General features: G+C 62.0%; 32 protein-coding genes. 21 read left to right on the top strand and 11 right to left on the bottom strand.

Going from position 1 to position 42309, the window contains the following annotated elements:
* Positions 1-269 precede the first annotated feature (269 nt).
* Positions 270-2570, bottom strand: coding sequence for an LTA synthase family protein (locus DXD77_RS08555; RefSeq protein ID WP_117648430.1), 2301 nt, complete (start codon positions 2568-2570; stop codon positions 270-272).
* A gap of 213 nt (positions 2571-2783) precedes the next feature.
* On the opposite strand from DXD77_RS08555, the gene DXD77_RS08550 reads away from it, so the two are divergent.
* From DXD77_RS08550 to DXD77_RS08535, 4 genes are all read left to right on the top strand, one after another.
* The gene (locus tag DXD77_RS08550) at positions 2784-3656 is read left to right on the top strand and encodes a nitroreductase family protein (protein ID WP_117629824.1); all 873 of its coding nucleotides are present in this window, start codon (positions 2784-2786) and stop codon (positions 3654-3656) included.
* A 159-nt stretch (positions 3657-3815) separates the two neighbouring features.
* Entirely contained in the window at positions 3816-5843 is a 2028-nt protein-coding gene (locus DXD77_RS08545) for a KUP/HAK/KT family potassium transporter (RefSeq protein ID WP_117648429.1), read from the top strand.
* Positions 5844-5979: 136 nt separating this feature from the next.
* Positions 5980-7605: an ATP-binding protein gene (locus tag DXD77_RS08540; protein WP_117648428.1), complete on the top strand. Its 1626-nt coding sequence runs from the start codon at positions 5980-5982 to the stop codon at positions 7603-7605.
* Positions 7606-7609: 4 nt separating this feature from the next.
* Positions 7610-8323, top strand: coding sequence for a response regulator (locus DXD77_RS08535; RefSeq protein WP_117648427.1), 714 nt, complete (start codon positions 7610-7612; stop codon positions 8321-8323).
* A gap of 94 nt (positions 8324-8417) precedes the next feature.
* Here the strand turns inward: DXD77_RS08535 and rlmKL are convergent, their stop codons facing one another.
* Entirely contained in the window at positions 8418-10976 is a 2559-nt protein-coding gene (gene rlmKL / locus DXD77_RS08530) for a bifunctional 23S rRNA (guanine(2069)-N(7))-methyltransferase RlmK/23S rRNA (guanine(2445)-N(2))-methyltransferase RlmL (protein ID WP_117648426.1), read from the bottom strand.
* Positions 10977-11051: 75 nt separating this feature from the next.
* On the opposite strand from rlmKL, the gene DXD77_RS08525 reads away from it, so the two are divergent.
* A complete protein-coding gene (locus tag DXD77_RS08525; protein WP_158549123.1) occupies positions 11052-11879 on the top strand; it encodes an HAD-IIB family hydrolase in 828 nt (275 codons plus the stop codon).
* A gap of 193 nt (positions 11880-12072) precedes the next feature.
* Entirely contained in the window at positions 12073-12777 is a 705-nt protein-coding gene (locus DXD77_RS08520) for a transaldolase (protein ID WP_233506782.1), read from the top strand.
* Positions 12778-13157: 380 nt separating this feature from the next.
* On the opposite strand, the gene DXD77_RS08515 is transcribed toward DXD77_RS08520, so the two are convergent.
* The 4 genes from DXD77_RS08515 to DXD77_RS08500 form a co-directional block, all read right to left on the bottom strand.
* Positions 13158-15305 carry a Tex family protein gene (locus DXD77_RS08515; protein ID WP_117648423.1) on the bottom strand — a complete coding sequence of 716 codons (2148 nt, stop codon included), beginning with the start codon at positions 15303-15305 and terminating at the stop codon, positions 13158-13160.
* Positions 15306-15714: 409 nt separating this feature from the next.
* Positions 15715-16755, bottom strand: coding sequence for a Gfo/Idh/MocA family protein (locus tag DXD77_RS08510; RefSeq protein WP_117648422.1), 1041 nt, complete (start codon positions 16753-16755; stop codon positions 15715-15717).
* Positions 16756-16824: 69 nt separating this feature from the next.
* Complete coding sequence (locus tag DXD77_RS08505) at positions 16825-18081, bottom strand: MFS transporter (RefSeq protein WP_117648421.1); 1257 nt, start codon at positions 18079-18081, stop codon at positions 16825-16827.
* Between the two features lie 66 nt (positions 18082-18147).
* Entirely contained in the window at positions 18148-19029 is an 882-nt protein-coding gene (locus DXD77_RS08500) for an SDR family NAD(P)-dependent oxidoreductase (protein ID WP_117648420.1), read from the bottom strand.
* Positions 19030-19262: 233 nt separating this feature from the next.
* Between DXD77_RS08500 and DXD77_RS08495 the strand changes: the two genes are divergently transcribed.
* Positions 19263-20141 carry a LysR family transcriptional regulator gene (locus DXD77_RS08495; protein WP_233506781.1) on the top strand — a complete coding sequence of 293 codons (879 nt, stop codon included), beginning with the start codon at positions 19263-19265 and terminating at the stop codon, positions 20139-20141.
* A gap of 225 nt (positions 20142-20366) precedes the next feature.
* Here the strand turns inward: DXD77_RS08495 and DXD77_RS08490 are convergent, their stop codons facing one another.
* From DXD77_RS08490 to DXD77_RS08480, 3 genes are read right to left on the bottom strand one after another with little or no spacing between them, the layout of a single operon-like run.
* Positions 20367-22286: an ABC transporter ATP-binding protein gene (locus DXD77_RS08490; RefSeq protein WP_117648418.1), complete on the bottom strand. Its 1920-nt coding sequence runs from the start codon at positions 22284-22286 to the stop codon at positions 20367-20369.
* Positions 22279-24093 carry an ABC transporter ATP-binding protein gene (locus DXD77_RS08485; protein ID WP_117648417.1) on the bottom strand — a complete coding sequence of 605 codons (1815 nt, stop codon included), beginning with the start codon at positions 24091-24093 and terminating at the stop codon, positions 22279-22281. Before DXD77_RS08485 ends, DXD77_RS08490 begins: the two co-directional genes overlap by 8 nt.
* Entirely contained in the window at positions 24086-24589 is a 504-nt protein-coding gene (locus DXD77_RS08480; RefSeq protein WP_117564360.1) for a MarR family winged helix-turn-helix transcriptional regulator, read from the bottom strand. The genes DXD77_RS08485 and DXD77_RS08480 overlap by 8 nt, the downstream gene beginning before the upstream one ends.
* Before the next feature lie 310 nt (positions 24590-24899).
* Between DXD77_RS08480 and DXD77_RS08475 the strand changes: the two genes are divergently transcribed.
* From DXD77_RS08475 to DXD77_RS08465, 3 genes are all read left to right on the top strand, one after another.
* Entirely contained in the window at positions 24900-25724 is an 825-nt protein-coding gene (locus tag DXD77_RS08475) for a PfkB family carbohydrate kinase (RefSeq protein ID WP_117564361.1), read from the top strand.
* Positions 25717-26046 carry a TIGR04076 family protein gene (locus DXD77_RS08470; protein ID WP_192934641.1) on the top strand — a complete coding sequence of 110 codons (330 nt, stop codon included), beginning with the start codon at positions 25717-25719 and terminating at the stop codon, positions 26044-26046. Before DXD77_RS08475 ends, DXD77_RS08470 begins: the two co-directional genes overlap by 8 nt.
* Before the next feature lie 223 nt (positions 26047-26269).
* Positions 26270-27649, top strand: a complete 1380-nt coding sequence (locus DXD77_RS08465; RefSeq protein WP_199407906.1) for an ATP-binding protein — start codon at positions 26270-26272, stop codon at positions 27647-27649.
* Between the two features lie 141 nt (positions 27650-27790).
* Here the strand turns inward: DXD77_RS08465 and DXD77_RS08460 are convergent, their stop codons facing one another.
* Positions 27791-28237, bottom strand: coding sequence for a low molecular weight protein-tyrosine-phosphatase (locus DXD77_RS08460; RefSeq protein WP_199407907.1), 447 nt, complete (start codon positions 28235-28237; stop codon positions 27791-27793).
* Between the two features lie 51 nt (positions 28238-28288).
* The gene (locus tag DXD77_RS08455) at positions 28289-29533 is read right to left on the bottom strand and encodes an MFS transporter (protein WP_233506780.1); all 1245 of its coding nucleotides are present in this window, start codon (positions 29531-29533) and stop codon (positions 28289-28291) included.
* Between the two features lie 158 nt (positions 29534-29691).
* Here DXD77_RS08455 and idi point away from each other — a divergent pair, with 158 nt between their 5' ends.
* The 11 genes from idi (at position 29692) to DXD77_RS08400 (ending at position 42225) form a co-directional block, all read left to right on the top strand.
* Positions 29692-30633 (top strand): isopentenyl-diphosphate Delta-isomerase, encoded by a 942-nt coding sequence (gene idi / locus DXD77_RS08450; RefSeq protein ID WP_158549122.1) that lies wholly within the window; start codon positions 29692-29694, stop codon positions 30631-30633.
* 242 nt (positions 30634-30875) lie between these two features.
* The gene (locus tag DXD77_RS08445; RefSeq protein ID WP_199409026.1) at positions 30876-32333 is read left to right on the top strand and encodes an SLC13 family permease; all 1458 of its coding nucleotides are present in this window, start codon (positions 30876-30878) and stop codon (positions 32331-32333) included.
* A 141-nt stretch (positions 32334-32474) separates the two neighbouring features.
* Positions 32475-33962, top strand: a complete 1488-nt coding sequence (locus DXD77_RS08440; RefSeq protein ID WP_117648415.1) for a UbiD family decarboxylase — start codon at positions 32475-32477, stop codon at positions 33960-33962.
* 33 nt (positions 33963-33995) lie between these two features.
* Positions 33996-34574 (top strand): UbiX family flavin prenyltransferase, encoded by a 579-nt coding sequence (locus tag DXD77_RS08435; protein WP_055252424.1) that lies wholly within the window; start codon positions 33996-33998, stop codon positions 34572-34574.
* Between the two features lie 92 nt (positions 34575-34666).
* Positions 34667-35530, top strand: a complete 864-nt coding sequence (locus DXD77_RS08430) for a MerR family transcriptional regulator (RefSeq protein WP_158549121.1) — start codon at positions 34667-34669, stop codon at positions 35528-35530.
* 201 nt (positions 35531-35731) lie between these two features.
* Positions 35732-36601 (top strand): hypothetical protein, encoded by an 870-nt coding sequence (locus DXD77_RS08425; protein WP_117648413.1) that lies wholly within the window; start codon positions 35732-35734, stop codon positions 36599-36601.
* Between the two features lie 79 nt (positions 36602-36680).
* Positions 36681-37574: an aldose 1-epimerase family protein gene (locus DXD77_RS08420; protein ID WP_117648412.1), complete on the top strand. Its 894-nt coding sequence runs from the start codon at positions 36681-36683 to the stop codon at positions 37572-37574.
* Positions 37575-37832: 258 nt separating this feature from the next.
* On the top strand, positions 37833-38759 hold the full coding sequence (locus tag DXD77_RS08415; RefSeq protein ID WP_117648411.1) for a transporter substrate-binding domain-containing protein: 927 nt from the start codon (positions 37833-37835) through the stop codon (positions 38757-38759).
* A 9-nt stretch (positions 38760-38768) separates the two neighbouring features.
* Positions 38769-39917 (top strand): amino acid ABC transporter permease, encoded by a 1149-nt coding sequence (locus DXD77_RS08410; protein WP_117648410.1) that lies wholly within the window; start codon positions 38769-38771, stop codon positions 39915-39917.
* A gap of 22 nt (positions 39918-39939) precedes the next feature.
* A complete protein-coding gene (locus DXD77_RS08405; protein WP_117564372.1) occupies positions 39940-40725 on the top strand; it encodes an amino acid ABC transporter ATP-binding protein in 786 nt (261 codons plus the stop codon).
* Positions 40726-40797: 72 nt separating this feature from the next.
* Positions 40798-42225 carry a M20/M25/M40 family metallo-hydrolase gene (locus tag DXD77_RS08400; RefSeq protein WP_117564373.1) on the top strand — a complete coding sequence of 476 codons (1428 nt, stop codon included), beginning with the start codon at positions 40798-40800 and terminating at the stop codon, positions 42223-42225.
* The last annotated feature ends 84 nt before the right edge of the window (positions 42226-42309 follow it).

Raw genomic sequence — 42309 nt, 5'->3', positions numbered from 1 at the left:
GGCCGTGTTCCGCTATGCGGTTGTCAATTTGCGAAAGAAATTATGCGTCACCTCCCAACGGGGCCGTAAGCGGAAACTGCATCCCATTCCGGACGTGAATTCTGGGATACGGCTTCCGGATGCAAAAAAGGCCACATAACGTGGCCTTCAACTTATATATGTTCGGCGATACACCCAAGACAAGCCACGCCCCAACATCAGGGCGTCTGTCCGGGCGGGGAACCTTATATGCCTCCGCCCGGACAGACGTTTCAGTTATGAGCGACCCGCTACTTAATCTTGGTCGTGCCCGGCGCCAGGTTGGGGTCGGTCTCGTTGGCCTCGGTCTGGAAGTGCTCCGTGTACACGTTCTTGCCGTCGCGGAACATCTCGTAGTACTGCATCTTGGCGTAATCCTCGCGTGCCTTGGTGGCGGCTGCGGCAACGGCGTCGTCACCGGTGACGTTGGAGGAGAGCGCCCAGCGCAGGCTGGCGTCCTCGTAGCCCACCGAGTTGATGGCGGGCAGCGACTCGCGCAGCGTCATGTGCGCCTTCTGGTAGTCGGTCAGCGGGGCGCCGATCAGCTGCATAAGCTGCGTGGACAGGTAGTTGGTGGACAGGTCGTCGACCTCGCTCGTCTGGTCGCAGCCGGCAACGTCGTAGTTGGCCCAGATGATGTAGTCGGTCTGCCACAGACGCTCCTGATGCGTGGCGTCGTCCTCGCCGGTAAACCACTTATCGTTGAACTTGGACGGGAAGAACGGCTGGTGGTCGCCCCAGAACACCACGACCACCTTACGGTCGAGCTTGCTCAAGGCGTTGAGGAAGTAACGCAGCGCTTGGTCGGACTGCTCGATGCACGAGACATACTCGTCAACATCGGAGAGCGTGCCGTCCTCGACGGTCTTAGCGTCCAGGTCGGTCGTGTCGATGTTCAGGTGCATCTGCTTGTCGACCGGCAGCAGACCCGTGTCGTAGCCCGAGTGGTTCTGCATGGTCACATCGAAGATAAACTGCGGATCGGCGTTCTGGTCGAGCAGCTCAAGAATCTTGTCGTAGGTTGCCTGGTCGGTCACCATGCCGCGCAGGGTATCGGCGCCTTGGAAATCGTTGATGGACAGGAACTGGTCAAAGCCAAAGTCCTTGTAGACGTTCTCGCGGTTCCAGTTGGTCGCGTGGTTGGGGTGCATGGCCGTGGTGGAATAGCCGAGCGATTTGAACTGCTCTGCCAGATTCCCGGTCGTTTCCATGTTGTAGATGGTGTAGGGGTACACGCCCGAGCCCAGGTTGGCCATGGAGTTGCCGGTCATAAACTCAAACTCGGTATTGGCCGTGCCGCCGCCGTAGGCGCTCACGTAGAGCTTTCCGCGGCTGAGGCAGTTGGACAGGTTCTTAAAGTACTGCGGACCTTCGTAGCCGGCGCGCATGTTCTGGTAGATCGACAAATCCGAGAACGTCTCGTTCATGATAGCGATGACCGTGGGCTTCTCGCTGTCGAACTGCTCCTTTGCGGCGGCGCGTTCGTCGCTCTTGGCCGCGTCGGATTTGTCGTAGGCTTTGGCGTACTTTTTGAGCGTGGCCTTGGCGTCATCGACAGAATAGTCGGCGGGTTTGGGCGGCTTGATGGACTGTGCCGCGCTAATAAAGGCAGGCAGATAGCCCTCGCGCCAGTAGCTCTCGAGCGGACGCCAGGTGTAGACGGTGATGCCGAGGGTGTTGTAGTAGTCGATGAGCGTGACATGCGCGGTCACGCCGCCCAGGCACAGCACCGCCACGAGCAGGTTGGTGAGCAACATGCGCTTGGCGTTGGCGGCGCCCTTCTGACGGTGCGGCGCGACCAGGCCGGCGTACTCGCACAGCAGCATGGCGATGGCGGTAAAGCCCATAGACAGCACGCAGAACAGCGAGATGGAGAAGGTGTAGCCGTTGCCGGCGACTGCGGCGGCGGTGGAGATGGCCGAAAGGTCGCCCGGCTGGATGGGCATGGATTTAAACGTGATGACAAAGAACTCGGCAATGCCCAGGACAAAGAGGGCAAAGGCCAGGACCGCGGAAGCTGCGCCGTGGCGCTGGAATAGGAAGAACAAGCCAGTCATGAGTGTGGCGATGATGGCCCACTCGAGCAGGATGCACAGGGGGTAGACCCAGGTAAAGTCGTGGTTGGACGAGACCTCCATGCCCAGCAGCGCAAAGACGCCGGCGAGCAGCAGGCACAGGACGGCGGCGACGAGCGGTTTGCCCACAAAGGCGCCGCGCAGGCGAGCGAGCTTGCCGGTGGGGGCGGGGGCGTCGGGCTCGGCGAACGCAAAGACGCGCGGGGCGATGCGGTCGCGGGCGATGCTGGCCCAAGCGCATCCGGTGAGGATGGCGTTGGTCAGGACGAGCATCACAAAGGCGAGCGGCTCGTTTTGGGCGACGAGGCCAATGGCACCCCAAATGGTCAAAAAGAGTTGGAACAGGCCGAAGGCGACGCTCCACCCAAGAGCGCTTTTGGCAACGGTGCCCGACTGAGCGCGAATGGCCTTGGCCTCGCGCAAGACAAGGTAGACGGTCGCCGCAAGACCGACGAGCGAGATGGCGGCAGCGAACATGCTGAGACTCCTCACAAACTAAAACCTACGAAAGTGGGGGTTTACCCGATTGTTGCCAAGATATGCGCTGCATTTGGTGACTGCGCACAACAACCAGCCATAATAACGCGCGTGCGTGGCGGTGTTGCGCAATGTAGCGGCGACCTGCGCGATAATGGACGGGAATTACACGGAAACGTAAAGGCTTCTTAAAGAAATGGCGAGGGTAGGGCGATGAGCGAGCAGGTTTGCAAGGCGGACATGGGCAGCGACGGAGCTGCGGTCGTGGATACATACGGCTATCCGGTCGAGACTACGGGCAACGCGGTACTGGACATCTTGGAGCATCGCTCGTCTACGCGTGCCTTCGCGCGTGATGACGATGACCGTCCCGTGGCGGTGACCGACGAACAGCGGGCGGCGATTCTGCATGCGGCGAGCCGCGCGCCGTCGGCAGGCGCCATGATGATGTATTCCATCGTGAGCATTCGTGAGCAGGCCACATTGGACCGCCTGGCCGACCTGTGCGATCATCAGCCCATGATCGCCAAGGCGCCCTGGGCACTCATATTTGTAGTCGACTATGCCAAGTGGATCGATCTGTTTGAGCACGTGGGTTGCTTTGAGCCCGAGTTTGTCGAGCGCACGGGCAAGTCGCCCCGTCGTGCGCCGGGCCTGGGCGACTTTGCCATCGCGGCACAGGATGCCATGATCGCCGCTCAAAACGCCGTGGTTGCCGCCGAGGCCCTGGGGCTGGGGAGCTGCTATATCGGCGATGTCGTCGAGAACGCCGAGGAAGTCGCCGCGCTGCTGGACTTGCCTCCCTATACCATGCCGCTGTCGATGCTCATCATCGGCACGCCCCGCAAGGAGCGCCCGGCGATCGCGCATCCCGTGGTGAACCTGGTGCATGAGGAGCGTTATTGTCGCGCCGACGCCGCGACCTTGGATGCGCAGGTGGCCGAGATGGACGCGATGTTTCGCCCGCACGCCCGCGAGGTGGGCGAGCGCGTCGTCGATATCTACACCCGTAAGCACACGAGTCCCTTTATGGCCGAGATGAGCCGCTCTATGGAGTGGTGGTTCAAAAACTGGCTCGGAAAATGACGAATGTGACAAAGGGGGCATCCCTTTGTCACATTCCATATCGCCGCGGTGGCCTAAAGGCCGCATAAATGTTTATCTAGCTGGGAAAACGGTGCCATTAAAATATGGGCTGATTACATATAATCCCGTCGAACGTTAAAGTTGGGAGGAAACCGGCTTATGAATCAAAAGGCCAAGGAGGCAGCTTCGCACGCTGCGATTCCTGTGAGTATCTCGGCGATGCTCGTCACGCTGGGCGTGGTGTATGGCGATATCGGCACCAGCCCCATGTATGTAACCAAGGCGCTCGTTGCCGGCAACGGCGGCATCGGAAGCGTCACGCAGGAGTTCGTGCTCGGCGCGCTCTCCCTTGTCGTGTGGACGGTCACGCTGCTGACGACCGTCAAGTACGTGCTGATCTCGCTGCGCGCCGACAACCACGGCGAGGGCGGCATCTTTGCCCTGTACAGCCTGGTCAAGCGCTGCGGCAAGTGGCTCATCATCCCCGCCATGCTGGGCGGCGCGGCGCTCCTCGCCGACGGCATCCTGACGCCTGCCGTTACCGTCACCACGGCCATCGAGGGCCTGCGCACCATCCCGGCGGTCCATGCCGTGCTCGGTGACGACCAGGGTCGTGTCGTCGCCATCACGCTTGCCATCATCATCGCGCTCTTCTTGGTGCAGCGCATCGGCACGGCCAAGATCGGTCACGCCTTCGGCCCCATCATGACGCTGTGGTTTTTGTTCCTGGGCGGCACGGGCCTGTTCTTTGTCTGCCAGTATCCCGCGGTGCTGCTGTGCCTCAACCCGTTGCGTGGCATCGCTTTTCTGCTGAGCCCCAACAACCATGCGGGCATCATGATTTTGGGCAGCTGCTTCCTCGCTACCACCGGTGCCGAGGCGCTCTATTCCGACATGGGCCATGTGGGCCGCGGCAACATCTATGCCACCTGGCCGTTCGTTAAGTGCTGCCTGCTGCTGTCCTACATGGGCCAGGGCGCGTGGCTTATCAACAACGCCGGCAATCCGGAGCTCATGGGTATCGCCGACCTCAACCCCTTCTACCAGATGCTCGCCCCGAGTCTGCGCCCCTTTGCCGTCGGCCTTTCCACCGTCGCGGCCATCATCGCCTCGCAGGCGCTCATCACCGGCGCATTCTCGCTGGTGTCCGAGGCCAGCCGCCTGGACCTCATGCCGCATATGCAGGTCTTCTATCCTGCCGAGACCAAGGGCCAGCTCTACATCCCCATGGTCAACAACGTCATGCTCGTGGGCTGCGTCGTCGTGGTGCTGCTGTTCCAGAACTCGGCGCACATGGAGGCCGCGTACGGCCTGGCCATTACCCTGACCATGATGTGCACGACAATGCTGCTCTTCTTCTATCTGCACGTGGAGCGCAATCTCAAGGTCGCGCCGTGGATCTTTGCCGCCTTCTTCCTTTTGCTCGAGGGCTTCTTCTTTGTGAGCTCGCTCACCAAGTTCTTCCACGGTGGCTACTTCACCATCCTCATGGCTGCACTCATCATGGGCATCATGGTGTGCTGGTACAACGGCACGGCGGTCGAGCAACGTCAGTTTACGCTGCTGCCGCTGCGCAGCTATTTGCCGCAGCTCAAACGCCTGCGCGACGACGATCGCTACGAGCTCATGAGCGACAACATCGTGTACCTGACCAAGGACACCAACACCGACTATATCGACCGCGATATCGTCTACTCGATTTTGGATAAGCACCCCAAGCGCGCTCGTGCCTGGTGGTTCGTGAATGTCGAGACCATGGACGAGCCGCATACCTTTGCCTACTCGGTCGAGACGTTCGGCACCGACTACGTATTCCGCGTGCATCTGTACCTGGGCTATAAGATCAACCAGCGCGTCAATGCTTACCTGCGCCAGGTTGTTCAGGACCTGGCTGCCAGCGGCGAGCTGCCGGCGCAGACGCATGACTACTCGGTCTACAAGGACCCGGGCAACATCGGTACGTTTAAGTTCGTCATGATCCGCAAGCTGCTGGCGCCCGAAAGCGACGTGGAGCCCAGCGAGCGTACGGCCATCACGCTCAAGTACATCATCCGCCGCGCCGCCGGCACGCCTGCGCGCTGGTACGGCCTGGAGAACTCCAACGTGAGCTTTGAGTACGTGCCGCTGTTCACCAAGTTTAAGGCCGTGAGCAAGATGCAGCGCCTGGCTCCCGACGAGCGTCCGTAGTCGACGTCTGCTGTTTGTCTAGCGACCGCAGGCTGCAAAGGCTATACACTTGAAACCACCACAAGGAGGCCACCACCGCAAAGGTGCCAGTCCCCTTTGTGGTGGTTTTTGTTTTTGAGAGAGGGGCGGGGCGCTGATGGACGTCCGTGCGGACGGCGATATTGCCGAGAACTTTTGGTGGCGGCGTACAACGCTGACGCGTCGCAGTCCTCTGTATGACGCCTGCGTATCGGCGGGGCTGCTAGCCGCGGCGACGATTGTGGGCGCGCTGCTCGACCATCCGGGGCTCGCGCCGAGCATCATGATCGTCTATGTGTTCGCCGTGCAGCTGTGCGCTTTCTTTACCTGGAGCCGCCTGTACTGCCTGCTGAGCTCGGCTGCCGCCGTGGCGCTCTACAACTTCTTGTTTGTCGACCCGCGCTACGCGCTGTCGTTTATCGACCGCGTCTATCCCGGCATGTTCTTTATCATGTTTGCGGTCTCGCTCGTATCGAGCTCGATCGCGCTGGCCCTGCGCCGCGCCTTGGCGCAGGCCGCCGCCAGCGACCGCCGCACGCAGATGGTGCTCGAGACCAACCGCATGCTGCAGCGCTGCGCCGATAAGCAGCAGATTGTCCATGCCATGGCAACGCAGCTGGCGCGTCTTTCGGGCTGTCCTGTCGTGTGGTACAGCGCCGACGCCGAGGGCGATGACCTGCTGCCGCGTGCGACATACACGGCCGTGGGCGATGCCGCGCCGGTGCACGAACTGGCGCCGCAGATGCCGCCGCGGCTCTCGGCGTCCGCCTATGTGGGAACGCCGCTCGATGCCACCTACGGCGGCTCGGCGTTCTACGGCATCTACCTGACCGTGCGCTCGGGCGACACCATGGTGCGCGCGGGCGATCCCGCCTCGGTGGTGGGCGTGCTGGCTATCGTTGCCGAGCCCGACGTGCTGACGCACGAGGAGCGGACACTTGCCGATGCCATAGTGAGCGAAGGCGAGCTGGCACTCGATCGCGCCCGCGCCATGGAGGCCCGCGAGGAGGCGGCGGTGCTTGCCAAAAATGAGCAGCTGCGCGCCAATCTGCTGCGCTCCATCTCGCACGATCTGCGCACGCCGCTTACCAGTATTTCGGGTAATGCCGACGTGTTGCTCGACCAGGGCTCGACCGGCACGGCCGTGCTCGACGACCAGACGCGCCGCGGCATGCTCCTATCCATTCGCTCGGATGCGCAATGGCTCAACGCTACCGTCGAGAATCTGCTCGCCATCACCAAGCTCGAGGGTGGCGGTATGCGCCTGTCGACCACGCTCGAGCTTATGGACGATATCGTCGAGGAGGCGCTGCGCCACGTGAACCCGGCCGTGCGCGAGCACGACCTCAAGGTGGTGGCGTGCGATGAGCCGGCGCTCGTCAACGTCGACGCGCGCCTGATGGTGCAGCTGGTGGTCAACCTGGTGAACAACGCCATCACCTATACGCCCTCGGATTCGCATATCGTGATCTCGATTGGCGTCGACGACGGATGCGTGGCGTGCTCGGTGGCCGATGACGGCCCGGGCATTGCGCCCGAGGACCGCGAGCGAATCTTTGAGTCGTTCTACACCGCCAACCATGGCCTGGCCGACAGCTGCCGCAGTGTGGGCTTGGGGCTTTCGCTCTGCCGCTCCATTGCGCTGGCACATGGCGGTAGCATAGGGGTTGCCGCGGCGGCCCCGCACGGCTCGGTCTTTACGATTGAGCTTCCCGCCGCCGACGTTTCGTTTGATAAGGAGTAGCGCTGTGCCGAACTCTGCCGTAAAACCGCTCATCTTGGTTGTTGAGGACGACCCCGCCGTCCGCAACCTTATCGTCGCCGCGCTCGAGGCGCACGGCTTGCGCCATATGGCCGTGGAGACCGCCCATGCCGCCATCGCCGCCGCCTCGTCGCAGGCGCCGAGCATTGTGCTGCTCGACCTGGGCCTGCCCGATATGGACGGCGTCAAGGTGGTGGAGTCGGTGCGCGCGTGGTCGGGCATGCCGATTATCGTGGTCTCGGCGCGCAGCGAGGATGCGGACAAGATCCGTGCGCTCGATGCCGGCGCCGACGACTATCTGACCAAGCCGTTTTCGGTCGAGGAGCTGCTCGCGCGCATCCGCACGACGCTCAGGCGCCTTTCGTATGCGCAGACGGGCGGCGTTGCCTCCGAGGGCTCGTTCGATACCGGTGAGCTGCATATCGATTTTGATGCCGGCATCGCCACGATGGATGGCGAGGAACTACATCTGACGCCGATCGAGTACAAGCTTTTGTGCCTGCTGGCGCACAACGCCGACAAGGTGCTGACGCACCAGTTTATCCTGCACGAGATTTGGGGCACGGCAACCAAGAGCGACCTGGCGAGCCTGCGTGTCTTTATGGGCACGTTGCGTAAGAAGATCGAGTCCGACCCCGCGCATCCGCGTTACATCCAAACCCATGTAGGCATTGGCTACCGCCTAGTCACCCAAGGCTAGATCGCCAACCACCATCCCAATATGAGTTGCGGTGAAATACGGTCTAAATTTGCCTAATTCCAGGCAAAACAGTCCGTATTCCACCGCAACTTTGTTATCTGCCCTTAGGCTTGCTGGCGTAGAACTTCTTCTTTTTGGGCTTGCCGGCGGGGGAGGGTTTGCCGGCAAAGTTGGACTTGCCGTTGCCGGCCTGCGCGTGCGCGGGTACTGCCGCACGGGGCTTGCGGGCCTCGGGGTTGCGCAGCTCCTCGGTTCGCTCGGCAATTTCCTCGGCGCTAAAGCCGACCTCGGCCATGGCGTCCTCGATGGGCAGGCGGCGCACGATATAGCAATGGTGCACCTTCTGGTTGCGTGCGAAGTCCTCGGGGATGGTCTGCGCCGTTATGTCCTGTAGCACCACGCCCGCGCGTGCGAGCTTGCGTGTCTCGGGGCGGAAGCCTCGCAGGTTGCAGCTAAAGATGGCATGGCCGCCCTGTGCGAGCAGGCGCGATACGCCGGCCAACAGCTCAACATGGTCGCGCTGGACATCCCAGGTGCGGCGGCCCATCTTGGACGAGTTCGAGAACGTGGGCGGGTCGACAAAAATCAGGTCCCAGCGGTTGCGCGTCTGGCGCTGGTCGCGAATCCAGGCGAGCACGTCGTCGCGCACAAAGTGATGCTGCGGACCCACAAAGCCGTTCTGGCGCATGTTGCGCTCGGCCCAGTCCAGATAGGTGTTGGAGAGGTCGACCGTCACGGTCTCCTCGACGCCGCCATCGGCCGCGTAGCAGGTGGCGGTGCCGGTGTAGGCAAACAGGTTGAGGAAGCGACGCGCCTGCTTGGCGTGCTCGCGCACCAGGTTGCGGGTGACGCGGTGGTCCAAGAAAATGCCCACGTCCAGGTAGTCGTCAAAGTTGACGGCAAAGGTAAGGCCGCCCTCTTCGATGAGCGGGAGGCGACGGCGTGCGATATTGGCGCGCTCGCCCGATCCGCCCTTGCCGGCGCCCTGCTTGCCGTACTGCGAGCCGCCACGCGAACGCATGCGGGCCTTGGCGTGCACATGCTCGGCGGGAACATCTAGGATACGCGGTGCGATGGCCAGAATGTCGAGCATACGGGCCTGGGCCAGTGCGGGGTCGATGGTCTTAGGCGCGGCGTATTCGGCGATGACGAGCCATCGGCCCGGCGTCTGCGGGCAACCCTCGTACAGGTCGATGGCGGCGGAGTAGTCGGGCAGGTCGGCATCGTAGACGCGGTAGCAGCTCACGCCCTCGCGCTTGGCCCACTTGCGACGCAGGCGAGCGTTCTTGCGCAGGCGGTTGGCGAACTGCTCGGACTCGGGGATGAGCACGGGCAGCGGCTTGCCGTCACCCAGGTCGAGCGTGGCGGCGGGTTCGGACATGGGGGTGTTGGCGGCTTCGTCTTCGGCATCTGCGGTCTTGTCCTCGGCATCCGTGCTGGTCGCAGCTTCAAATGCCGCGGCAGCGTGGTCAAGCGAGGGCCAAACCTCAATAGTCGCCTCTTCGTTGTTGGGCATGACGGCGATGGAGCGCGCGGGCTCGGCATGGAGCGCGCGGGCCATAAGGCCGTCGCGAGTGAGCGCGGCGACCGGTGCGGTAGCGAGCTCGGGCGCGCGGCGCAGCTCGCCGACCAGCGTCATGGCGTCGTGCATGAGCGAAAGCGGCGTCTCGGTGGTGTCTGCGACCACGGCAACGCCGGCGACAGCACCCGCATGGTCCAGCACGGTGGCGGGCTTAGCGGCGCAAAAATCGACAAAGCGCTTGTAGCCGGCGCACTTGACCATGCGCTCGGCGGTCTTGCGGGCGGCGGGGTCGATGTCCACGGCCACGATGCGCGCCTGGCGCTCGCGCGCCGCCGCCTCGCGCTCGCGCGCCTCGGCAAGCAGCTGCTCCCATAGGGCGGCATCGTGCAGCTGCCAGCCCTCAAAGCCCCAGCGCTCGCGTGCGGCGCCCGGGGCGCGGTCGGTCAGAATGTTCACGGCCTCCAGCAGCAGGCCGCCGCCGGCGCACGAGGCGTCGATCAGCGTGGGCAGGGCCTCGTTTTCGTAGTCGTCGGCCGTCAACTCGCGCTCGCACAATGCGGTCCAGCCAACTTGAGCCAGCACCAGAGCGGCGTAGTCGGGGCGCAGCACGCGAGTGCCCTCGCCGGCGCGAGTCGCTGCGGGCGGCAGGCGCTTGAACAGCGGATCGCCCGAAAGGTCCAGGCTTATGCTCGCGCGGCGCTGGCGCAGCGAGAGCAGCAGGTGGACATCGGGGTCGGCGGCATCGACATCGGCGCGACGGCCCGTGGCCTCGGCCAGGCGGTCGCACAGCGCGTCCTTGGCGCGCAGGGCCGAGAAGCGCGTGTTGCGCAGCTGCTCGGTCACGCCGCGGGCGGTGATGGCAATGGTGGCACCGGGGCGGACGATATTTTCCCAGGCAATGTCATAAACGCCGTCGTACAGCTCGTCGGCATCCTGCGCCTCAAAGCGCCCGAGCACCACAAACACGCGGCTGGCCAGGCGCGACCACAGGCACGCGCGAAGGCCTTGCTCAAGCTCGCCCTCAAACGTGGCGCGGCCCTTCAGCCGGCGAACATGCGAAAGCCCGAGGCGTTTAAGCTCATCGGCGAGTGCGGGCTCAAAGCCCTTGGGGCAGCTTGCATAAAATTCCATGGGTGACCTCTCTGGTTGCGTCGCTCCATTATATGATGGATGCTTCGTTTGCCATCGCCCTTGAAAGGAACCCATATGATTGATGCGTGCCCCGATTCCGCTGTGCTCTTTTTTGACGTGGACGGCACGCTGACGTATTTCGATCCCGACGATATGACCGATAAGGACTTTTCGGCGGTTCGTCCCTCGCAGACGGTGGTTGAGGCGTTCCGTGCACTGCGCGATGCGGGGCACAAGGCATTTATCTGCACGGGCCGCCCCCTGTGGCTTATCGCCGATAGCCTGCGCGCGCTCGACCCGGCGGGTATCGTTGCCATGGCGGGCGCCACACTCGAGGTCGAGGGCCGCGTGGTGCATGAGGAGTGCTTTGACGAGGGCATTGTCGAGGAGCTTGCGCGCCGCATTGCCGCGGCAGGGTTCGAGGCCTTTTTCGAGGCCAACGAGGCGACCTTTGCGCTGGAGCCTGCGGGCGTTGAGCAGTCGTCTTTGATCGGCACCGCTGTGGTGCACAGTGCCGAGGAAATGCGCATCGACGGTCATCTGCGCGTGGGCAAGGTGTGCCTTAACGCAGCCGACTTGGCTCGCGTGGCCAACGACGACGGCTTTATCGATCGCAACTTTGAGCTGTGCAATACCGGCGGTTCGAACCGCGAGCTGAGTCCCAAGGGTATTGACAAGGGCGTGGGCGTGGCGCGGGCGCTGGAGTATCTGGGTCGCGTGGGCAACGAGCGCACCTTTGGCTTTGGCGATTCGGGCAACGATCTGGGCATGCTTGCCGCCGTCGAGACGGCTGTGGCCATGGGCAATGCCATGCCCGAGGTCAAGGCGGTCGCCGACTACGTGACCGACGACGTCGCGAACGACGGCACCGTCACCGCGATGCAACATTTCGGCCTCATCTAATGAATCTCGCCTTCTGACGTTTGCTCAAACTGCGACTCTTTGCTTTTGCATGCTCAATCGATTTATCAATCCAAACACTGAGGTGTTTATGCCGTTCGCCGAGAAGATAGAAAACCGCAGTTCACGCCTTGATAAACGTAGGTAAAGTGTTTAGCAGTTTATCGGCCGTATGCTAACGAAAGGAATCAGGCAGATGGCAATCAAGGTGTTCGCTGACGGTGCAAACCTCGAGGGCATGCTCGACATGTACGAGAACGGCAACGTTCAGGGTTTCACGACCAACCCGTCCCTTATGAAGAAGGGCGGCGTGACGGATTACCGCGCGTTTGCCAAGGAGGTCCTGGCCCACATCACCGATGTGTCCGTGTCGTTTGAGGTCTTTGCCGACGACGTCGAGACCATGGAGGTCGAGGCCCGCGAGATCGCTACCTGGGCCGAGAACGTCTACGTCAAGATTCCGTGCGTGACCACCAAGGGTGAGTCCACGGCCGAGTTGGTGCGCAAGCTTTCCGCCGACGGCATTAAGGTCAACGTCACCACCATCTTTACGCCTGCGCAGGTCGACGAGATGGTCGACGCTGTCGACGCCGAGACGCCGTCCATCATCTCGCTCTTTGCCGGCCGTATCGCCGACACGGGTGTCGATCCCATTCCGTTTATGACGGAGTCGGTCAAGAAGGCCGCCGCCAAGCCCAACTGCGAGGTCCTGTGGGCGTCCACGCGCGAGCTTATCAACATTTACCAGGCGCAGGCCTGCGGCTGTCAGATCATCACGGTGCCCAACAGCATCCTGGCCAAGCGCAAGAACATCGGTCGCGACCCGTATGAGGTTTCGCTCGATACCGTGCGCGGCTTTGCCAAGGATATCGCCGCTTTGGGCTTCCATATCCTGCCGTAACGCGAACACTGGCTGCGCCGCGGGTTGTTCGCCCCGGCCTTTCCTTTCCCTATCGCTCACGCGCTTCGCGAGGGTCGCGCTAGGCAAAGGAAAGGCCGGGGCTGCCGACACGAACTTGCCGGTAGGTTGGTGATAGGCTTCCATATCCTGCCGTGGACAAAGGTACCCCCGCCTGCGCCGTGCAAAATTGAGAGTATTCAGCAAGGTAAAGGCTTTTACCAGCTGGGTGAAGCATGGAACAGCCCCCGTTTTGGCTCTGATGACGCTAAAACGGGGGCTGTTTCTTGCTTTTTCGTCTCTGAGGGGCGTTCGGAGCGGCGGAAATTGCAGAATACTCGCGATTTTGCACGTTGCTACAGGGGGTACCTTGCTTTGACGGTTTACTTCCCCTGCACCATGGTGAGGGAGATTTTCTTGCGGTCGCGATCGACCTTTTCGACCCACACCTTTACCGTGTCGCCGACGCGCACCACGTCGCTGGGGTGCTTGACGAAGCGGCTGGCCAGCTTGGAGATGTGCACGAGGCCGTCTTGGTGCACGCCCACGTCGACAAAGGCGCCAAAGTCGACGACGTTGCGCACCGTGCCCTTGAGTTCCATGCCGGGTTCCAGGTCATCGATGGAAAGCGCCGAGCGGCTAAAGACCACCTCGGGCGCGTCGTCGCGCGGGTCGCGCCCGGGCTTCTTGAGCTCGTTGACGATGTCGATGAGCGTTAAGGTGCCGCAGTCCAGGTCGCTTGCCAGTGCCGAGATGCTGCCCAGGCGGCGCTCGATGTCGGGCACGCCGCCACGGCTGAGCTCGCTTGCCGCTACGCCGGCGCGCTCCAGGACGGCCGTGGCCACCTCGTAGCTCTCGGGGTGGACGCTCGTCGCGTCGAGCGGGTTCTTGCCGCCGCTGATGCGCAAAAAGCCGGCTGCGTTGAGATATGCCTTGGGTCCCAGTTTGGGGACCTTCTTAAGCTGGCGGCGATCGGTAAAGGCGCCGTTTTCCTCGCGGTAGGCCACGATGTTTTTGGCTACGCTCGGCGTGATGCCCGATACATATCCCAGCAGGCTTGCGCTTGCGGTGTTCACGTCGACGCCCACACGGTTGACGACGTCCTCCACCACGTGGCCCAGGGTGCGCGAAAGCTCGGCCTGGTCGAGGTCGTGCTGGTACTGACCCACGCCGATGGACTGGGGCGGAATCTTGACGAGCTCTGCCAACGGGTCCTGCAGGCGGCGGCCCAGGCTCATGGCGCCACGCACGGTGACGTCCAGGTCGGGATACTCCTGGCTGGCGAGCTCGGAGGCGGAGTACACCGACGCGCCGGCCTCGTTGACGATGGTGTATCGCAGCCCAGGCGCCTGCTCGGCGATGAACTCCGAGACGACTTCCTCGGTCTCACGGCTGGCGGTGCCGTTGCCGATGACGATAGTGTTGACGCCGTCCTTCTTGACGAGGCGGGCGAGTTCGCGCTTGGTGCCGGCGACGTCGTGGCGCGGCTTGGTGGGATAGACCACGCCGTGGTCGAGCAGCTTGCCGGTCTCGTCCATGACGGCGATCTTGCAGCCGGTGCGATAGCCCGGATCGAGCGCGAGCACGCGGGCGCCGCGCACGGGGCGCGCCGAGAGCAGGCCCTCGAGATTCTTGGCAAAGACGTTGATGGCCTCGGTCTGGGCGCGAACGGTGAGTTTGGCGCGGGCCTCGCGCTCCAGCGAGGGGGCCATGAGGCGCTTGTAGCCGTCGGCGATGGCGGCATCGAAGATGGGAGCAAACACGCCCTGACGGCGGGGCCAACGGCTTCCGAGGCGTGCCGTGGCGGCGACGCCGTCGACGTTCACGCGCACGCGGAGCTTGCCCTCGCGCTCACCGCGATCGATAGCCAACACGCGGTGGTTGGGTATACGGCGCAGCGGCTCGTCATAGCTGTAGTACGGCTCGTAGGGGGTCTTCTCGGCGGGGTCGGTGGCTTCGACGACGATATCGGCGGTGTTTTGCGTAAAGGCGCGCAGGTCGGCGACGTTCTCGGGGTCCTCGGCTACCGTTTCGGCCACGATGTCAGCGGCGCCGGCGAGCGCCTTCTCGGGCGTGTCGAAGCCGGCCTCATCATTGACGTATGCCGCGGCGGCGTCGAGCGCGCTGCCCTTGGCCGAGGCTTGCATGATGATCATGTTGGCGAGCGGCTCCAAGCCTGCTTTGCGGGCCTTCTGCGCGCGGGTCATGCGCTTTTTGCGGTAGGGCTTGTAGAGGTCCTCGACACGCTGGAGCTGCGTGGCCTCGCGAATCTGCTGCTTGAGTTCGGGCGTGAGTTTGCCCTGGGCATCGATAAGCAGGATGACGTCCTCTTTACGCTGCTCAAGATTGCGCAGGTAGGACAGGCGCTCGTCGAGGGCGCGCAGGTCGACGTCGTCCATGCCGCCCGTGGCCTCCTTGCGGTAGCGCGAGATAAAAGGAATGGTGTTGCCCTCGTCGATGAGCTTGACGGCCGCTTCGATGTTGGCGGCCTTAAGGTTGAGCTCGCGGGCGAGCTGGGCGATAAGATCCATGGGACTCCTTGCGTTTAAGGTGCGTTTGCAGCACAGGGCTACCAAGGATACCACCCGTCTCAAAAGACTGTTTTGGAGCCGCGCCACGAAAACGACCTATCTACTACGTTTGAACCGTATGGGTCGACCATGCCTGGTTTTACCGAAAATCGGCAAGCCGTCTACCTGCGGTTTTTATTTCGCGATATTTGGCATGGTTGAGGGCGATCGGTTAAACGTAGTAGATAGGCGCATTTCGTGGCGAACGAACCAAGCCAAGGTACAAAATAGCCCCGTCCTAGAAAAATCATCGGCAAGGTAGCAAAATGCCCCGCGGGTAGGAGGCTGCTCGCGGGGCAAAGAAGAGGGGCTTATTTGCGGCGGTCCGAGGTGCTCGGCGTGGAGTTTTATCGTGGCCCACCCTAAGGCATTACAGCTCGACGAGCTGGCCGGTCTCGGCGGCCTCCTTGATGGCGTTGAGAAGTGTGAGCGTCTTGACGTTATCGGCGGGGGTCACGACGGGCTCAACCTCGCGGCGGACGACCTTCACAAAGTGCTTGAGCTGCATCTTGTGTGGTAGTGCCGGGTCCACGGCCGGAATCTCCATCTGCAGCGGCTTGTGCCAGTTGGAGGCGCCGTCGTAGGAGAACTGGTGCAGGCGGGGCAGCGACAGGGCGCCCAAGGTTCCGCCGATAAAGTAGGCGTCGGCGTCGAAGGGACGGTACTGCGGATCCTCGCGAGCGGTTGCCTCCCAGTTCCAAGGGCTGGCGGTGGCGTCGGAGATGGTCATGCTCGCAAGCGCGCCGTCGGCAAAACGGACGTTGACCACGGCAGAGTCCTCGGTCTCAAAACCGCGGGCGGCGCTGGATTGCAAGCCCTGGACGGCAACGGGCTCGCCCAGCAGGTAACGGAGCAGGTCGACGTCGTGAACCAGGTTGACCAGAATCGGGCCGGCACCCTTCTTGCGGCGCCACTCGACGTCAAAGTACTCGTCATTCTTATAGATCATGTAGTGGAAGCTCGACACGGTGAGCTTGCCCAGCTCGCCGGACTCGATGATTTCCTTGGCCTTGTTGACGAAGGGGTTGTGACGACGGTGCTGACCCACGAGCACGGGCACGCCGGCGGTCTTGGCCTCGGCGGCGAAGGCCTGGGCATCCTCGAGGTCGTTGGAGATCGGCTTTTCGACCAGCGGCACGATGTTGCGCTTCACGGCCTCGCGGGCAACGCCCAGATGCAGGTCGTTGGGCGTGGCGATGATGACGGCTTCGGGCTTGACCTCGTCCATCATCTGGGCGGGATCGGTGTAAAACGGCACGCCGGCGGCCTCGGCCGTGGCGCGGGCGCCCTCAAAGGCGTCGGCGATGGCGACGAGCTCGGCCTCGGGCTCCTCGGTGACAAAGCGGATGTGGTTGCGGCCCATGGCGCCGGCGCCGATAACGGCAATGCGGACGGGGTTGAGCTCAGACATTTCGACTCCTTAATACTGGTGACCGGTGAAATGCGACAAAGGGACAGTCCCTTTGTCGCATCGGTAAAACTAGGCGGACTTCTTCTTGCTGTCGGAGACCATCATGTAGACGGTGAGCACGACGGCGATGGCGGCGATCACAATGGCGCCGTAGAAGGACTGCTGGTAGGCGGCGCTGCCGGCCTCGGCGTGATACAGCACGGCGGTGATGGGCTGGCTGATCCAGGTGGAGGCGGCGTAACCCAAAAACATGATGCCGTAGTTGACGCCGATGTTGCTGGTACCGAAGGCGCCACCGGTGAGCGGCGGGTAGATGACGAGCAGGGCGCCAAAGCTAAAGCCGAGCAGGGCGAGCGCCACAAAGAACATGCTCTGCGTAAAGCTCATCGACATGATAACGAGCGCGACGATGGTGACGACAAGGCTGATGAGCAGCGACTTGTAGGCGCCGAGCTTGTCGATGATCTGGCCAAAGGACAGACGGCCAACCAGGTTGGCGCAGGTGTTGACGGAGACCACCACGCCGCCGAGGGCGACAGCTGCGGCGCACGTGGGGTCGGCGAAGAGCTGGACGGCGGCGATGGAGGCAACCTTGCCCACGAGCAGGGTGCCTGCAGTGGCAGCAAAGGCGAAGGTGACGATGAGGACCCAGAAGCGCGGGGTCTTGACCATCTCGCCCGGGGTGAGGTCGCCGAAGGTGCCGGCGTGCGCGCCACCCCTGGGGGCCTCGAAGCCCTCGGGCAGCCAGCCGGCCTCGGGGGCCTTCAGGAACAGGGCGGAGGCGGCGATTGTCACAAAGAAGATGACGCCGAGTGCCTTGAGGGCGCCAAAGATGCCCAGGCTCGGGATGAGCAGCGAGGCGAGCACCGGGGACAACACAGCGGGGCCGGCGGTCGAAGCGGCCAGGGTGATGCCGGAGGCGAGACCCTTCTTGTCGATAAACCACTTTTGGCCGGTGGTGAGTGCCGGGTTGTAGCCCAGACCGTTGCCGACGGCGGCGACGAGCGAGAACCACAGGTAGAACTGCCACGGCTCGGTGACGGTGCCGGACATGAACCAGCCCACGCCGTAGCACACGGCGGCGGCGATCACGACGTTGCGCGGGCCGATCTTGTCGGAGATACGGCCGGCGAAGATGCCCGTCACGGCCATGATGGTCTGAAAGACCGGGAAGGCCCAGGTAAGGGCACTGGACCACTCGGGGTAGGCGGCGAGCAGGTTCTTGCTCACGACGGAATACAGCGCGATGGAGCTGATGAAGAACATGGTGACGCACGCGGCGGAAAGCACGACGGCGCGACCCTTGTTGGAGTTGGTGGAAGCCATTGGACTCTTTCTAATCGATACGGGGGAGGAGCGGGCGTGTCCGCGGGGCCTCCCTGTCAGGTTGGTTTACTGGTCAGTCGGCTTGGCGACGCTGGACTCATCGGACCAGAGCTCGACACCCTTGTTCTTAAGGTAGTTGTCGGCATAGGCGCGACGGCCGCCGGGCTTGGCGGTGAGGTCGCCCATCATGTTGGAGAAGCCGCCGTCGACCTTGATGGCGTCGCCGGTGGTAAAGTCCGAGCGCGTGGACGCCAGGAACATGACGGCGTTGGCGATATCGCTAACCTCGCCGATGCGGCGCGTGGCGATGAGGCGGCTGCGGCTCTTTTCGACCTCGGGGTCGGCGTAGAAGTTGGCCGACATCGGGGTCTTAACGAAGCAGGGCTCGACGCAGTTGGAGCGCACGCCGTAGGGGCCCCATTCGGCGGCGAGCATCTTGGACATCATGTTGACGCCGGCCTTGGTGGAGCTGTACACGCCCGAGAACGTCTCGGGAGAGTGGCTGGCGACGGTCGAGATGTGCACCAGGCGACCCTGGCCGGCCTTGATCATTTCGCGACCAAAGCGCTGCGAGGTGATGAAGTAGCCGGTGAGGTTGACGTTGATGACCTCGTTCCAGTCGGAGAGCGGCAGGTCCTCCATGGCGGCGAAGCGCAGGATACCGGCGGTGTTGACGAGGACGTCGACACGGCCGAAGTCGGCGATGGTGGCATCGACGGCGGCCTGAACCTCGGCCTCGTCGGTGGCGTTCATCTTGTAGCCCTCGGCGTGGATTCCAAACTCGGCGGCGAGGTCGGCGGCTGCGGCCTTGACCTTTTCCTCGTCCAGGTCGAGCAGGACGACGTTGGCGCCGTTGCGGGCGAACTCGCGGCAAATCGCGACGCCCATACCGCCGAGTGCGCCGGTTACGGCGCAGACATCGCCCTCGAGCTTAAGCCAGTTGCTCATAGGAACTTCCCTTCTTGTGCCTCCCTGTGGGTCGTTCCCATTAATCGACCCACGTGGTTTTCGCAGGTTATCGTATGCTTTGCATTTGCGCAGGTGAATTGCATATTTGTTAGAATGGCGTTAACCGTAGGTTTACACTGTGCGATGCAGCTCATTCTCAATTGAGCGTGTGACCTGCGAAAACAACCCCCTGTGGCACCATGTGGTCACGGGCGCGAAAACGGGAGATTGACGTGTACGATCGACGACTTGAGGCCATATCGGCCGCCGCGGAGCTGGGGAGCTTCTCGCGTGCGGCGGCAAGATTGCGCGTGTCGACCCCGGCCCTCGTCAAGCAGGTGTCGGGCTTCGAGGCCGAGTTCGGCATCACGTTGTTCGAGCGCTCGCACTCGGGCGTCAAGGTGACGCCGGCCGGCGCACTGCTGGTGGACGACGCGCGCTCGATCATGCGGCAGTCCGAGGACGCGCTGCGCCGTGCCCGACGCGCGGCGGGCGATGGCGGTGCCGTGCGCCTGGGCGTATCGATGATGTGCCCAGGACGCCAGACGCTGTCGATGTGGACGGGCATCCACGATCTGGAACCGTCGTTGCGATTTGAGATCGTGCCGGTGAGCGACCTCTATGACGAGCGCGAATCCGTCATGCGCAGCTTGGGCCGCGAGGTCGATGTGGTGCAGTCGAGTTTTTCGACCCCGCGCTGGGGTGACGCCTGCCAAAAGCTCCACATCGTTAACGTACCGTTTTATATCGACCTGCCGCGCGCGAGCCCGCTGGCGCGCAAGAATCGCATTACGGTTGCCGACCTAGAGGGCATGCGCCTGCGCGTGCTCCGTCACGGCAACGATGCGATGGACAGCCTACGCATCGACCTTTTGGCCGACGGCGGCGTGGACGTGATCGATGTGGATAGCTTTGACTTTGCGCTCTTTAACGAGGCGGAGGAAAAGGGCGATGCGGTACTCACCTGTGGCGCATGGTCAGGGGTGCACCCGGCCTTTGTGGGCGTGCCGTTCCTGTGCGGGCGAGAGGTGCCGGTCTTTTTGCACTATCCGCTCGAGCCAACCCTCCAAGTCCAAAAATTCGTCAACGCCATGGCCCAACTTCTCAAATAGCTCATTTGGGACGGGGCTTTTTGACTCCTTACAAAATGAGGCCCTGGCCAAACGGCCAGGGCCTCACCACTTCTTTTCAGGCTGCGAGAAAAGACTGTGTGCGTAGGACCTCCCCGAGGGAGACGGGGTATTTCCTCCGCGCGCAGTTTCGCAGCGCAGCGAGAATGTTTGAGCACGGAGGAATTACCCCGCCGCCCCCGGGGCACCCTCCGTCAGTAACCGGTCCTACTCCAGCTCAAACGCTCCGGTATAGAGCTGATAGTAATATCCGCGCTTGGCGATCAGCTCGTCGTGGTTGCCGCGCTCGATGATGCGGCCGTGGTCCAGACAGATGATCGCGTCGGAGTTGCGCACGGTGGACAGGCGGTGTGCGATGACAAACGTCGTGCGGCCCTCCATGAGCTTGTCCATGCCCGCTTGCACGATGGCCTCGGTGCGGGTGTCGATGGAGCTCGTGGCCTCGTCCAGAATCATCGCCGGCGGATCGGCGACGGCGGCGCGCGCAATGCTGATCAGTTGGCGCTGGCCCTGCGACAGCTGGGCGCCGTTGCCGGTGAGCATCGTGTCGTAGCCGTCGGGCAGGCGGGTGATAAAGTCGTCCGCGCCCGCGAGCTTGGCCGCCGCGATGCACTCCTCGTCGGTCGCATCCAGGTCTCCGTAGCGGATGTTATCCATCACGGTGCCGGTGAACAGGTTCACGTCCTGCAGCACGACGCCCAGGCTTCGGCGCAGATCGGCCTTGCGAATCTTGTTGACGTTGATGCCGTCGTAGCGGATCTTGCCGTCGGCGATGTCGTAGAAGCGGTTGATGAGGTTGGTGATGGTCGTCTTGCCGGCACCGGTGGCGCCGACAAACGCAACCTTCTGGCCCGGCTTGGCAAACACAGACACGCCGTGCAGCACCTCGTGGTCGGGCGTGTAGCCAAAGTCGACGTTGTCCATGACCAGGTCGCCGCGCAGCGGTACGTACTCGATCTCGCCGGTTGCGCGGTGCGGATGTTTCCATGCCCACATGCCGGTGTGGTGGTCGGCCTCCTCGAGCTGCCAGGTATCGGGGTTGACCTGCGCGTTGACGAGCGTCACATAGCCTTCGTCGGCTTCGGACTTCTCGTCGATGAGCTCAAAGATACGGTCGGCGCCGGCGAGGCCCATGACCACGGCGTTGATCTGCTGCGAGATTTGGCCGATCTGTCCGCAGAACTGCTTGGTCATGTTGAGGAACGGCACCACGACGGCGATGGACAGCGCCATGCCCGAGATGCTCAGGTTGGGCACGCCCAGCGCCAGGAAAATGCCGCCTGCCAGTGCGACCAGCACGTAGAGCAGGTTGCCCAGGTTCATAAGGATGGGCATGAGGATGTTGGCGTACATGTTGGCCTTTTGCGAGACCTCGAAGAGCTTCTCGTTGCGCTCGTCAAAATCGGCCTCGGCGGCAGACTCGTGGCAGAACGCCTTGACGACCTTCTGGCCGTTCATGACCTCCTCGATATGGCCCTCGACCACGCCGAGCTCGGTCTGCTGCGCAATGAAGAAACGCGCGGAATTGGAGCCGAGCAGCTTGGTCATAAAGGTCATAAAGGCGACGCCGGCGATGATGACCAGGCACATCCACACGCTGTAGTACAGCATGATAAAGAACACCGTGACAATGATGATGATCGTCATGAGCAGGTTGGGCAGCGACTGGCTGATCATCTGACGCAGCGTGTCGATGTCGTTGGTGTAGTGGCTCATGATATCGCCGCGCTGGTGCGTGTCGAAGTAGCGGATCGGCAGGTCTTGCATGCGGTTGAACATCATCTCGCGCAGCTTCTCCAGCGAGCCCTGCGTGACGATGGCCATGGCGCGGTTCCAGAAGAGCGAGGACAGGACGCCGACGCCGTAGATGCAGGCGAGGGTGGTCACGAGCTGCAGAATCTTGGGCTGTGCGGCTTCCCAATCGCCCGACTGCCACGATTCGCTAATAATCTGCAGGGCGCTCTGCAGGAAGGTCGCGCCGATGGAGTTGATGATGGCGCAGAGCACCACGCCGGCGACGACAAGGGGCAAAAGCACGGGATAGAAGTCAAAGAGCGTCTTGATGAGGCGCGACATGGTGCCGCCCTTACGGTTGAGCGCGCGCTCGGCGGTCGTTGCCTTACTCATGTGCCTCGCCTCCTTCCTGGGTCTGAGCTTGCGTTGCGGATGCCTCGGTGTCGGCCTCGACGGCCCCTTCGCCCTCGGCAGACATCTTGTTTTGCGAGGTAAAGGTCTCTCGGTAGATCTCGCTCGTCTTGAGCAGCTCTTCGTGGTTGCCGATCTGTGCGATGCGGCCGCCCTCCATGACAATGATGCGGTCTGCGTCCTGCACGGAGCTGATGCGCTGGGCGATGATGAGCTTGGTCGTGTTGGGCAGATAGCTTGCCAGGCCTGCGCGAATCTTGGCGTCAGTCTTGGTGTCGACGGCGCTGGTGGAGTCGTCCAGGATCAAGATCTTGGGGCGACGCAACAGGGCGCGTGCAATGCACAGGCGCTGCTTCTGACCGCCCGAAACATTAGAGCCGCCCTGTTCGATCCAGGTGTCGTAGCCCTTGGGGAAACCGTCGACAAACTCGTCGGCGCAGGCCAGATGCGCTGCCTCGCGGATTTCCTCGTCGGTGGCGTTCGGGTCGCCCCAACGCAGGTTCTCGGCGATGGTGCCGCTAAACAGCACGTTTTTCTGCAGCACCATGGCGACCTGGTGACGCAGCGCGTCCAGGTCGTAGTCGCGCACGTCCACGCCGCCCACGCGCACAGCGCCTTCGGTGGTGTCGTACAGGCGGGCGATGAGGTTAACGAGCGTGGACTTGGCCGAGCCGGTGCCGCCGATGATGCCGATGGTCTCGCCGCTCGTAATGTGCAGGTCGATATCGTCGAGCGCCTGGCGCTTCGCATGCTTGGAATACTTAAAGCTCACGTGGTCAAAGTCGATGGAACCGTCGGCAACCTCGAGCACGGGCTCGGCGGGATCGGCGATCGTGGGCTCGGCGGCCAGCACCTCGGCAATGCGGCGTGCCGATTCGTCGGCCATGGTCACCATGACAAAGATCATCGACAGCTGCATCAGGCTCATGAGAATCTGGAAACCATAGGTAAAGGTCGAGGAGAGCTGGCCCACGTCGAACAGCGTGCCCTGGCTCGTGATGATGAGCTTGGAGCCCAGGTAGATGATGACGACGAACGCGCCGTTGACGCAGATGTTCATCATGGGGTTGTTAAAGGCGAGCAGCTTCTCGGCGCGGGTGAAGTCCATCTGGACGTCGCGTGCGGCGGTCGCGAACTTCTCCTTCTCAAAGTCTTCGCGCACATAGCTCTTGACCACGCGCATGCCGGTGACGTTTTCCTCGACGGACTCGTTAAGGGCGTCGTACTTGTGGAACACGCGCGAGAAGATGGGGCGCACCTTAAAGATGATAAAGAACAGCCCAAAGCCCAGCAGCGGAATGATGACCAGGTAGACCATGGCAACGCTGCCGCCCATGATAAATGCCATGGTAAAGGCGAAGATCAATACCAGCGGCGCGCGCACGGCAATACGGATGATCATCATAAAGGCCTGCTGCACGTTGTTGATATCGGTGGTCAGGCGCGTGACGAGTGAGGAGCTCGAGAACTCATCGATGTTGGCAAAGCTGAACGTCTGGATCTTGTAGAACAGGTCGTGACGCAGGTTCTTGGCGAATCCGCAGCTCGCATGGCTGCAGGTGACACCAGCCGCGGCGCCAAAAGCAAGCGACGTCAGCGCGATGAGCACCAAAAAGCCTGCGGTGGGAAGCATCTCGGCTACGGTGGCGCCGTCTTTGATGGTGTCGATCAGGTTGGCGGTGATAAATGGAATCAGCATCTCGCAGAGCACCTCGCCAAGCACGAGCAACGGCGTGGCAACGGTGACTTTCATATAGTCGCGGATGCTTCCCATGAGGGTTTTAATCATCCAGTTCCTCCCAGGTTACGCGGATTTTATCGAGCATTTCGGCGAGGTCCTCGCGCTCGTCGTGGGTGAGCGCGCTAAAGGCCCGTTCTCTAAAGCGGATGCGGGCTGCCTGGTCGATGCGGGCGTTTTCCCGGCCGGTTTCGGTCAGGCGAATGGTGAGTTGCCGTCGGTCCTTGGGATTACGGCTGCGCTCGATGAGGCCGTTGAGCTCGAGCTTGGACAGGATCTCGGAAAGCGATCCCGGCTTGAGGTCAAAGTGCATGCCGAGCTCCTGCTGCGACATCTCGCCGCCGGGTTGCTTGGCCAGCAGGCAGATGATGGGCGCCTTGCCGGACACGCCTCCGCCATGAAAATGCATGTAATGGCCGCAAAAGCCCAGATTATTGAGGATGCGCTTGGCAAGCTTGTCTTCGGCGCTGACCGCTTCGGGTACATCCGCAGGCTGTGACGGGTCGCCGCCGGGTTCGTGCGGATAGACGAGTGGTTCAACACACATGTCGCTGCATTGCTCCTTTCTTTAGTTAGGTAGAGGGATTGTTTTGTACCTAAGTGATTCTAGAGGTACCTAACTGATTGTCAAGGTACCGAATTGATTTTGATTGGTGCAAGGGTGGCAGGCTACTTTGCACCATGTGCAAAGCCTTCTAAGGCCAAGTTTCTGCAATAAGAAGCATCAGAAAAATTCTAAGAACAAAATAGCGCCCAAACTTGGTCTTACATCCGAAGGCAAGACCTGGATTGCACTGCGCTACACTTGGTTGCACTGTGGTGCCGTCGCGCCATGCCCGACCCAAGGGGGGACACTCATGAAGAACACTCAGCTGCTGCTGATTAACGATATGTGCGGCTACGGCAAGGTCGCGCTTTCTGCCATGCTGCCGGTGCTGTCGCACATGGGCTACCGTATCCATAACCTGCCGACAGCGCTCGTTTCCGACACGCTCAACTACCCCAAGTTCTACATCCACGACACCACCGAGTACGTGCGTCAAAGCCTCGCTATCTGGGAGGAGCTCGGCTTTGAGTTTGACGCCATCTCGACCGGCTTTATCGTGACCGAGGAAGAGACGCGTATCATCTCGGACTTTTGCCACCGCCGTGCGCAAAAGGGCACCAAGGTGTTCGTCGACCCCATCATGGGCGACAACGGCAAGCTCTATGCCGGTGTGCCCGAGTCCACGATTGGCCTTATGCGGCACCTGCTGGAGTGCGCAGACTACGCGGTGCCCAACTACACCGAGGCCTGTCTGCTCACCGATACGCCTATTGCAGAACAGATCACGCCCGATGAGGCCCGCGCCCTTGTGGACGCCGTGCGCGAGCTGGGTGCCAAGTCGGTGGTCATTACGAGCGCCGTGGTCAATGGCACGAACGCGGTTATCGGTTACGACCATGTGGCGGGGGAGTACTTCACGATCCCCTTCGAGCTGATCCCGGTGTACTTCCCGGGTACGGGCGATACGTTCTCGGCCGTGCTTATGGGTCGCGTGATGAGCGGTTGGACGCTTCAGCGCGCCACGGCCGATGCCATGCGCGTGGTGGCCGAGCTTATCGAGCGCAATGCTGCGCAGGAGGATAAGTCTGCCGGCCTGCCCATCGAGGCCTGCCTGGATGTGATTGACCATGAGTAATGCTGGCGAGGGCGGCGTCAAGCCTGCGGGCGAGAACAAGCCGCTCGGCGCGCCGCGTGGCAAGCGTCCGCGTATCCGCGTGAGCTGCGTGGACCAGCTGGGTGCGTGTCGCTGCCACCATGGTCACAAGCCGGGCGACGTCTTTGACTTCGACCGAGACCGCGGCAAGATGTGCGCCATGGCCTGCCATGTGGGCTTTCCCTATATTGATATCCTGCGCTATGGCGGAACCGTGCCTGGCAACGAGCCTGGTACGGCAAAGTTCTGCTGTCCCGAGGTCGACACCCTCAACGTCTGGCTTGCCGAGATCGTCGACGAGTAGCCGAGCGAGGATTTTCTCCCACTTTGGGCGCAATTTCGCGCTCAAAATGGGAGAAAATCCTCGCTCGATTTGCAGCGACGGGAATCCTGATCCCGCTCATGCGCTCTCGTCTATATTCTGTATGCGAGTAAGGTCAAATTTCTGCATTTCATCCGATTTCAGTACTAAAAATTTCTGCATTTCATTGATAATAGTCGATATAAATTTCTGCATTTCATTTATCGTGGCGAAGGGAGAGCTTATGTTGCGCAGGAAAATCGCAGACGAGCTTAATCGTTGGCAGAGATCCATCGAACGAAAGGCGCTGTTCGTCACGGGTTCTCGCCAAATCGGCAAGAGCTACTCGATTCGCGAATTCGGTAAGTCAAACTACGCAGCCTATATCGAGCTCAATCTCGCGGAAAACCGCCAGGCAAGGGACGCTCTGCTCGAGGCGCGAGATGCCGATGATTTCATTAGCAGGGTGACGCTTCTTTCGGGAAAGCCGATTGCTCCGGGCGAGACCCTCGTGTTTATCGATGAGGTGCAGGAGGCACCGGACATCATGACGATGGCCAAGTTCCTTGTCGAGGACGGTCGTTGCCGCTGGGCGTTCTCGGGATCCATGCTCGGGACCCAATTCAAAGGCGTCAGGTCCTATCCCGTGGGGTATGTCCATGAACTCAAGATGTTTCCGCTGGATTTTGAGGAGTTCAGCTGGGCGATCGGGGTGAGCGAAGAGGCGCGGCGCTCGATTTGCGATGCGTGCCGCAACGAGACACCGGTTCCTGGTTATATTCACGACGCAATGATGGCAAACTTCAGGACCTATATCGTCGTCGGCGGTATGCCGGAAGTCGTGCAGCGATTCCTCGACACGCAGGGTGATTTTGCATCCGTCCGCCAGCTCCAGTCCGAGCTGAACGGGCAATACCGTCGGGATATCTCAAAATACGCGAACGGGCGCGCACTTCAGGTGCAGAGCATCTTCGACCAACTGCCCGTCATGCTGGAGGGCGAGAACAAGCGTTTCGTGCTCAACTCCATAGATCCCAAGGCGCATTACGAGAAATACCAGCGAGATTTTGTCTGGCTTGTCGATGCCGGCGTCGCTCTCAAGACCGACATCGTGACCGAGCCCAAGTCCCCACTGCTTAAGACAGCGCGACCGTCCCAGTTCAAGCTGTACCAGTCCGATATCGGGATGCTGATGGCCCGTTATCCTATCGGGGTCGCCCAGGCGGCGTACCTCGACAGCAAGGAGCCCAACCTCGGCGGCGTGTACGAAAACGCAGTGGCTCAGCAGCTGGCTGCCCAGGGAAGGGGGCTGTATTACTACCAGACCAAGAAACGGGGCGAGGTCGATTTCGTGATCGACGGCCCGGATGGAACGGCCGTGCCCATCGAGGTTAAATCGGGGACGTATTACCATGCGCACGCCGCGTTGGGCCATGTGCTTGAAACGGCCGAGTATGGCGTAAAGCGCGGGATTGTTTTCTCGAGAGGCAACGTTGAGCGCGACGGCGCCGTTCTCTATCTGCCTCTGTATGCGACTTGGACCCTTTCGGATGTTTTGGGCGACTTCCGTGCCGAGGGGATAAAGCTGGAGGTCAAACCTGTCTAGGGTCAGTTCCGAATGCGACAAAGGGACAGTCCCTCCCGCCGAGCGTGGATTTTCTCCCGTTTTAAGCGCGCTTGAACGCTCAAAGTGGGAGATGATCCACGCTGGGTGTATACCGATGGCGCGGCCCGTGCACTCGCGAACCTACAGCTGCTCGAGCATGGCGGTGCAGCCGGCGAGCACATCGCGGTAGGTGGCATCGAAATTGCCGGTGTACCAAGGGTCGGCCACGTCGCCGGGGCGATTGGTCCAATCGAGCAGGCGAGAGATCTTGCCCTCGGGGTCCTTGCTAAAGATGCGCTGCAAGCCGCGGGTGTTCTCGTTATCCATATAGACCATGTGGTCCCAGTCGCCATACTCCGCGCGGCGCACCTGACGAGCGCGATGCGCGACGACGGGAATCCCGACCTCGCGCAGCTTGGCAACGGTGCCATGATGCGGCGGGTTGCCGATCTCCTCGGTCGACGTCGCGGCGGAGTCGATGGCAAACTCACCCTCGCGTCCGGCGCGGCGCACCAACTCGGTAAACACCGATTCAGCCATCGTCGAGCGGCAGATATTTCCATGACAGATAAACAGTACACGTTGCATATGCGGTTTCCTTTCGATCGCCATCATCGAGCTCGAGTATCGCATCTACGCCTATGCCCTCGCCCGCCTGCGCTCCCAGCGAGCCAACTTGATCGTCACCAGCGTGAGCATCCAGGCCACAAGCGAGAACGCGGCGCCCACTGCGCCCACGTACGCAATGCCAATGCTGCTTACCACGGCGCCGCCCACTGCGGTGCCAAACGAAATACCGACGTTAAACGCCATGGGCTCAACCGAACTTGCGAGTACCATCGACTTGGGATGGCGGCTGCGTGCCACGTCCATAAAGTGCGTGATGCACGACACCGAGAACAGGTACATGAGCAGCGCCAAGCTAAAGACAAAGGCCAGCGCGAGCGGCATGGTGCCGCCTACGGCAAACAGCCCGAGTAACGCCGCAGCCTGCAGCACAAACGTCACAAGCAGCGCCTTCATGCCAAAGCGCGCATCGATCCATCCGCCCAGGATGTTCGAGATCAGGCAGAACACGCCGTAGGCCATGAGCGTGGTACTGGCTTCGACCGTGCCCATGCCCAGCACCTGCTCCAGATAAGGCGTCACGTAACCGTAGAAAACGTAGACCGACCCCACGCCAAACAAGAAGATGAGCATGCCGGTGATGATGCTCGGCTCGCGCAGCAGCCCCGCCTGCTCGCGGAAGGTGGCAGGCTCGTCGGTCTGCCCGGCGCGCGGCATAAACGCCACGAGCGCTCCGCAGATCAGAACGGCAAAGGTCAGCGTGCCGTACATGGCCACGTGCCAATCGAGCGTGTCGGCCACAAACTTGCCGATCGAAGTGACAAAGACCATCGCCACGGAAAACGCACCGTACACCACCGAGATGGCAAGCGAAGTTTGCTGCGGGGATAGCAGCTCAGGGATGTACGTCACGCCCACGGCGAGCAGTGCGCCCGAGACGGAGCCCAGGACAATGCGCGAGATAAAGAGCACCTGGAAGTTGGGCGCCAACGCCATGACCAGGTTGCCGAGCACAAAGACGATGCTGTAGCACACGAGCAGCTGGTAGCGGCGGAATCGCCCCGTGCTGAGCGCAAGCACCGGCGTAGCGATAGCGTAGACGAGCGCGAACACGCTGATGAGCTGGCCCGCGGTGGCAAGCGAGATGCCGAGTTCCGTTGCCAAGTCGCTTTCGATGCCGATGACCACGAACTCGGAGCAGCCGAGCGAGAATCCCAACAGCACGAGCAGCGCCAGGCAGAGCTTGGTGCGCGCGGGGGAGAGCGCGGCGGCGGTTGGCTTACTTTTAGGCGTGGTTGCGGCGGTCAAGGTTGTCACTCCAATGTCGCATGAATAAGCGGGATTCAATCCCTGCAACTCTAACAGAATGTGACAAAGGGGCAGTCCCTTTGTCACATGGAGGGCTTGCCTGTATAGTCGCAATACAGGCGAAGATGGTCTCAGGTACATCGCGGGCGGCAGGAGATCCCATGGGTATGCACACGACAAAGGTTGCAGTGGGCGAGGGCAAGTTTGCGCTCGAGGCCCAGCTGACGGTGACGCCGCGAGGCATGGCGGTGTACGCCTGCTCGCCGGAGTTTGCGCACCTGGGCGCCACGGCGCAGGCCATTCCGCGCCCCGAGCCCGGCCGTACGGCAACGGTGAGCATCCTGGCCGTTCCGTGCCATCGAGACGAGATCCCGGCGCACGATATCGCGGCGGCGCTGGCCACGCGCTTTGGCGTGCCGGTAGTTGCAAGCACGGGTTTTCATGTTGAACAAGCGAGCGGTGACGACCTGCAGCGCGTGCTCGACACCACCAAGGAGCTCATCGCCGCGCTCGAGGAAGCCGCAGCCCGCATTCTGCGCGCCGGCTGGGATGAGGGCGGCGCGGGCGCCGAGGTCGTGGCGGTCGATGCTGCGACCGGCGAGGCGCTTGGCCCCGTCGACCGCATCGAGGCCCATACTGGTGAGGGCATCCTGCATCAGGCATTTCTGACGCTTTTGGTCGAGGGCCAGGGCGAAGACGCGCGCCTGCTGCTCTGTCGTCGCAGTCCGCTCAAGCACCTGTGGGGCGGGGTGCTGGCCGATAGCTGCGCCGGCCATCCGCTCCCCGGGGAAGACGTCGCGGCCGCCACGGCGCGCCGCATCAACGAAGAGCTTGGCATTATGCGCGATCCCGATCAGCTCAAGCACCTCGGACACGTGGTGTACCGCGAGGACCACGGCGACGGCCGCTGCGAGTGCGAATGGTGTGAGGTCTTCGCGGCCCATGTCCATCCGGGCGAGCTGCATATCAACCAAGAGGAGATCTCGGAGGTGCGTCGCGTGGCGCCCTCCGAGCTCAAAGGCTACCTGCAAGGCCATCCCGAGCAGCTGGCTCCCTGGCTCCGTGAGGCTCTCGGCGACCCATCCATTCGCACGGTCCTCGCTATGTAAAAAAGACAGTCCCTTTGTCACATCCAAACCCTCACAACATTCGGCAAAAATCTCGAAAACGAGGAAAAGTGTCGAATGTTGTGACGGTTTTTGTCCAGAGGGGCGCTTCTCATCCAAAAAATCTCGCTTGACTGTATTGCCGCAACACAGCGCAACGTAAGGGGTGTCCGATAACGGGCGCCCCTTTTTAAGCGGCAACGTGGCTGCGAATCCGGAGCGCCCCCAACAAGAAAGGTGGGGAGATGGAAGCGGAAAAGAAGGCGTTTAAGATCACCAAGCGCGAAATTGGCTTTGTGCTGGGTATCGTTGTCTTTTTGCTGGTGAAGTTTCTTCCTTTGGCGGAGCTGAGCTCGACGGTCGAGCTTACGGCCGGCGGTCAGACCTGTCTGGCGTTGACGCTTGCCACGGTGGTGTTCTGGGCGTGTGGCGTGGCACAGCCGGGCTTTGTGGGCCTGCTCTATTGCGCGCTGCTCGTTCTGTTTAAGGTGTGCGTGGACGACACGGGCGCCGCGAGCGTCTCGGCGACGGTCGCCTCCACGTTTAGCTCGTGGACCAAGGCCACCATGTGGCTCGTTATCGGCGCCTACCTCATCGCCAGCGCGGTCAAGGAGTCGGGCCTGGGCGAGCGTATCGCCTATGCGTTCATGCTCAAGTTCGTGCGCGACGCCAAGTCGCTCATCATCTCGATCTTCGCGCTCACTTTTGTGCTGTCGCTGCTGATCCCGCATCCGTTCCCCCGCGCCTTCCTCATTCTCGCCGTCGTCTCGGTCATTGCCGAGTCCGCCGGCTACGGTGACGACGACAAGGGCAAGCTCGGCTTCCTCGTGTTTGCCGCTGCCGCCCCGGGTTCCATGTTCTTCCTGACGGGCGACTCCACGCTTAACCCACTCGTTGCGCAGTACAGTGCCGAGGCCGGCGGCATGAGCCCGTCCTTCGTCGACTGGTTCCTGTACATGAGCGTGCCTATGCTGGTTGCGCTGCTGTGCACCCTGTTCCTGGGCCTTTTCCTCTTTAAGCCCAGCAAGGAGCTCGTCTACGATCGCGAGCAGATCGTGGCCAAGCAGGCCGCGCTCGGCAAGCTCTCCGTCAAGGAGATCCGCACCATCGTGTGGCTTGTCATCGCCATCGCGCTGTGGCTCACCGTCTCGGGCGACTATATCGGCTGGGTCACCCTGGCCATTGGCGTTGCTCTCGCCATGCCCATCATCGGCGAAGTCCTCACTCCCGCCAGCTGGAACGCTGTCGACATCAAGTCCCTCATGTTCCTGACGGCCGCCATGGCCGTGGGTTCCGTGGGCGGTGCCACCGGCATGAACGCCTGGATCGCCGATGTCGTGCTTCCCAGCTCCGTGCCCGAGAACATCTTCCTGTTCGCCCTGCTCGTCGCCGCGCTTTCCATGATCATCCACATGTTCATGGGCTCGGTCATGGCCGTGCTCGGCGTGTGCGTGCCGGCGTTCATCAGCTTTGCGGCCGGCTCCAGCGTGAGCCCGCTCGCCGTGGCGCTCATCGTCTTTACGTCCATCAACATCCACTACATCCTGCCGTTCCATAACCTGCCGATCCTTATCGGCGAGGGCAAGGACGCTGGCGGCTACACCTCCAAAGAGGCTATGCGCATGGGCATTCCCCTCACTGCGGTCGTCTTTATCGTCGTGCTGGTCGAGGCCGCCTGGTTCCACCTCTTTGGCCTGATGTAAGCAGTCGAGTGCTTGGCTGTAATTAGCCGAGTGCTTGAACTGCGAGTGCCCGAGCGCCCCATCTATGAGCGCTGCGGCCCCATTACGTTACCAAGCCGGCGGCACTCCCGCCGCCGGACACTCTCCCGAAAGGAGCACGCTATGTCCACTACCGATGCTTCCCAGATCCACGATCTGCGCTCCGCGCTCGACTTTTTGCGCGAGATGCCGGGCCAGCTGCTCGAGACCGACACCCAGGTCGACGCGGACGCCGAGGTCTCGGGCGTCTATCGTCGCGTCGGTGCCGGCGGCACCGTTATGCGTCCGACCAAAGAGGGCCCGGCGATGGTCTTCAACAACGTCAAGGGCTTTGACGATGCCAAGGTCTGCATCGGCATGCTTGCCAGCCGCAAGCGCGTTGCCGCCCTGCTCGACCTCGACGAGGAGCACCTGGGCCTCGAGATCGGCAAGCGCTTCGAGAACCTGATCGCGCCCGAGCAGATCGCCGAGGGTGCGCACGTCGACTGCCAAGAGGTCGTGTACAAGGCGACCGACGAGGGCTTTGACCTGCGCAAGATCGTTCCCGCTCCCACCAACACGCCCGTCGACGGCGGCCCCTACATCACCATGGGCCTCGCTTATGGCACGAGCCCCGACGGCTCCCAGTCCGACGTGACCATCCACCGCTTCTCCTGCGTCGACAAGGACAAGCTCGCCATGTGGATCACTCCGGGCAGCCGTCACCTTGGCGCGTTCTTTGACGAGTACTGCCAGCGCGGCGAAGACATGCCCATCTCCATCTCCATCGGTCTGGACCCCGCCGTGTACATGTGCTGTGGCTTCGAGGCGCCCACCACGCCGCTCGGCTTTAACGAGCTGCAGATCGCCGGCGCCCTGCGCGGCCACGCCGTCGAGCTTGCCGACTGCGTCACCGTTCCGCAGAAGTGCATCGCCAATGCCGAGTATGTGCTCGAGGGCTACCTCATGCACGACGAGACCATCAACGAGGACGTCAACGGCCACGGCTACGCCATGCCCGAGTTCCCCGGCTACACCGGTGGCGCCAAGGTCTGCCCGGTGATCAAGATCACCGCCGTCACCACGCGCGTCAATCCCATCATGGAGAGCTGCATCGGTCCCTCGCACGAGCACGTGTCCATGGCCGGCATCCCCACCGAGGCATCCATCTACAAGATGGTCGAGACCGCCATCCCGGGCCGCCTGCTCAACGTCCACGCTGCCCCCTGCGGCGGCGGCAAGTTCGTTGCCATCATGCAGTTCAAGAAGTCGAGCAAAAATGACGAGGGCCGTCAGCGCAACGCCGCCATGCTCGCCTTCTCGGCATTCTCCGAGCTCAAGCACGTCATCCTTGTTGACGAGGATGTCGATATCTTCGATATGAGCGACGTGATGTGGGCCATGACCACGCGCTTCCAGGCCGACGTGGACCTCATCACCATCCCCGGTTGCCACTGCCACGTGCTCGATCCGTCCAACGACCCCGCGTTCGACCCCACGATCCGCGAGCACGGCATCGCCTGCAAGGCCATCTTCGACTGCACGGTCCCGTTCGACCTCAAGAAGAACTTCATTCGCTCGCAGTTCATGGAGATCGACACAGACAAGTGGGCCAAGGAGATTGCTTTCTAGTAAGTAGCCCTACCAAGTAGTTAAGGAGCCGTCATGCCTGAGTCTTCTGTCCGTCCCCGTCGCATTGTCGTTGGCGTGTCTGGCGCCAGCGGTGCCGCGCTGGGTCTTGAGTGCCTCAAATGCCTGCGCCAGGCAGGTGCCGAGTCGGCGCTTGTCGTCACGCGCGGGGGAGAGATCACCATCGAGCAGGAGCTCGGCATGACGCTCGACGAGTTTGCCACGCATGCCGATGTGGTCTACGACAACAAGAACATCGGCGCCGCCATCGCAAGCGGCACCTATCCGGTCGACGGCATGATCGTGGCCCCGTGCTCCATGAAGACGCTCGCCGGCATCGCGAGCGGCTACAGCGACAATCTGTTGCTGCGTGCGGCCGACGTGCAGATGAAAGAGCAGCGCCGCCTGGTGCTCATGGTGCGCGAGACGCCCTTCAGCGCCATTCATGTCGACAACATGGCGCGCCTTGCGCGCGTACCGGGCGTCATGCTCATGCCGCCCATGCTCACGTTTTACAACGGCCCCGCCACGCTCGATGACGCGGTGCACCACATCGCCGCCAAGGCGCTCGAGGCCGTCGGCGTGTCATGCGCAAACTATAAGCGCTGGTCATAGGCGTCTTTAGGGTAGGATACGAGTAGTGTTTGAGCCCGATGCCCCTGTGGGCGGCGGGCTTTGTGCGCAAAAAGGATGTGTCGGGAGGACCTATGCAGACGGGCATGTATGCGATTAGCGAGATGGCGAGTTTGTTTAACGTTTCGCGCCAAACGCTCATCTACTACGACAAGATCGGCCTGTTTAAGCCCGCCGTGGTTAACGAAAAAGGCTACCGTTTCTATTCGCCCACGCAGATCCCGCTCATGCGTCTGATCTGCATGCTGCGCGACCTGGGGCTCGAACTCGACGAGATCGACCGTCTGACCTCGACGTTCGACATTGGCGAGATGACCGATCACCTGCGCTCACGGGTGCAGGCGCTCGACGAGCAGATCGCCGAGCTCAAAGCCGAGCGTGCGAGCGTGCAGGAGCGTCTGAGCTTTTACGACGAGGCAGTTTACTGGCGCGAGCGGGAGGGCAAGCCGGAGCTCAAGCAGTTTGAGCGTCGCTACGTGGTCTTTGAGGAGTTTCCGGGCGATATCGAGCGTGGCCGCTCGATGCTGCACCCCACGCTCATGCGGGCGATTCTGCGCATGCGTACGCTGACGGGCACGCGTCCCATGCGCGGCTGGGGCGCCATGCTGCGTCGCGAGGCGCTGCATTCCGACGACCCCATCGCCGGCGCCGGCTCCTTTGCCGTGCTACCGCGCGGTGCCGAGGAGTTGCTGCCGAGCGACGCTGCCGAGCTGGCAGAGATCGGCATCGAAGTGCTGCCCGAGGGCACATACCTGTGCATGAGCCGCTGGGGCATGCCGTACGAGCCCGAGGGCATCCGCGCCGTCGTGGCCTGCATGGACAAGCACGCGCTCCAGCCCATCGGCAACGCTTTCGACTTTTGCTACCTCGATACCACGAGCTACGACGAGTCCCACCAAGAGGACTTCTGCTGCATCCAAATCCCCGTCGCCCTCTAGATGTGACAAGGGGACTGCTCCTTCGTCACATTCGTGGTGTGGCTGCTGCCCAAACCGTCACAACATTCGATGAAAATCTCGAAAACGAGGAAAAGCGTCGAATGTTGTGACGCTTTTCCTGTCTGTGCCGGCGAGCTCCCGTGCCATCTGGGGGTATAAGGCTGGCAAGTGTTTATTTGCGAGGCTTAAGGGGCGCCCCGTATGGATATCGATAACTTTGAATGGTGGTATAGCGAGGGCGAGGCTCCGGACGAGGAGTGGGACGAGCCCGCGCCGCGTGACGTGTCGAGCGACGAGGACGAGGCCGGCAACGATGCTGCTGTCGAGCCTGACGCCGCCTCCGATGCCGCCGAGCCTCTGACCTTTGAGCAGGCTTGGGCCCAGGCCGATGCCGACGAGGCAAAGGCCGATGCCACGACCACACTCGGTGAGCCGGCGGACATGTCCATCTCGCCGGCCAAGATCCCGCAGCCGCGCCATAACATCGACCCCGGCAGTACGGCATCCTTCAGCATTCTCGACGTGCCCTCGCAGGGTGCCCAAGCACCCGCGCCCACACGTCGCCCCGACCTGGCTCGCGAGGAGGACGCGGGCCGTCGCTCTCCGCTCGGCCCCATCCTCATCGCCTTCATGGCCGGCGTTATCGCATGCTCGGTAATTGGAAACGTCTGGAGCCATGTTGAACAACAACGAAAAGACGCCGCCAAGGTCGAGATGTCCGTCGAACAATCGCTCGGCCGCACGCGCTCGGTGCATGTATCGGTCGAGGTCAAGGACGGCGCGACGTGGGACACCGCGCGCGGCGACAGCCAGATGCTCGTCCATATCGTGGGTCGCACGCTCAAGGGGCAAGCGATCGACGAGTACCAATACGTCAATTCCGAAGGTGACGGCATCGAGCTCAAGCCCGGCGACTACGAGCTCACGGTCGATGAGCCGCCCGTCGCCACCGACGGCACGCGTTACCGTGCCTCAAAGCGCATGGTTCCGGTGAGTTTTAATTCACAGGCGCCCGATACGGTCGATAGCACGCCGCAGGGCGGGTTTGACCTTTACGCTATTGCTCAATAACTGCACCTGTCGCTCAACCCCGCCGCCAAGAGTGGGACAATAGCCCTCGACACCGTTGTTTACTATTGGAGGAAGTAGCATGTCCACCGTCATTACCATCAAGCGCGGCGGCCTCACCGCGGCCATCGATTCCATGGGTGCCCAGCTCACGAGCCTTGCCCTCAACGGCAACGAGTATCTGTGGCAGGGCGACCCCGCCTTTTGGGGCAAGCATGCGCCCATCCTGTTCCCCATTGTGGGCTCGCTGCGCAACAACACGGCGACGTCTGCGGCCGGCACCTGCGAGATGCCGCGCCACGGACTCGCGCGCATCGTCGAACACAAGCTGGTCGAGGTTTCGGAGGACGGCTCCTCGGTAACGTACGAGATCACCGACACGCCCGAGTCGCTCAAGGCGTTCCCGTTCCACTTTAAGCTCAGCATGACCTATGCCTTGACCGGCGACGCCACCCTCACGCAGACCTTTGCCGTCACCAATACCGGCGACGTGGACCTGCCGTTCTCGGTAGGCGGTCACCCTGCATTTAACGTGCCCGCCCCCGGTGCCGAAGACGAGGCGTTCGAGGATTACGAGCTGGCGTTTACCGAGGCTTGGACTAACGAGGCCCCCATCATCACGCCCGACGGTCTTATGACGTTCGAGGGTAGCTACAAGGCCCCCGATAACTCGGACGTGCTGCCCATCACGCACCGCAGCTTCGATAACGACGCCATCATGTTCACCGATACTCCGGGCTCCACGCTCACACTGCGCGGCCGCAAGTCGGGCCACGGCGTCAAGATCGACTTTGAGGGTTTTAAGTACATCGGCGTGTGGTCTGCCGCCAACGATGCTCCGTTTGTGGCGCTCGAGCCCTGGACCGGTCATACCACCATGGACACCGAGGACGATGTCTTTGAGCACAAGGTCAACACCATCACGCTGGCGCCGGGCGAGACGGACGTCCGCAGCTTTAGCGTCACCTTGCTCTAGAGGTTCCGCCGTTCTGACGAACGGCGGACCGGTCGACGCTGCGCACCACCCAGAGCGACAATTTGTCATTCAAAAGGCAAGGCATGACCAGAAGGTCTATGCCTTGCCTTTTTCATGCCAAGTGGTGCATGGGGGGACAGGTTGCTTTGCGCCAATCGTCCTCGTGTGTCTATTAATTTTTCGCGCACATGCCGCGCTGCTGGTTGCGGGCGTATATCCTGTCTTATTGTCAGCAAAACGAAATTGGGAAGGCACCAGATGCAATCTCGACAACAGCGCGACATGCAGGCCCAGCCGGTATGCAGCCGTCGCATCTTTTTGGGTAGCGCTCTCGCTGCGAGCGCTTCTGTCGTCGCCGGCGCACTTGCCGGCTGCCAGCGTCCCTCCACGCTGGAAGTAGTTCAGTCCACGACGGGCGGCGGTCGCGACGACCTGTCCGATTCTGTGATCGGCAAGGATAAGATCCGCATTGGCATGGAGGCGGCCTACGCCCCGTACAACTGGCAGGTTTCCGAGGCCAGCGAGTTCACGATCCCCATCGATAACGTGCAGGGAGCCTACGCCGATGGCTACGACGTGCAGATCGCCAAGATCGTCTGCAAGGCTCTCGGCGGCGAGCCCGTTGCCGTCAAGCAGAGCTTCTCGGGCCTTATCGACTCGCTCAACAACGGCCAGATTGACCTCATCATCGCCGGCATGAGCGCCACGCCCGAGCGCGAGGAGTCCGTCGGCTTTTCCGACCCGTACTTCATTGGCTACTTTGGCCTGTTCGTAAAAGAGGGCTCGCCCTACCAAAACGCCACCAAGCTCGGCGACTTCAGCGGTGCCACGGTGCTCGGCCAAAAGGACACCATGCTCGATACCGTCATCGACGAGATTCCGGACGTTGTGCACAAGAACCCGGTCGATTCGGTCCCCACGGTGTTCTCGAATCTGCTGCAGGGCACTTGTGACGCTGTGACCTACAACACCGAAAACGAGAAGGGCTATATGGCCCAAAACCCGGGCATCGTGCCCATTCGCTTTGCCGAGGGCGAGGGCTTTAAGCAGGAGGTCACGGCAAATGTCGGTTGCCGCAAGGGCTCGGACAAACTGCTTAAGCTCATCGACAAGACACTCAAGGGCATTAGCCAAGAGGAGCGCGACCAAATGTGGGACGCGTGCCTCGACCGTCAGCCGGCATAGGGAGGCAGCATGAAAGGCATCAATCGTCTGGCCTCCTTTATCAAGGCCGACCACCGTTATGTGTACCTGGGCACGAGCGTTATCGCGGCGCTCGGTCTGGCGTTTAGCCAGCGCAACCCAACGCCGCTGAGCTTCTTGGCGCCCACGGGCGTGTTCCAAGACTGCCTCTGGGTAATCCTTTGGGCCTGGCTCGTCGTGTCGGCGGCGGCGCTCGTCACCAAGCTCATACACTGGAACGACTATCGCGAAACGTCGCCGTTTGCATCTGAGCGTTGCCGTCGCGGCGCGCGCCTGGGCAGCTATGTCGTGGTTGCCATCGCGGCGATCTTCTTTATCGACCGCTGCGTCATGTCGTTTGTCGACCTGGTGCAGGTGAGCATTGTCTCGGACTCCAATCCCAGCGACTTTCTGTCGAGCTTGGTCTACATGACCTACAAGAGCGGCGACTTCTTTATCCGCGGTATCGAGATCACCATCGCGCTTGCCACCCTCGGCACGGTCATCGCCTTCTTCTTGGCGCTGCTCTTTGTGTTCTTGCGCACCCAGACCTTCGATCGCGTCGACAACGACCTGGTGCGCTTCTTTAAGAGCATTGGCCGAGGCTTTGCGACCGTCTATTCCACCGTCGTGCGCGGCACGCCCATGATGGTCCAGGGCCTGCTCATCTATTACGCGGGCTTTACCGTTCTGCGCGGCATGGGCTTCGAGACCGCCCAGGCCAACCAGATCTGGAGTACCTTCACCGCCGGCCTCGTCACCATCTCGCTCAACTCTACCGCCTACATGATGGAGGTCCTGCGCGGCGGCATCGAGTCCATCGATCCCGGCCAGGCCGAGGCAGCGCGCTCGCTGGGCCTGTCGCAGTGGCAGGCTATGCGCAAGGTCGTGTTCCCTCAGGGTATTAAAAACGCGATCCCGGCGCTCACCAACGAGCTCATCATCAACATCAAGGACTCGTCGGTGCTCTCGGTCATCGGCGTGTTCGACCTCATGTACGCCACCACCACCGTCGCCGGCGTGTACTACCGCCAGATGGAGGTCTACTGCGTGGCGCTCGTGGTCTACCTGATCCTGACGTTCGTGGCAGGCCGCCTGCTCGAGGCCTTTGGCAAAAAGCTCGGCGCCGAGGCTCCTGCCACGCTGCCCAGCTCTAACTAGGCTTAAGACGAGGAGAATCATCATGGCAGATACCGCCACTACCGGCACCGCGGCCGCCGCACAAACTAAAGAGTCACTCATCCGCGTCGAGGGCCTGCGCAAGAGCTTCGGCTCGCTCGAGGTGCTCAAGGGTATCGACTTGTCCGTCAATCCCGGCGAGGTCGTCACCATCATCGGTGCTTCGGGTTCGGGCAAATCGACCTTTCTGCGCTGCCTCAACCTGCTCGAGACCCCGGACGCGGGCCACATCTGGTTCCACGGCCAGGACCTTACGGCCGAGCGCTGCAATATCAATAAACTCCGCGAGGACATCGGCATGGTGTTCCAGGGCTTTAACCTGTTCAACAACATGGATGTGCTCGACAACTGCACGCTCGCGCCCGTCACGCTCAAAAAGATGAGCAAGGCCGAGGCCGAGAAGGTCGCGATGGAGCATCTGGCGAGTGTGGGACTCGAAAAGTTCGCGCACGCCGCCGTGGGTCGCCTGTCCGGTGGCCAAAAGCAGCGCGTGGCCATCGCTCGTGCCCTGTGCATGAATCCGCAGATCATGCTGTTTGACGAGCCGACCTCAGCGCTCGACCCCGAGATCGTGGGCGAGGTGCTCGAGGTCATGCGCAAGCTCGCGGCCGACGGCATGACCATGGTCGTCGTCACGCACGAGATGGCCTTTGCCCGCACGGTGTCCGACCGCGTGGTCTTTATGGACAAGGGCGTGGTGCTCGAGGATGCCGCGCCGGCCGAGCTCTTCGGCAACCCCAAACACCAGCGCACTCGTGAGTTCCTCTCTCGCTATCTCGAGGACAAATAACCGACCGCAAACGCTTACGTTGCAGGGCCGCTCCCGTGGGGCGGCCTTTGTCGTCACAATCGAAAGGATGTCATGGCCGAGGTTTGGCGCTTCTTTGCGCATGAGGACGATTTTGCCGATATAGACGAGGCCGGCGCGTGCGAGCGCTTGGGCCGCGTGCTGTCGTTTCCGACCATTTCGAGCATGGATGCCGAGGCGGTGGATTGGCAGCCCTTCGGCGACCTGCGCGCGTATATGCAGCAGGCCTGGCCGCACGTATTTGCGGCGGGCGAGGTCGAGCTTGTCGGCCGTTCGCTGTTGGTGACGCTTGGCGGTTCCGACTCCGCCCTCAAACCCGTCATGCTCATGGGCCACATGGACGTGGTCCCCGTGGTGCCGGGTACCGAGGCCGACTGGACGCACGCCCCCTTTAGCGGACAGGTGGACGACACCTACATTTGGGGTCGCGGTGCTATCGACATGAAGGATCAGGTCGCAGGCATTCTCGAGGCGGTTGAGTATGCGTTGGCGCACGGCTGGGAGCACAAGCGTTCGCTGTTGCTCGCCTTTGGCCAGGACGAGGAAACCACGCAGTACGGCGCTGGAGCTATCGGCCGCGTGCTCGAGGAGCGCGGTGTTGAACTTGAATATCTGATCGACGAGGGTGACTACCGTATTGTTTCGGCTGCCGAGTACAACGCGGGCGAGGGTTGGCTCATGCACGCCGACCTGGCTGAGAAGGGTTATGCCGACATTGTGCTCAAGACAAAGAGCGCGGGTGGGCATTCTTCCAACCCCTACGGCGGCACGTCGCTCGAGGTGTTGAGCCGTGCCATCACCGCAATCTGCGATATCGAGTGGCCGACGCGCGTCACGGACCTGCTTGCCGCACAGCTCGTCGAGCTGGAGCTCTACACGGCCGACGAGATTGCTTCCAACAAGGACGCCATCGTGCGCGAGTGCCTCGCCAGCAAGAAGCTCTATCCGCTCGTGACCACCACCTGTGCACCGACCCAAATCGAGGGCGGTAGCACCGGTGCTAACGTGATGCCGCAGGATATGTGGGCCAATATCAATTTCCGCATGCTCGAGGGCACGAGTGTGGCCGATGTCGTGGCCTGCTGCCGCGTCGCCGTTGCCGAGGCGGGGCTCGCCGACCGTGTCGAGATCGAGCTCGGTCCTGGCAGCTCCGAACCCTCGCCGTCTCCGCGCATCGGCGGACCGGGACTCGAGACCGTCCGCGCCATCGCCGCCCGCTATTTCCGTGATCCAGAGGGGACGGAGGAAAACGGATCATCAGCGGCGGGCGGAGCTCCTATCGGTATCGTTCCCTCGACCGTGATTGGCGCGACCGATGCTGCCAACTACCAGCGCATTTGCCCCGAGTGCATTCGCTTCTCGGCCTTTGTGGTAGACGATGACGAGTGCGAGCGCGGTGTCCACGGCACCAACGAGCGCATCACCCGCCGCGCCTACCTCCAGGGCGTACGCTTTTTCATCGCTCTGCTTCAAACGCTCTAGAATGTGACAAAGCGACAGTCCCTTTGTTAGCCGTTGGGTGTTCCTATAGTTTTGTCAACCGTCGGGGCTACTCCCGGTAGGGCA

Source organism: Collinsella sp. TM09-10AT (genome assembly GCF_003436275.1).
Lineage (GTDB): Bacteria > Actinomycetota > Coriobacteriia > Coriobacteriales > Coriobacteriaceae > Collinsella.
The sequence above is the reverse complement of the archived record's forward strand: the minus strand, read 5'-3'. Positions and strand labels throughout refer to the sequence as shown.

Coding starts and splice junctions, on each gene's coding strand:
- DXD77_RS08485 (WP_117648417.1), bottom strand. CDS start 24,093: ATGATTAAAACCCTCATGGGAAGCATCCGCGACTATATGAAAGTCACC.
- DXD77_RS08430 (WP_158549121.1), top strand. CDS start 34,667: ATGCAGACGGGCATGTATGCGATTAGCGAGATGGCGAGTTTGTTTAAC.
- DXD77_RS08425 (WP_117648413.1), top strand. CDS start 35,732: ATGGATATCGATAACTTTGAATGGTGGTATAGCGAGGGCGAGGCTCCG.
- idi (WP_158549122.1), top strand. CDS start 29,692: ATGCACACGACAAAGGTTGCAGTGGGCGAGGGCAAGTTTGCGCTCGAG.
- DXD77_RS08550 (WP_117629824.1), top strand. CDS start 2,784: ATGAGCGAGCAGGTTTGCAAGGCGGACATGGGCAGCGACGGAGCTGCG.
- DXD77_RS08525 (WP_158549123.1), top strand. CDS start 11,052: ATGATTGATGCGTGCCCCGATTCCGCTGTGCTCTTTTTTGACGTGGAC.
- DXD77_RS08505 (WP_117648421.1), bottom strand. CDS start 18,081: ATGGCTTCCACCAACTCCAACAAGGGTCGCGCCGTCGTGCTTTCCGCC.
- DXD77_RS08520 (WP_233506782.1), top strand. CDS start 12,073: ATGGCAATCAAGGTGTTCGCTGACGGTGCAAACCTCGAGGGCATGCTC.
- DXD77_RS08400 (WP_117564373.1), top strand. CDS start 40,798: ATGGCCGAGGTTTGGCGCTTCTTTGCGCATGAGGACGATTTTGCCGAT.
- DXD77_RS08415 (WP_117648411.1), top strand. CDS start 37,833: ATGCAATCTCGACAACAGCGCGACATGCAGGCCCAGCCGGTATGCAGC.
- DXD77_RS08480 (WP_117564360.1), bottom strand. CDS start 24,589: ATGTGTGTTGAACCACTCGTCTATCCGCACGAACCCGGCGGCGACCCG.
- DXD77_RS08540 (WP_117648428.1), top strand. CDS start 5,980: ATGGACGTCCGTGCGGACGGCGATATTGCCGAGAACTTTTGGTGGCGG.
- DXD77_RS08555 (WP_117648430.1), bottom strand. CDS start 2,570: ATGTTCGCTGCCGCCATCTCGCTCGTCGGTCTTGCGGCGACCGTCTAC.
- DXD77_RS08445 (WP_199409026.1), top strand. CDS start 30,876: ATGGAAGCGGAAAAGAAGGCGTTTAAGATCACCAAGCGCGAAATTGGC.
- DXD77_RS08405 (WP_117564372.1), top strand. CDS start 39,940: ATGGCAGATACCGCCACTACCGGCACCGCGGCCGCCGCACAAACTAAA.
- DXD77_RS08510 (WP_117648422.1), bottom strand. CDS start 16,755: ATGTCTGAGCTCAACCCCGTCCGCATTGCCGTTATCGGCGCCGGCGCC.
- DXD77_RS08435 (WP_055252424.1), top strand. CDS start 33,996: ATGCCTGAGTCTTCTGTCCGTCCCCGTCGCATTGTCGTTGGCGTGTCT.
- DXD77_RS08545 (WP_117648429.1), top strand. CDS start 3,816: ATGAATCAAAAGGCCAAGGAGGCAGCTTCGCACGCTGCGATTCCTGTG.
- DXD77_RS08460 (WP_199407907.1), bottom strand. CDS start 28,237: ATGCAACGTGTACTGTTTATCTGTCATGGAAATATCTGCCGCTCGACG.
- DXD77_RS08515 (WP_117648423.1), bottom strand. CDS start 15,305: ATGGATCTTATCGCCCAGCTCGCCCGCGAGCTCAACCTTAAGGCCGCC.
- DXD77_RS08440 (WP_117648415.1), top strand. CDS start 32,475: ATGTCCACTACCGATGCTTCCCAGATCCACGATCTGCGCTCCGCGCTC.
- rlmKL (WP_117648426.1), bottom strand. CDS start 10,976: ATGGAATTTTATGCAAGCTGCCCCAAGGGCTTTGAGCCCGCACTCGCC.
- DXD77_RS08475 (WP_117564361.1), top strand. CDS start 24,900: ATGAAGAACACTCAGCTGCTGCTGATTAACGATATGTGCGGCTACGGC.
- DXD77_RS08490 (WP_117648418.1), bottom strand. CDS start 22,286: ATGAGTAAGGCAACGACCGCCGAGCGCGCGCTCAACCGTAAGGGCGGC.
- DXD77_RS08410 (WP_117648410.1), top strand. CDS start 38,769: ATGAAAGGCATCAATCGTCTGGCCTCCTTTATCAAGGCCGACCACCGT.
- DXD77_RS08470 (WP_192934641.1), top strand. CDS start 25,717: ATGAGTAATGCTGGCGAGGGCGGCGTCAAGCCTGCGGGCGAGAACAAG.
- DXD77_RS08500 (WP_117648420.1), bottom strand. CDS start 19,029: ATGAGCAACTGGCTTAAGCTCGAGGGCGATGTCTGCGCCGTAACCGGC.
- DXD77_RS08420 (WP_117648412.1), top strand. CDS start 36,681: ATGTCCACCGTCATTACCATCAAGCGCGGCGGCCTCACCGCGGCCATC.